This is a genomic window from Stenotrophomonas sp. 24(2023) (assembly GCF_030913365.1).
In the GTDB taxonomy this organism is placed as follows: Bacteria; Pseudomonadota; Gammaproteobacteria; order Xanthomonadales; family Xanthomonadaceae; genus Stenotrophomonas.
In genome coordinates this window covers 57,672-113,834 of record NZ_CP133160.1, presented here as the reverse complement: position 1 = coordinate 113,834, position 56,163 = coordinate 57,672, and the positions used below count along the sequence as shown (strand labels likewise).

Here is a 56,163-nt window from a genome sequence, read left to right as displayed (position 1 = left end):
TGGCCGCAGATGCCGACGTACTTGCCCTTGGCGCGCGCGGCCTTGATGGCCATCGACAGCAGCTTCTTCACCGCCGGGTTACGTTCGTCGAACAGGTGCGCGACGATCGACGAATCGCGGTCCAGGCCCAGGCTGAGCTGGGTCAGGTCGTTGGAGCCGATCGAGAAGCCGTCGAAGATCTCCAGGAATTCATCGGCGAGCAGTGCGTTGGACGGCACTTCGCACATCATGATGATCTTCAGGCCGTTCTCGCCCTGCTTCAGGCCGTTCTTGGCCAGCACCTCGACGACCTTGCGGCCTTCTTCCAGGGTACGCACGAACGGGATCATGACCCACAGGTTGTCCAGGCCCATCTCGTTGCGCACGCGCAGCACGGCCTTGCACTCCAGCGCGAAGGCGTCGGAGAAGCTCGGGTCGACATAGCGGCTGGCGCCGCGGAAGCCGATCATCGGGTTCTCTTCGTGCGGCTCGTAGTTGCTGCCGCCGATCAGGTTGGCGTACTCGTTGGACTTGAAGTCCGACAGGCGCACGATCACCGGGTGCGGGGCGACCGAGGCGGTCAGGGTGGCGATGCCTTCGGCCAGGCGGTCCACGTAGAAGCCGACCGGATCGGAATAACCGGCGATCTTCTCGTCGATCTTCTTCTTGGTGGCCGGGTCCTGGCGGTCGTATTCCAGCAGGGCATTGGGGTGCACGCCGATGTGGCTGGCGATGATCATTTCCAGGCGGGCCAGGCCGATGCCGGCGTTCGGCAGCTGGCCGAAGTCGAAGGCACGTTCCGGGTTGGCCACGTTCATCATGATCTTCAACGGTGCCGGCGGCATGTTGCCCAGATCGGTGGTGGTGCGCTCGAAGGCCAGGGTGCCTTCGTAGATGAAGCCGGTATCGCCTTCAGCGCAGCTGACGGTGACCTGCTGGCCATCTTCGATCACGCGGGTGGCGTTGCCCGAACCGACCACGGCCGGCACGCCCAGTTCACGCGCGATGATCGCGGCGTGGCAGGTGCGGCCGCCACGGTTGGTGACGATGGCCGAGGCGCGCTTCATCACCGGTTCCCAGTCCGGGTCGGTCATGTCGGCGATCAGCACGTCGCCCGGCTGCACGCGGTTCATGTCGTCCAGGGTCTTGACCACGCGGGCCACGCCCGAGCCGATCTTGGCACCCACAGCACGACCCTCGGCCAGCACCTTGCCGCCCTTTTCGGTCAGCGCGAAGCGCTCGATCTGGGTGGCGTGGCTGCGCGACTTCACCGTTTCCGGGCGCGCCTGCACGATGAACAGCTTGCCGCTGACACCGTCCTTGGCCCACTCGATGTCCATCGGGCGGCCGTAGTGCTTTTCGATCACCAGCGACTGCTTGGCCAGTTCCTGCACGTCTTCATCGCTGATGGAGAAGGTGCTGCGCAGTTCGGCCGGGGTGTCCTCGGTCTTCACGCGCTCGCCCGGCACGTCCGAATAGACCATGCGGATGGCCTTGCTGCCCAGCGCGCGGCGCAGGATCGCCGGCTTGCCGGCCTGCAGGGTGGGCTTGTAGACGTAGAACTCGTCGGGGTTGACCGCGCCCTGCACGACCATTTCGCCCAGGCCGAAGGACGAGGTGACGAACACCACGTCACGGAAGCCCGATTCGGTGTCCAGGGTGAACAGCACGCCGGAGGAACCCACGCCCGAGCGCACCATCAGCTGCACGCCGGCCGACAGGAACACGTCTTCGTGCTTGAAGCCGTGATGCACGCGGTAGGCGATGGCGCGGTCGTTGTACAGCGAGGCGAACACTTCCTTGACCTTGTGCACGACATCGTCGGCACCGGTGACGTTGAGGAAGGTTTCCTGCTGGCCGGCGAAGGACGCATCGGGCAGGTCTTCGGCGGTGGCCGAGGAACGCACGGCCACGGCCACGTCGCCGCCACCGTTGTCGGCGCTCAACTTGGCGTAGGCGGTGCGGATGTCCTGGTCCAGCTGCGGCTGCAGCGGGGCATCGATCACCCAGCCGCGGATTTCCTTGCCGGCCGCGGTCAGCGCGGTGACATCCTCCACGTCCAGCGTGGCCAGCTTGTCGAAGATGCGCTTGGACAGGTCGTTGTGCGCGATGAAGTCCTTGAAGGCTTCAGCGGTGGTGGCATAGCCACCGGGGACCGAGACCCCCAGACCGGCCAGGTTGCCGATCATTTCGCCCAGCGACGAATTCTTGCCGCCCACGCGGGCCAGGTCGGCCAGACGCAGTTCGTGCAACCACAGGATGTTCTCGTTCAAGCGCGATGCTCCGTTTGGCCATCGCCCGAGGCGGGCTGAATGGCCGCGTCCGTAGGAAGAAGCCGCTATGATGCCGGGCAGACCACCACCCGCACAAGCTTGTGCTGGCGGGCTTTTTAGGCTTCGTACGGGGTAAAAGCGCGCATGTCGACCATCCGCCCGGTGTTCTATGTTTCCGATGGAACCGGTATCACCGCTGAAACCATTGGGCATAGCCTGCTCACCCAGTTCACCGGGTTCAGCTTCATTACCGACCGCATGTCGTTCATCGACGATCCGGAAAAGGCGCGTGAAGCCTGTGTCCGCATCCAGGCGGCGGGGGAGCGCTACCAGGTCCGGCCGATCGTGGTGAACTCCTGCGTGGATCAGGGCCTGAGCGTGATCCTGGCCGAAAGCGGGGCATTGATGCTGGACGTGTTCGCCCCGTTCATCGAGCCGCTGGAGCGCGAGCTGTCCAGCCCGCGCCTGGCCCGGGTCGGCCAGGCCCACGGCATGGTCGATTTCGAGACCTACCACCGGCGCATCAACGCGATGAACTTCGCGCTGACCCATGACGACGGCATCGCGGTGAACTACGACGATGCCGATGTGATCCTGGTGGCGGTGTCGCGCGCGGGCAAGACCCCGACCTGCATCTACCTGGCCCTGCATTACGGGGTGAGCGCGGCCAACTACCCGCTGACCGACGAGGACCTGGAAAGCGACCGCCTGCCGCCGCGCCTGCGCAGCTACCGACGCAAGCTGTTCGGCCTGACCATCGACCCGGACCGCCTGCAGCAGATCCGCCAGGAGCGCCGCCCGAATTCGCGCTACGCCAACCTGGACACCTGCCGCCGCGAAGTGGCCGCCGCCGAGCGCATGTTCCAGGCCGAGCGCATCCCGACGCTGAGCACCACGCATACCTCGATCGAGGAGATTTCCAGCAAGGTGCTGGCCACTCTGGGCCTGCGCCGCGAGCTGTACTGAGCGCGGCGTAACCAGGCGCGGGGGAGGGGCCCGCCCGGTCGGCGGAGGGGGATCGGCAACCGCCGGGGCCTGCATCGGGCAGGGCTGCCATGTGCCCGCAATTATACGGGACGAACCGTGATCTTCCGCCGAACGGCGCGCGGCCACAAGCTGCCGCGGCGCACAAAGGCCGTGTAGGATCACCGCCATGGCACACGCTCGTCCCCGCATCGAACGCATCCCCCGCCTGAGCCGGCTGAGCTGGCTCATGGGCCTGTACGCGGAGAACTACCGCCACCTGGTTCGGCTGTTCGCCCCGGCCGAGCTGGCCCCGGGCAGCTACCTGTCCTCGGTGGGCGATGGCCTGGATGTCCGCCTGGACGTGATCGAATGCCATGCCTATACCGTGGAGCTGCGCCTGACCTATGACCTGTGCGACCCGGTCACCGGCCAGCCCGACCCCTCGGCCTATGTGCGCCTGTACCGCGATGCCCGCCAGGCCGAGACCACGCACTGCTATGTCGGCCGTCGCTGGCAGGACACCATGGGCCTGTACCCGCCGCCGGCCGAGCTGATCAGCCACCGCATGCGGATGAACACCTTCCTCGGCAAATGGCTGGAATACCTGGCCGAGCGCGGTCACGGCGTGGCCACCCTGTCGCGCGACCCGCATGCCCCGGCCGCCGCGGTCAACGCCGACCGCCGCCTGTCGCTGGTGCGCTGATCGGCCATAATCACCGGCTGATCCACTGCTGGACACCGCCGCATGCCGTATACCCCGATCGTGGCCACCCTGGGCTACGTGCTGTCGCCGGATGGCCGACAGGTACTGATGATCCACCGCAACACGCGCCCCGGTGACCACCACCTGGGCAAGTACAACGGCCTGGGTGGCAAGATCGAAGCGGACGAGGACGTGGCCGCCGGCATGCGCCGCGAGATCGCCGAAGAGGCGGGCATCGACTGCACCGCCATGCGCCTGCGCGGCACCCTCAGCTGGCCGGGCTTCGGCAAGCAGGGCGAGGACTGGTTCGGTTTCGTGTTCGTCATCGATGCCTTCGAGGGCACGCCGCATGGCGGCAACCATGAAGGCACGCTGGAATGGGTCGATCTGGACAAGCTTGATGCCCTGCCGATGTGGGAGGGCGACCGCAACTTCCTGCCGCTGGTGTTCGATCAGGACCCGCGCCCGTTCCATGGCGTGATGCCCTACCGGGATGGACGGATGCAGAGCTGGTCCTACAGCCGGCTGTAACCGGGCCGCTGCGGCGCGGGCCATTAATTACCCGGGTAATATTGACGACCATAATTTACCCGGGCAATAATGGCGCATCTTCCCTGCGTGGCGCCGTCATGTCCCGTTCCTCCGTTCCGGCCTTCAGCTGCTTCGATGGCCACACCCATGTCGCCTCCGGTCCGCCGGTAGTGGTCGCGCTGGCACTCAGGCAGCGGCGTGCTGCCGATGCGGCCGGCCCGCTGCTGGTGTTCGACAACGCCACCGGCCAGACCCGCGATTTCGATACCCGTGGCAGCGAGGCGCAGCTGCGGGCGCGCGTGGCTAAGGCTTTTCCGCCGGCGCAGGCCGAGGCCGGCGGGGACGCTGCGGCCGTGGCCGACGAGGGGGCCGAAGCGGCGCCGCGGGGCCGCGGCCGCCCGAAACTGGGCGTGGTCGCCCGCGAGGTAACCCTGCTGCCACGCCACTGGGCGTGGCTGGCCGAACAGCCCGGTGGCGCCTCGGTGGTGCTGCGCCGGCTGGTGGAACAGGCCAGCCGTGCTGGCGCGGACAAGGACCGCCGGCGCCGCCACGCCGAGCGTGCCTACCAGTTCCTGCAGACCATCGCCGGTGACCTGCCGGGGTTTGAAGACGCGCTGCGCGCCCTGTTCGCGCATGACCGTGCCCGCCTGGAAGCCCTGCTGGCCGGGTGGCCGGGCGATGTGCGGGCGCACGCGCTGCTGCTGGCCTTTGAGGGCGCTGCGGAGGTGGGCCATGACTGAGCCGATGCTTGCTTACCTGCAGCCGACCCAGCACTCGGGTGCTGCGTTCATGCGCCGGGGCCTGCAGGGCCCGGTGGTGATGCTGAACCTGCTGCGCTTCCGTGACCTGGCCGATTACCGCGCCGACCCGCAGCTGGCCCCGGCGACGCCGATCAGCGGCGCGCAGGCGTTCGAGCGTTACGTGCAGCACACCCTGCCGTTCCTGCAGGCCTCCGGCGGCGAGATGCTGCTGCTGGCCGAGGCCGGCCCGTGGCTGATCGGTCCGCAGGACGAACACTGGCACCAGGCGCTGCTGATCCGCCAGCACAGCGTCGAGGCGTTCATGGCCTTCGCCCAGCATGGCCCCTACCTGGCCGGGCTGGGCCATCGCACGGCGGCCCTGGCCGATTCGCGCCTGCTGCCGTTGTCGGCGCTGCCGCTGCCCATTCCCTGATCCGGGGCTTCGGCCCCCTCCCTGTGGCTTCCTTCCTGGGCGTGTGCGCACCGGGCAGGGAAGCGCTTGCCTGAAGGAACCTGCATGTCTTCCTCTTCTCCTGTCCGGCCCGCTGTGGCCGTACCTGCGCCCCTGCCACCCTGGCGCAGCTACCTCGCGCTGCTGCTGCCGATGACCCTGACCAACGCGCTGCAGCTGGCAGCCGGCACCCTGGACAACGTCTTCCTGGGGCACATGATCGGCACCGCTGCCGTGGCTGCCGCTGCGGCGTTCTTCCCGGTGTTCTTCCTGCTGCTGGCACTGGTCATGGGCTTGGCCACCGGGGCCACGGTGCTGGTCGGGCAGGCGTGGGGGGGCGGCCGGCCGGAGCAGGCGCGCACCGTGTTCGGCACCGCCATCGCACTGGTGCTGTCGCTGTCACTGCTGGTGATGCTGGGCGGTGGCCTGCTGGCCCCGCAGCTGCTGTCGGCGCTGGGGACGCCGGCGCCGGTGCTGGCCGATGCGGTGGGTTATGCGCGCGTGCTGCTGCTGGCCGCACCTGTTTTCTTCCTGTTGTGGCTGGCTGCTTCGGTCAGTCGCGCGGTGGGCGACGCGCTGTCGCCGCTGCACGCGCTGCTGGTGGCTACCGTGCTGGGCCTGCTGTGCACGCCGGCGCTGATCGATGGCTGGTTGGGGCTGCCCCGGCTGGGCGTGGCCGGCGCCGCTGCATCGGCGGCGATCGCCACGGCGGTAGCACTGGGTTGGCTGGTAGGGCGCTGGCATCGCCGCGCGCACCCGCTGGCGCCGGATCGCCACCTGCTGCGCGCGATCCGCTTCGACGGCACGGTGCTGCGTTCGATGCTGCGCATCGGCGTGCCCTCCACGCTGCAGATGCTGGCGTTGGCGCTGGCGGAAATCCTCCTGCTGGGCTGGATCAACCGGCACGGTGTGCAGGCCACGGCGGCCTATGGTGCGGTCAACCAGGTCATGGGCTGGGTGCAGCTGCCGGCGATGTCGCTGGGCATCACGGCCACCATTCTTGCCGCACAGGCCATGGGCGGCGGGCGCCGCGCGCAGCTGCCCAGCATCGCGGGCACGGGCATCGCGCTGGGCCTGGCCCTGCTTGGGGCGGTCGTGGCCGCGGTCTACCTGCTGGCACCGGTACTGCTGCGCCTGTTCCTGGACGATGCGGATGTGCGCCTGCTGGCCGTATCGCAGCTGCATACGGTTGCCTGGGGCGTGCTGGCGATGGGCGTAAGTGCGGTGCTGGTGGGGGTGATGCGCGGCAGCGGTGCCGTGGTGGTGCCGGCGCTGGTGGGCGTAGGGGCCATCGTTGCGGTGGAGCTGCCGCTGGCCGCGTGGCTGCAGCAGCACCACGGCCTGCCGGGCCTGTGGTGGGCATGGCCGCTGGGGCTGGTGGCGGTGGTGGGTGTGCAGGGCCTGTACTTCCGCTCCTGGCGCGCCGGGGCCGGGCTGGAGGGGTAGGGCTGGCGGGTGACCGCCAGACCGCCGGGGCCCGTCGTCGGGTGGCCGCGCAGTTACCGCCGCTCACCGCAACCGGCGTGCCAGCAGCAGGTGGAACAGCTTCTCCACCGTGCGGCCATCATTGCCGGGACCTTGCTCGCGGTGGGCGCGCCAGCCGGTCACGGCGAACCCGGCGCTACGCAGGCCAAGATCGACGTCGGCCAGGCTGTGCAGGTGGAATCCCTGTGCGGTGAAGGGCAGGGTGCGCATGAAGCCGGCATCGCCGAAGGCCACGCACAGCCGCCCGCCCGGGCGCAGCACGCGCGCCAGCTCGGCCAGGGGGATGGACAGGGTGGGCCAGAAATACAGCAGGTTCACCGCCAGGGCAGCGTCGATGCGCGCGTCGGCCAGGTCCAGTGCATGTACATCGCCCAACTGCAGCTGCGCGCGCGTACCCAGCCCGCGTGCTGCCAGCTGCGCAGTGCCGGCCTCGACCATCGCCGGGGAGAGTTCGATGCCCAGGTAGCGGCTGCCGGGTGCCTGCAGCAGGTCGGCGACGAAGGCAGCATTGCCCGGCCCGATTTCCAGGACCTGTTCACCGGCGCCGACCGCGAGCAGGCGGTTGGCCGCATGGTTGAGCGCGCCGTTGCTGCGGTTCATCGATTCGGCGATGGCCCGAGCGGCCGGGCCGTGGGGCAGCCGCAGTTGCGCGGCCAGGTCTGCGGCGTCCAGGGGCGTTCTCTCATCCGAGCGGCGGGTGCGAACGGACGTGGCGGCGGCGGGTCCGCCGACGACCATAGCCCTCGCCGGGTTCCTTGGGAAGTAGGGAAACCCCTCGACGTCGTGATGAGCAAATCACCAGCGTCGCAGTCCGTGCGACGAGGTTGTCCACAGGGGGTGTGGATTACGAGTGAGCAACTTTGTGGATAAATGCCGCCAGCCCCCACCCCCCTAGGCTGTCAAGATGGGTGGCGAAAAATTCACCGCAGGTGAGGCGGCGTGATCCGTGGGTGAAGAACGGCCATGGCCGCGCTGTCGCCAGCAGCGGCGCTCGCGGTACCCTGTGGGCCTTCAAGCCGCGCGAGCCTTCATGAAACGTCATTTCTCCATGCTGCGTGAGTTCCAGCTGGCGGACTGGTTCACCCTCGCCAATGCCTTCTGCGGTACCGGCGCGGTGTTTGCCGCCCTGCGCTTCCTGCAGGATGGCGAACTGGGCTACCTGTTGTTCGGCATGGCGCTGATTCCATTGGCCTTCGTCTTCGACGCGCTGGACGGGCGCATCGCGCGCTGGCGCAAGTCCAGCTCCACGCTGGGCCGCGAGCTGGATTCGCTGTCGGACGTGATTTCCTTCGGCGTGGCGCCGGCGGCGCTGGCCTATGCCTGTGGCATGCAGGGCGGCTGGGACTGGCTGGTGCTGAGCTACTTCGTCTGCTGCGGCGTCAGCCGCCTGGCCCGCTACAACGTGACGGCCGAGGCCATGGCCGGTGACGGCGACAAGGTGCCGTACTTCGAGGGCACCCCCATCCCGACCAGCCTGGCGCTGGTGATCGTGCTGGCCGTGGCCGCCTTCAACGGTGCCATCGGCGATGCACTGTGGCTGGGCCAGTGGCAGATCGGCCCGTGGCAGCTGCACCCGCTGGTGCTGTTGTTCGCGCTGTCCGGTTCGCTGATGATCAGCAAGACGTTGCGCATTCCCAAGCCCTGAAACGGTAGACCACGGCATGACCACTTCGGCCCACGACCCGGGCGGCGGCGATTACCAGGCCCAGGCCCGGCAGTATTTCGATGCCTGGGGTGACGCCCTGCGCCACGCGGCCCAGCACGGCGGCGCGCCGGCGGGCAATGATCCGGTCAGCTGGAAGCATGTCTTCGACTGGTGGGCGCAGCTGTTGCCCGAACAGGGCAGTGGCGCGGGCGAGGACGCGGTGCGCCGCTTCCGCCAGCAGGCCGGGGGCTGGTACGGCACCATGCAGGATGTGGCCTCGCGCTTTGCCGGCCGGGATACCAGCAGCGCTGAAGTAGCCCAGGCCTGGCGCGAGGCGGTGCTGGGGCAGGGCGATGGCATGGTGCAGTGGATGCTGCGCGGGGCCAGCGGCAGCACCGCTGATGGCCAACCGCTGCCGGACATGGCCGCGCTGCTGCAGCAGTGGCAGCAGCAGGCCGAGCCGTGGCTGCACAGCCCGGCGTTCGGGCCGGGCCGTGAGCACCAGGCGCGCTGGCAGGCACTGCTGCGTGCGCAGAACGATTTCCAGGCGCAGGGCCGCGCCTACATCGCGCAGATCCGGGGAGCGCTGGACGAGGCGTTCGTGCTGTTCGAACAGCGCCTGGCCCAGCACGAACTGCCGGGCAGCCAGCTGACCAGCGCCCGGGCGATGTTCGACCTGTGGATCGAAGTGGCCGAGGAGGCCTATGCCAAGGTCGCCCTGTCCGAACCGTTCCAGCAGGTCTATGCGGCGCTGGGCAACGCGCACATGCGCCTGCGCGCAGCCGTGCAGCAGGAAGTGGAACAGGTGAGCGAGCGCGTGGGCCTGCCCACCCGCAGCGAAATGGATGCCGCGCACCGGCGCATCGCCGAGCTGGAACGCAGCCTGCGCCGTCTGCAGGCGACCGTTGCGGCGATGGCCACGGGGCCGGCGGCCAAGGCACCGGCCCACGGCAAGGCCGCACCTGCGGCACCCAAGGCACCCAAGGCGGCGGCGAAGAAGGCCCCGACGGCCCGTGCACCGGCGAAGAAAACCGCGAAGAAAGCGGCGAAGAAAGCGGCCCCGAAGGCTTCAAAGAAGGCGCCGCGCCGATGAAGGGACCGCTGGGCTTCAACGCCGATGACCTGATGCAGGAAACCCTGGCCATGCAGCGCAAGCTGATGGAGGGATTGAACCTGCTGCCCCAGGTGGACGATGTGGAGTACGGTGCCACCGCGCGCGAGGAAGTGTGGCGCGATGGCAAGGTGGTCCTGTACCGCTTTGTCGGCGCGCAGGCCCCCAGGGCCGGGCAGCCGCCGCTGCTGATCGTCTATGCGCTGGTGAACCGGCCCTACATGGTCGACCTGCAGCAGGACCGCTCACTGGTGCAGAAGCTGCTGGCACTGGGCCGCGATGTCTACGTGCTGGACTGGGGCTATCCGGACCGCTCCGAGCGCTACCTGACGCTGGAGGATTACCTGCTGCGCTACATCGACGGCGCCGTGGATGCGCTGCGCCAGCGCAGCGGCAGCGCGGTGGACCTGCTGGGCATCTGCCAGGGCGGCGTGTTCGCGCTGTGCTATGCGGCGCTGCGCCGGGCCAAGCTTGCACGCTTGATCACCATGGTCACCCCGGTCGATTTCCAGACCCGCGACAACATGCTCTCGCACTGGGCGCAGCAGGTGGACGTGGACCTGCTGGTGGACACGCTGGGCAACATCCCGGCCGACCTGATGAATGCCAGCTACCTGATGCTCAAGCCGTTCCGGCTGAACGTGCAGAAGTACGTGGGCCTGCTGGACATCCTTGATGACAAGGCCGCGCTGGAGGATTTCCTGCGCATGGAAAAGTGGATCTTCGACTCCCCGGACCTGGCAGGCGAGGCGTTCCGCGACTTCATCAAGCAGTTCTACCAGGGCAACGGCCTGATGCACGGGACCGTGCGCATCGGCGAGGAGGCGGTGGATCTGTCGCAGGTGACCCTGCCGGTGCTGAACATCTATGCCGAGCAGGACCATCTGGTGCCACCGGATGCCTCGCGCGCGATGCGGGACCGCCTGGGCACGGCCGACTACACCGAATCCAGCTTCCGGGGCGGGCACATCGGCATCTATGTGTCCGGCCGCGCGCAGCGCGAAGTGCCGGCGACCATTGATGGCTGGCTCAATGCGCGCCCGGCCTGACCGCAGGTACGGCGCCCCCTGGCTGGCGGCGCTGCTGGTGGTCGCGTTGCCCGTGCAGGCGGCGCCCGGCCCGGAGGCCCGCCGCGAGATCGGCGCGCTGATCGCCAGCCTGGACGGTTCCACCTGCCAGTTCCAGCGCAACGGCACCTGGCATGACGCCGCCGCAGCGCGGGCGCACCTGCAGCGCAAGTACGACTACCTGCTGAAGAAGGACCTGGTGGACACGGCCGAGCAGTTCATCGAACGGGCCGCCAGCCAGAGCAGCCTCAGCGGCAAGGCCTACCGCATCCGCTGCCCGGGCCAGCCGGAGCAGACGGCTGCGGCCTGGTTCGGACAGCGCCTGCAGGCATTGCGCCAACGCACGCCGTAGACACCGGGGGCGGTACAGTAGTGGCCGACCGGTTGCAGGAGTCCAGGCCATGAGTACCCTACCGACCACACTGTCGCGATCGCTCAACGACCGCATGATTGCCGGTGTCATGGGCGGTATCGCCCACCGCTTCGGCTGGAACAGCACGCTGGTACGCATTGTCTACGTGCTGGTTTCGCTGGCGTCGGCGGGTTTTCCGGGCATCCTGATCTACCTGATCCTGTGGCTGCTGATTCCCAACGAGGCCGATTGAGCGCCGCTCCGCGGCCAACGCCCGGCTGGCTGCGCCTGCTGCAGTGGCTGGGCGCGCTGTGGACCCTGCCCAATACGCTGATCGGCCTGCTGGCCGGCGCTGCAGGCCTGCTGGCCGGGGCGCGCCTGCGCTGGAGTGGCCGCGACTGCGCGCTGGTGTTCGACCACTGGCCGTGGGGGCCGGGCGGGGCCATCACCTTCGGCAACGTGATCCTGCATACCGGGCATGACCTGGGCATGCAGTGCCGCACCTACGCGCACCAGGCCGGTGAGCGGGTGGAGCCGTTGATCCGCCTGGACGACCACGAACGTGCCCACGTCTACCAGTACCTGGTGCTGGGCCCGCTGTACCTGCCGGCCTACCTGCTGTGCGGCGGGGTAAGCGCGCGCAACCCGTTCGAGCGCGCGGCCGACCGCTATGCCCAGACCGGGCGGGGCTGGTGGCCGTAGGCATGCGCCGCGCACGAGGGGCGCGCTCGTGCGCACGGCAACGCCGCCGCCCGCGCCGGAAGCCCTCGTTTCGTTAGGTGCGCGTTAAAGATTGGTAAGCATTTTGGGGCGATCGCGACGTCATCTGCATGCAACCGATCGTCATTAGCCTGCGTGACGTTCCAGTCAGCTTCGCCGCGGTATGCTCCACCTCGATGGGCACGCTGGAACGCCCATCGAACGCAGTAGGTAGTTGCAGTAGCAATCTGGAGGAAGACATCACATGGCAATCGTTCTTTATGTCGGTGGTAGCAAGGATGGCGAGAAGGGCGTGGTGCCCTACGGCTTCAGCAAATCCCGCGCCGACACCGCGCTGGGGCCGGAGTTCTACACGGAGCGGTTCATGGAACTGCAAGGGGTCGGCAAGGTCCGGTTGATGGCGCTGGAAGGCATGCGTGACGAGATCGTCATGCAACATGCCGCCCGCTACTACCGTTGACCTGAGCAGTACGCGGCAGGGCGCGCCCACCATCGCGCGCCCACGCCGGCATCCCAGCCCGGGCCTGTCCGAGCCCCACCGCCAGGATGCCGGCGTCCCCCGACGCCCGCCGGCCTGCCCGGCAAATTCCCCCCTGTCAACGGCTTTCCCCGCCCGCTGCGCATTGCCAGAATGGGGATTCGTTCCGTAACGCGGCCAAGACCGGAAGCAATGCAAGACGCCAAGCACGCGCTCGCCCAGCAGATCGCCCAGACCATTGCCGATGAGATCGGTGCCCAGTCCGCCCAGGTGCGCGCCGCCGTCGCGCTGCTTGATGAAGGCGCCAGCGTTCCGTTCATTGCCCGCTACCGCAAGGAAGTGACCGGCGGCCTGGACGACACCCAGCTGCGCAACCTGGAAACCCGCCTGACCTACCTGCGTGAACTGGAAGACCGCCGTGCCGCGGTGCTGGCCAGCATCCAGGAGCAGGGCAAGCTGACCGATGAACTGCGTCGCGACATCCTGGGCGCCGATACCAAGAGCCGGCTGGAAGACCTGTACCTGCCGTACAAGCCCAAGCGCCGCACGCGTGCGCAGATTGCCCGCGAAGCGGGGCTGGAGCCGCTGGCCGACGGCCTGCTGGCCGATCCGTCGCGCGAGCCGCAGGCCTTCGCCGCCGGGTTCGTCGATGCGGACAAGGGCGTCGCCGATACCAAGGCCGCGCTGGAAGGCGCCCGCGCGATCCTGATGGAGCGCTGGGGGGAAGATGCCGCGCTGGTCGGTGAACTGCGTACCTGGCTGGGCGGCAACGGTGTCATCCGCGCGCGCGTGGCCGAAGGCAAGGAGGCCGAAGGCGCGAAGTACCGCGATTACTTCGAGCATGCCGAGTCGCTGGCGAAGATCCCCTCGCACCGCCTGCTGGCCCTGTTCCGTGCCCGTCGCGAAGAGATCCTGTTCCTGGAGCTGGACCCGGGCAGCGATGCCGAGGCCGGCCACCAGTACGCTGAAGGCCGCGTGGCCCACAACGCCGGTATCCGCGATGCCGGCCGTGCCGGTGACCGCTGGCTGCTCGATGCCTGCCGCCTGACCTGGCGCGCCAAGCTGCACATGCACCTGCTGCTGGACCTGTTCAACCAGGCCCGCGAGAAGGCCGAGGCCGAGGCCATCGCCGTGTTCGGCGACAACCTCAAGGACCTGCTGCTGGCCGCACCGGCCGGCCCGAAGACCGTGCTGGGCCTGGACCCGGGCATCCGCACCGGCTGCAAGATCGCCGTGGTCGATGCCACCGGCAAGCTGGTGGCGACCGAGACCATCTACCCGCACGAGCCGCGCCGCCAGTGGGACGCGTCGCTGCAGACGATCAAGCAGCTGTGTGCCAAACACAACGTGGAGCTGATCGCGATCGGCAACGGCACCGCCAGCCGCGAGACCGACAAGCTGGCCGGTGAAGCGATCAAGGCCGCCGGCAACCCGAAGCTGCAGAAGGTGGTGGTCAGCGAAGCCGGTGCATCGGTGTACTCGGCCTCCGAATTCGCGGCCAAGGAGTTCCCGGGCCTGGACGTGTCGCTGCGTGGCGCGGTATCCATTGCCCGCCGCCTGCAGGACCCGCTGGCCGAGCTGGTCAAGATCGAACCCAAGGCGATTGGCGTGGGCCAGTACCAGCATGACGTCGACCAGTTCCGCCTGGCGCGCGCGCTGGACGCCCGCGTGGAGGACTGCGTGAACGCGGTCGGCGTGTACGTCAACACCGCCTCGGCCGCGCTGCTCTCGCGCGTGTCCGGCCTGTCGTCCACGGTGGCCGAGAACATCGTGCGCCACCGCGATGACAACGGCCCGTTCAAGCGCCGCAAGGACCTGCTGAAGGTGCCGCGGCTGGGCGAAAAGACCTTCGAGCAGTGCGCCGGCTTCCTGCGCATCGCCGATGGTGACCAGCCGCTGGACGCCTCGGCCGTGCACCCGGAAGCCTATCCGGTGGTCGAGCGCATCGTCGCGGCGACCGCGCGCCCGATCAAGGCGCTGATCGGCGACGGCAGCTTCCTGCGCGGGCTGAAGGCCGAGCAGTTCACCGATGCCACCTTCGGCGTGCCGACCGTGCGCGACATCCTGAAGGAGCTGGAGAAGCCCGGCCGCGACCCGCGCCCCGAGTTCAAGGCGGCACGCTTCGCCGAGGGCGTGGAGGACATCAAGGACCTGCGCGAAGGCATGGTGCTCGAAGGCGTGGTCAGCAACGTGGCCGCGTTCGGTGCGTTCGTCGATATCGGCGTGCACCAGGACGGCCTGGTCCACATCTCGGCGCTGTCGGACACCTTCGTCAAGGACCCGCGCGATGTGGTCAAGGCCGGCGACATCGTCAAGGTGAAGGTGCTGGAGGTGGACGTGGCGCGCAAGCGCATCGCGCTGACCCGGCGCCTGGACGATGTGCCGGGGCAGGCCACCAGCCGGCCGGGCCAGCGCGAGGAGCGCGGCCAGGGACAGGGGCCGCGCCGGGATGCAGGCGGCCCGAACCGTGGCCAGCCCCGCGGGCAGGGCGCTGGCGGCCGCCCCGCGCCGTCGGCGGCACCGGCCAACAACGCCCTGGCCGAGGCGTTTGCCCGCGCCAAGCGCAGCTGAGGGCAGCCGGTGCGGCCGGCGTGAAAGGCATGTGCAGGCGGGGGCGTATGCAGGCCCCCGCCGTTGGCGCACACTTGCCATCGTGAGGCGCGGCCGTGGCGGCCGCGCACGTTGGGCCGGGGAGGGCCATGACGCATCGCTTCGCCATTTCCTGTGCAGCCCGCGCCCCTGCGCCGCGGCCTGGCCTGCCCGCCTGCACGACGGGGGACGGCCGGTGAGTGGCACGGGCAACCTGCCGCAGGATCGCTCGCTGCTGGAACGGCGGCTGCAGGAGCTGGCCGAGGAGCGCCGGCGGCTGGCGATGATCATCGAAGGCACGGCGGCCGGCACCTGGGAATGGAACGTGCAGACCGGGCAGATGCGCATCAACGCGCGCTGGGCCGAGATTGTCGGGTACCGGCTGGAGGAACTGGAACCGGTCTGCCAGCAGACGTTCGTGCGGCTGGTACACCCGGACGACCTGGCCCTGTCCGATGCCGCGCTGCAGTCGCACTTCGATGGCCACACCGACAACTACGCCTGCCTGCTGCGCATGCGCCACAAGGACGGCCGCTGGATCTGGATCCACGACCGCGGCCGTGTCTACGAGTGGGATGGGCAGGGCCGGCCGCTGTGGATGGCCGGGGCCCATGCCGATGTGACCGAACTGCAGCAGGCCCGGCATGAAGCGGCCGAGATGCGCCAGCAGCTGCAGGCGCTGGTGGATGCGTCCGATGACGTGGCGGTGATCGCCACCGACACGCACGGTACCGTCACCCTGTTCAACACCGGTGCCGAGCGCCTGCTCGGTTACCGTGCCGAGGAGGTGGTGGGCATCGTCAATCCGGGTGTCTTCCATGATGCGGCGGAAATGCAGGTCTACCTGCAGGCCTTTGTCGGCAGCGATGGCACGTTGCCGAGCATCTTCGACGTGCTGACCGGCCAGGCGCAGGGACAGACCTTCTCGCACCGCTGGACCTTCGTGCGCAAGGATGGCACGCGCCGGCAGGTACGCCTGTCGATCAGCCCGATGCACGGTGCCGATGGCGACCGTATCGGCTACCTGGGCATGGCCATGGATATCACCGAGATGCTGCAGGTCCGCGCCGAAGCGCGGCTGGCGGCGGAAAAATTCGCCGGGGCATTCACCTCGGCGGCGCTGGGCATGGCGCTGGTGTCGCTGGAAGGGCGCTGGCTGGATGTCAACGATGCACTCTGCCGCATCCTGGGCTACTCGCGCGAGGAACTGCTGCAGGTTGATTTCCAGCGGCTGACCCATCCGGCCGATCTGAGTGCCGACCTGGCCCTGGTCGGTGACCTGCTGGCTGGCCGTCGCGCGCACTACCATATGGAAAAGCGCTACTTCGGCCGCGATGGCAACACCATCTGGGCGCGGCTGTCGGTATCGCTGGTGCGCAACGAGCAGGGCGAGCCGCTGCATTTCGTGTCGCAGATCCAGGACATCAGTGCCCAGCGCAGCAGTGAGCAGCGCCTGCTGGAAACCGAACAGCGCAGCCGCATCACCCTCGACGCAGTGGCCGACATGGTGCTCAGCGTCGCCCTCGATGGACGCATCGAATACGCCAACATGGCAGCCGTGCGCATGCTGTCCGCCGATGGTTCCAGTCCGCTGGCCGGCGCGCGGGTGCATGACGTGCTGGCCCTGACCACCGAATACGCCCCCGGGTCGGTGCTGGACGCGGACGTGCTGCTGGACCCGGACAGCAATGCCGTGGACCTGCATGCCGACCTGCTGCTGGGCCGGGGGGCCGATGCCCTGCCGGTGGACCTGACCCGGGCCTGGCTGCGTGATGACCAGGGCCAGGTCCGCGGTGCGGTCTGGGTGCTGCGTGATGCCACCCAGCAGCGCGCGCGGCAGCGCGAGGCCCGCCAGCTGGCTGAAATCGACCCGCTGACCGAACTGGGCAACCGGCGCGGTTTCGAGGCGCACCTGCAGCAGGCCATCACCCGGGTGGAGCGCACCGGGCAGGCGGCCTCGCTGATGTACATCGACCTGGACCAGTTCAAGACGGTCAATGATGGCTGGGGGCACCTGGCCGGCGATGCGGTGCTGTGGGCCGTGGCCAGCGTGCTGCGTGCCGGGGTGCGCGATTCGGATGTGGTGGCCCGCCTGGGCGGGGATGAATTCGCGGCCATCCTGCCCGGCTGCAGCCTGTCCCGCGCCAGCCGCATCGCCAATGAACTGGTCCGCACCCTGCAGGCGCTGGTGATCCCGTGGCAGGCGCAGGACCTGCGGGTCGGCGCCAGCATCGGCATCGCCGCGATCACCGCCGGCATGAGCGTGGACCAGGCCGTGGCCGCCGCCGACGCCCAGTGCTACCGGGCCAAGGCCCATGGGCGTGGCAACGTGCAGGTACAGGGGGAAGGGGGCGCACCGGGGGATGCCGCGGCGGGCGGGGGCTGAACCGGTCCTTGCCCGGCCTGCGGATGAAGGATGTTTCATTTGCCCGCCCGTGCCGATTTGGCGAGCATGGGCAGGTCTGGATTCCATAGGCCGCCATGCCGCGCGTACTGACCATCGAGGACGACGCCATCACCGCCCAGGAAATCATTGCCGAGCTGGGCAACCATGGCCTGCAGGTGGACTGGGTGGCCGATGGCCGCGAGGGCCTGGTCCGGGCAGCCAGCGGTGACTACGACGCCATCACCCTGGACCGCATGCTGCCCGGGCTGGACGGGCTGGCCATCGTCACCACCCTGCGCCGCATCGGCATCAGTACCCCGGTGCTGATGCTCAGCGCATTGTCGGACGTGGACGAGCGCGTGCGTGGCCTGCGCGCCGGCGGTGATGACTACCTGACCAAGCCGTTTGCTTCGGACGAGATGGCCGCGCGCGTGGAAGTGCTGCTGCGCCGCCGCCAGCAGCCCTCCAGCAACGAGACCGTACTGCGCGTGGGCGACCTGCAGCTGGACCTGCTGGCGCGCACCGCCCAGCGCGGCGGCCGCAGCCTGAGCCTGCTGCCGACCGAATTCAAGCTGCTTGAATACCTCATGCGCAACGCCGGGCAGGTACTGACCCGCATGATGCTGTTCGAGGAAGTGTGGGGTTACCACTTCGACCCGGGCACCAACCTGATCGACGTCCACATCGGCCGGCTGCGGCGCAAGCTCGACCTGGCCGGCGCGCCGTCGCTGATCCGTACCGTGCGTGGCACCGGCTATGTCCTCAGCGAAACTGTCTGACGGCTGGCGTTCGTCCAGCAGCCGCCTGCTGGGCCTGTACAGCCTGCTGTTCGTGGCCTGGTCGTGCGTGCTGCTGGGGGTGCTGTACTGGCGGGTGTCGTTGTACCTGGATGAGCTGGCGCAGTCGGCCGTGCTGCAGCGTGCCCACCTGTTCGAGCATTTCACCGGCGATGGCCTGGCCGAAGCGCTGCGCGAGAACCGCCGGTACGACGTGCATGGCATCGATGCCTACGGGTTGTTCAGCGCGCAGGGCGAACCGCTGGCCGGCGTGCTGCGCGCGTTGCCGCCGCAGCTGCCGCTCGATGGCAGCGTGCACCCGGTGGCAGGCCTGCCGTTCAACGATCCCAACGCGGCCAGCAAGCGCGGTGCCGGGCTGGCGATGCATACCCGCGACGGCCGCATCCTGGTGCTGGTGCGCTACAGCGGCCCGTTGAGCGAAGTGAACCATCTGATCGTCAATGCGCTGCTGTGGGGCGTGTCGCTGACCCTGCTGCCGGGCCTGCTGGGCTGGCTGCTGCTGCGGCGGCGTCCGCTGCGCCGCATCCAGGCGATCGAGCAGGCCACCGCGCGCATCGTCGCCGGCGATCTGGGCCAGCGCCTGCCGGTGGCCAACCGCCGCGATGAACTGGACATGCTGGCGGCCATCGTCAACGCCATGCTGGACCGCATCGAACAGCTGATGACCGAGGTCAAAGGGGTCTGCGACAACATCGCCCACGACCTGCGCACGCCGTTGACCCGGGTGCGTGCCCAGCTGTACCGCATGCGCCAGCAGCTTGATGATGGCCACCCGCAGGCGCAGCCGCTGGACCAGGTGCTGGAGGAAACCGACACCCTGATGGCACGCTTCCGCGCGCTGCTGCGTATTTCCGAACTGGAAGACCACCAGCGCCGCTCGTGCTTCGTGCAGCTGGCGCCGGACGCGCTGCTGCAGGAGATCCACGCCTTCTATGCACCGCTGGCCGAGGAAAAGGGCCAGTGGCTGCAGCTGGAGCTGGCCCCGGACCTGGCTGCCGTGGCCGGTGACCGGGGGTTGCTGTTCGAGGCTATCGGCAACCTGCTCGACAACGCCATCCGCTTCGCCCCGGAAGGGGGCCGCGTGCTGCTGCGGGCACGGGTGGAAGACGGGGCGACCTGCATCGAGGTGGGCGATTCCGGGCCGGGCATCCCCGAGGGTGAGCGCGCGGCGGTGTTCCAGCGTTTCCACCGCAGTGATGCCAGCCAGGGCGGCGGTTTCGGGTTGGGGCTGTCGATCGTGGCGGCCATTGCCGGGTTGCACGGGTTCCGGCTGGGGGTAGGGCAGTCGCCGCTGGGCGGGGCCAGTTTCAGCCTGCTGTGCCGGCCGCAGGTGCTGTAGGGGGAGGGGGCTTGTGCAGGGCTGCGCCCTGCACCCGCTGAGGCCCCTTCAACGTCAACGTCAACGTCAAAAGCTGGCTATCCGTGGGATGGCGGGGCGGTGTCGGAGTGCGGGGACGCCGCAAGTACGTCCGTGTAGGCTTGGCCGCGGCATCCATGCCGCGGACACCCCGCCCTCCGACACCGCCCCACCTCTGACAGATCCCCGCGATCGGGTAGATCCACGCCATGCGTGGATGCCTTTCGGTGAATCATCGAAATATTCGATTTCGATTGAGATTCATCCACGCATGGCGTGGATCTACAGGCCATTGGGAAATTGTCGAAGGCGGGGTGGGTCCGGTTGAGGGGGTGTGAGCGGCATGGATGCCGCGACCAAGCCCCCATGGATGGGTTTACGGCGTCCCCCTCAACCGGACCCACCCCGCCATCCCACGGGATGCCAGCCTTTGACGTTGACGTTGACGTTGACGGGGGCCTCTGCGGGTGCAGGGCGCAGCCCTGCCTCGACACCCCGTTCATGAAATAAGTTTCATCCGCGGCACAGCTTTGTTTTAACCGCCAGCGCCGATACTTTCCGGCCTGCGCTGCCCGCGGTGGGCATTCGCACTGCTGGAGAGCTGCATGCTCGGCTTGGTCAGGACCGCGCTCAACAAGCCTTACACCTTCGTGGTGATGGCCATCTTCATCTGCATCGTCGGTCCGCTCAGTGCACTGCGTACCCCCACCGATGTGTTCCCCGATATCGGCATCCCGGTCATCGCCGTGGTCTGGCAGTACACCGGCCTGTCCCCCGATGCCATGTCCGGGCGCGTGGTCTCGCCCTACGAGCGTGCCCTGAGCACCACCGTCAACGATATCGAGCACATCGAATCGCAGTCGCTGGCCGGCATGGGCGTGGTCAAGGTGTTCTTCCAGCCCGGCGTGGACATCCGCACCGCCAACGCGCAGATCACCGCCATCTCGCAGACCATCGTCAAGCAGATGCCGGCCGGCATGACCCCGCCGCTGATCCTCAACTACAGCGCCTCCACCGTGCCGGTGCTGCAGATGGCGTTCTCCAGCCCGACACTGGGCGAATCGCAGATCCGCGATCTGGCGCAGAACACGGTCCGTCCTCCGCTCACCGCGATTCCCGGCCTGGCCATCCCGGCGCCGTATGGTGGCAAGCAGCGCCAGATCACCCTGGACCTGGACCCGCAGGCGCTGGCCGCCAAGGGCCTGTCGGCGCAGGACGTAGGCAATGCGCTGGCCGCGCAGAACCAGATCACCCCGGTCGGTACGGCCAAGCTGGGCGGCAACGAATTCACCGTGCTGCTCAACAACAGCCCCAGCGAGATCCAGGCGCTGAACGACCTGCCCATCCGCACCGTCAACGGCGCGGTGGTCACCATCGGCCAGGTCGCGCATGTGCGTGATGGTTCGCCACCGCAGACCAACATCGTGCGCGTCAACGGCGGGCATTCGGTACTGATGTCGGCGCTGAAGAACGGTGATGCCTCCACGCTTACCCTCGTCAGCCGCATCCGCCAGCTGTTGCCGAAGATCGGTGAGACCCTGCCGCCGTCGCTGAAGATCTCGCTGCTGGGCGATGCCTCCACCTTCGTGCGTGAATCGATCAGCAGCGTGGCCCGCGAAGGCATCATCGCCGCGCTGCTGACCAGTGTGATGATCCTGGTGTTCCTCGGCAGCTGGCGTTCGACGGTCATCATTGCCGCCTCGATCCCGCTGGCGGTGCTCTCGGCCATCGCCCTGCTGTCGGTCAGCGGGCAGACCCTGAACGTGATGACCCTGGGCGGCCTGGCGCTGGCCGTGGGCATCCTGGTGGACGATGCCACGGTCACCATCGAGAACGTCAACTGGCATCTGGAACAGGGCAAGGGCGTGCGCGAGGCGATCCTCGATGGTGCCGCGCAGATCGTCGGCCCGGCCTTTGTCTCGCTGCTGTGCATCTGCATCGTGTTCGTGCCGATGTTCCTGCTCGACGGCATCGCCGGCTACCTGTTCCGGCCGATGGCGCTGGCGGTGATCTTCGCGATGGGCAGCTCGTTCGTGCTTTCGCGCACCCTGGTGCCGACCATGGCGCTGTACCTGCTCAAGCCGCACCGCGTGGAAGGCGGCACCGGGCACCACCCGGAAGATGCCTTCCTCAACCACCACGAAGGCGACCACCCGCAGCCCCGGCACGCACGCATCACCGCTGTGCTGGTGCGCTGGCAGCAGCGTTTCGAGGCCGGGTTCTCGGCCGTGCGCGATCGCTACCATGCGCTGCTGGGGCTGGCACTGGCCAACCGCCGCCGCTTCCTGCTCGGCTTCATGGCATGCGTGCTGGTGTCCTTCGCGCTGCTGCCCACCCTGGGCCAGGATTTCTTCCCGGCCACCGAGTCCAGTGCACTGTCGATGCACGTGCGCCTGCCGCTGGGCACGCGCATCGAGGAAACCGCCGCCGCCTTCGACCACATCGAGGCACGCATCCGCCAGGTGGTGCCGCCGTCCGAGATCGACGCCATCGTCGACAACATCGGCCTTCCGATCACCGGCATCAACATGGCCTACAGCGCCAGCGGCACCATCGGCGCGCAGGACGGTGACATCCAGGTCTCGCTGAAGCCGGGCCATGGCGATACGGCCGAGTACCAGCGCCGCCTGCGCGAGGTGCTGCCGGCCGCGTTCCCGGGCACCGGCTTCGCCTTCCTGCCGGCCGATACCAGCAGCCAGATCCTGAACTTCGGTGCGCCGGCGCCGCTGGATGTGCGCATCGCCGGTCCCGATGCCGCGGGTAACCGGGCCTATGCGCAGGAACTGCAGCGCCGCCTGCGCCATGTGCCGGGGCTGGTCGACGTGCGCCTGCAGCAGCCCGATGGCTACCCGACCCTGACCGTGGATGTGGACCGCCTGCGGGCCAACGGCCTGGGCATCACCGAGCGCGACGTCACCAACAGCATGGTGGCCTCGCTGGCCGGCAGCGGGCAGGTCGCGCCGACCTTCTGGCTGAGCCCGAAGAACGGCATTTCCTACAACGTGGTCGCGGCCACACCGCAGTACCGCATGGACAGCCTGGCCGCGCTGCAGGCGTTGCCGGTGACCGGTGCCCCCGGCAGCCCCTCGCAGGTGCTTGGTGGCCTGGCCGACATCCAGCGCGGGGCCAGTTCGGCGGTGGTGACCCACTACAACGTGCAGCCGACGCTGGATGTGTACGCCAGCGTGCAGGGGCGTGATCTGGGCGCGGTCGCCGCCGATGTGCAGACGATCATCGACAGCATGGCCAGCCAGCGCCCGCGCGGCACCGAGGTTGGCCTGCATGGGCAGATCGATGCGCTGCATGTGGCCTTCACCGGCCTGGGCTACGGCCTGCTCGGCGCCATCGTGCTGATCTACCTGCTGATCGTCATCAACTTCCAGTCCTGGACCGACCCGTTCGTGATCATCACCGCGCTGCCGGCAGGGCTGGCGGGCGTGGTGTGGATGCTGTTCCTGACCCACACCACGCTGTCGGTGCCGGCGCTGACCGGTGCGATCCTGTGCATGGGCGTGGCCACGGCGAACTCGATCCTGGTGGTCAGCTTCTGCCGCGAGCGTCTGGCCGTGCATGGCGATGCTGCCAAGGCCGCGCTGGAAGCCGGCTTCACCCGCTTCCGCCCGGTCTGCATGACCGCGCTGGCGATGATCCTGGGCATGTTGCCGACCGCGCTGTCGGCCGAGCAGAACGCGCCGCTTGGGCGCGCTGTCATCGGCGGCCTGCTGCTGGCCACCTGCGCCACGCTGCTGTTCGTGCCGGTGGTGTTCGCCCTGGCCCACTCACGCAAGACCCGTACCGCCCCCGCCGGAGAGCCCCTGCATGTCTGACGCTTCCTTGCCGCAGGCGCCGCTGCGCCGTCGTCTGATCCTTGGCGCTGCGATCGCCGTGGCGCTGGTGGCCGCTGGCCTGGCGCTGCGCGCGCAGCAGGCGCATGCGGTGGTCGAATGGACCGAGCGCCAGGCCGAACCGGCCGTGCAGGTGGTCACCGCCGGTGCCAAGGGCAGCGAGGCGTCGATGACCCTGCCGGCGCACCTGACCGCCTGGACCGAAGCACCGATCCACGCGCGCGTGGGCGGCTACCTGAAGTCCTGGAATGCCGACATCGGCCAGGCGGTGAAGGCCGGGCAGGTGCTGGGTGTGATCGACAGCCCGGAGCTGGACCAGCAGATCGCCCAGGCGCATGCCCACCTGCTGCAGGCGCAGGCTGACGCCAAGCTGGCCCAGGTCAGCGCCGAGCGCTGGGCGGGCATGCTGGCCAGCCACTCGGTATCGCGCCAGGAAGCCGATGAGAAGCACGCCAACGCGCTGGCCGCCCAGGCGAATGTGGAAGCGGCGCAGGCTGACTACGCGCGATTGCAGGAGCTGGGCCGCTACCGCACCCTGCGGGCGCCGTTCGATGGCACCGTCACCGCGCGTCTGACCGACGTGGGCCAGCTGATCCGCGCCGATGACGCCGGCAAGGAACTGTTCGATGTGGCCGATACGCGCCGCCTGCGCCTGATGGTGCCGGTACCGCAGAACAGCGCGGCCAGCATCCAGCCGGGCCTGCAGGCAACGCTGCAGGTACCGGGGCAGGCGGGGCGCCGCTTCACCGCCACGCTGCAGGGCGATTCCAGTGCGATCGACCGCAGCTCCGGCACACTGCTGGCGCAGTTCGTGGTCGACAACGCCGATGGCGCACTGCTGCCCGGCAGCTATGCCGAAGTGACCCTGCCGCAGGCGAGCGCCGGCGAGGGTGTCAGCGTGCCGGCCGAAGTGCTGATCTTCCGTGCCAAGGGCACCCAGGTGGCGGTGGTCGATGACAAGGGCATCGTGCATCTGCGCGACATCCACATCGCCAACGACCTGGGCAGCACCTTGCGCATCGATCATGGCCTGCAGGCCGGGGAACGGGTGATTCCCAATCCGCCCGATGCGCTGCGCGAGGGCGATCACGTGCGCGTGGTTGCCGGTGAGCAGGAGCCGGCCCATGCGCGCGGTTGATGGCTGCGCCGCTGCAGTGGCGCTGGCGTTGCTGCTGGGGGGCTGTTCGCTGGCGCCCACCTACACGGTACCGGCGGTGGCGATGCCGGCCGGCTATGAACAGGTGACGACCGGCGCGACGGCACCGCTGGCCCCGGACTGGTGGCGGCTGTTCCAGGACCCGGTACTGGACCAGCTGCAGCAGCAGTTGCACGACGCCAACCCCAGCATCGCCCTGGCCGTGGCGCACTACGATGCTGCACGGGCGGCGGCGGGTGAGGCGGCCTCCGCACGCGCGCCGCAGGTGGGCTTCAGCACCGGCCCGGTGCGCCAGCGGCAGTCCGACGACAAGCCGTTGCGCAGTGCCACCCAGCCGGCCATCTATGACAGCAACAGCGCCAGCGTCTCGCTGTCCTTCGACCTGGACCTGTGGGGACGCCTGCGCAATGCCGCCCTAGCCGGGCATGCCCGCGCCGAGGCCAGTGCCGATGATCTGGCGGTCGCACGCCTGAGCCTGTCGCAGCAGCTGGCCGGCCTGTACCTGCAGCTGCGCGGCACGCAGGCCCAGCAGGCGATCCTGCGCGACAGCATCGCCGACTACCGGCAGGCACTGGCGTTGACCGAAGACCGCTACCGCGGCGAGATCGCCTCGGAGCTGGATGTCGCCCGCGCCCGCCACCAACTGGCCAGCGCACAGGCGGATCTGGATGCGCTCGATGCCCGCCACGATCTGCTGCGCCATGCCTTGGCCGAACTGGTCGGGGCACCCGCGACCGGTTTCGTGGTGGCCGACACCGCGCAGGCGCCCGCGTTGCCCGCAGTGCCGGCGGATCTGCCCAGTACCTTGCTGCAGCATCGCCCGGATATCGCCGCCGCCGAACGGCGTGTGTTCGCCGCCAATGCCGGCATCGGCGTGGCCCGCGCGGCCTGGTTCCCGCAGCTCAGTCTGACCGGCCTGCTGGGCGGCCAGACCTCGGGCAGCAGCGCGTTGCTGGATGCGGGCAACCGGGTCTGGGCGCTCGGGCCGCTGGCCGCGTTGACGGTGTTCGATGGCGGGCGGCGCAAGGCGGCCAAGGCCGGGGCGTATGCCGAATTCGATGCCGCATCCGCGCAGTACCGCGCGACGGTGCTGGCGGCGATCCGCCAGGTGGAAGACCAGCTCAGCCAGCTGCAGCGCCTGGCCGCACAGCGTGGCCATGAAGAAGATGCCGTGGACGCCGCGCGCCGCGCCGAGCAGATTGCCCATGACCGCTATGCCGGTGGTGCGGTGAGTTATCTGGACGTGGTCAGCGCACAGAACGATGCCCGCCAGGCGCAGCTGGGCCTGCAGGACATCCTCAGCCGCCAGCTGCAGGCCAGTGCTGCACTGATGGCGGCGCTGGGCGGCGGCTGGCAGGCGGCCGCACCCTAGCGCGCGGCGCAGCGGCTACCGCGCCACCGGATCTCAGCCTGTGAGAGGGGCGGGCGGAACAATGCCGCCAACGCCCACCGGCAGGAGAATCCGTCATGCCCCCCTGGAACCGCGATGTTCTTGCTGCCTATGCCCCCGCCGTGGTCGGCTGGGTGCTGGCCCTGGCCGGCTGGCTGCGCCTGGAGCAGCTGCGCACCGATCTGCAGGCACAGGCGCTGGTGCCTGCGCTGCAGTGGGGTGTATGCGTGGCCCTGCTGGCCACGCTGGGCGGCATCCTTGCCACCAGCGCAAGGCTCTGGCGTGCGGGCCGCCGCGACGGCCGTTGAATCGATGCCGTCAGCGCAGCACCGCCTGCGCATCGACCAGCTGCACGTCGTGCATCAGGTTGAGGTAGGCGTCGTAGTAGCCCTTGTGCGAAGCACCGACCAGTGCCAGCAGGCGCGTGCCGGGGCGGTGCGCCAGCACATCGCGGATGTTGGCGACCATGCGCAGGTTGCGCGTTTCCCAGTAGCCCACGTACAGGCGGCCGATGGACTGGGCCGAGGGTTCGACCAGTGCCGCGCCGAAATCGGCCTGGTAGGCCAGCATCGGCCAGGCCGGATCGTTGTAGGCACGATAGAGCGCAACCACGCCATCAGGGCGTGCAAGACCGTCCATCAACTGCTGGTCGCGTGCGCGGCGTGCGCGTGCATAGGGGTTGTCCCAGGCCTTGGTGACCGCCTCCCGCCATGCGTCCGGATCGGGGTAGTCGCTGTCTGCGGAGTGGTCATCCACGCTCCATAACCGTTCCAGCCCCAACCGCGCGGCCAGCACCGCCGCGACCTGTTCGGTTTCATTGCGGCGTGCCTTCCGGCTGCGCAGGGCGGCTACCAGCGTGTCGTCCAGCCCGTCCCCGGCGGTGCGCTCGTGCAGCGGCAGCCGCAGCCATTGCACCAGGGCCGAGGCCGGTTCGCCCGCCGCCAGGAACACCGCGGCCAGGCGGCGGCGCTGCGCCGCAGGCGGTTGTGCCGGCCACTGCGCCAACAGGCGTTCGGCTTCGGCATTGGCGGCCGGCACGTCCAGTCCGGTGGCGCTGGCCGCCGCCTGCGTATCGGCGCAGTAATCCTCGATGGTCGAGGCATACCGTGACGGATAGCGGCGCAGGCTGTCGCACTGTAGTCCGGACACGCGCTCGATGGCGATGGCATCGGGTTTCCAGCCCTGCAGGCGCTGCAGCAGCGGTTCCAGCATCGGCAACTGGAAGCTGTCGGGCAGGGAAGACAGATGGGGCGAGCCCAGCACCAGTACCTGGTTCGGCGCGCCCACGGGCGGCCCCTTGAGCTGTTCGGGACGGAAGGCCGGGCGGTAGCCCTGTGCCAGTACCGTGGTGGCCAGGCCTGCGCCCAGGGCCAGTGTTGCTGCCTGCATGATCCATCGCCTCATCGAGTGCTCCTGTTGCCGGCGTGCGATGCGGCGCACGCCGTGAAGGCATCGTTGCGCAGAAGGCATGGCCGGCCATCGCCCGTTGGTCATTGCAACCTTTTGCCCCGCTGCTGCATCGGCCACGCGTTGACACCGTCTGCACGCGATCGTGATAAGACTGAATTGCTCAGTGAAGCGGTTGTTTTCACAGGGGAAAATGCTCAAGTCCGGCTTCAGTGGCGCCGATACCGTCCGTGGAGCCGGGTTGCACCGTGTTCACTGCCCCGGGCGCCCTGATGGAACAGGGTTTGCATCACGCAGATCGCAGGAGCGACGCAACTCGTTTACGTCGTCGTAGTCCACGCCACCGTGGCGACCGTTGCCGGGCATCGTGCCCGCGATACGCCATTTCGCCCATCGGACACCGAGGAACAGAGGATGCTCACTTCAGGTATGCATGCGCCACTGCCGGCGCCGGCAACGCAGTCGACGTCATGGGCGCCCTTGCGCGCATTGGCGGGTTCGCGCTTGTTCCGCCGTACCCGCGAGGCGGCCACCACGACGCAGCGGCGCGTTGCCGAGCTGGAAGCCCAGGTGCAGGCACTGCATCGCGTGCAGGCTGTCATCGAATTCGACCTGCAGGGCACCATCCTCACCGCCAACGGGAATTTCCTGCAGGCCGTGGGCTACACGCTGGACGAAATCCAGGGCCGGCACCATTCGATGTTCGTCGAGCCGGCGCAGGCCAGCAGTACCGAGTACCGTGAGTTCTGGGCACGCCTGGGCCGTGGCGAACTCGATGCCGGACGCTATCGCCGGCTGGGCAAGGACGGCCGCGAGCTGTGGATCCAGGCCTCCTACAACCCCGTGCTCGATGCCAGTGGCCGCCCGTACAAGGTGGTCAAGTTCGCCACCGACATCACCGCGCAGATGCTGCAGAACGCGGATGTGTCGGGCCAACTGGCGGCGATCAACAAGTCGCAGGCGGTGATTGAATTCGATCTGCGCGGCACCATCCTTGCCGCCAACGAGAACTTCCTTGCCACCACCGGCTATACGCTCGAGGACGTGCGTGGCAAGCACCACAGCCTGTTCGTCGATGCGGCGTACCGCACAAGCGAGGAGTACCGCCGCTTCTGGGAAAAGCTCGGGCGAGGCGAATACGATGCCGGCCAGTACCGCCGTATCGGCAAGGATGGCCAGGACATCTGGATCCAAGCGTCGTACAACCCGATCCTGGACATGAACGGCCGGCCGTTCAAGGTGGTCAAGTACGCCACCGATGTCACCGCCAAGGTGCGCGAAGCGCAGGCGATGGAGCAGGCGGTGGCCGAAACGCGCGCGGTGGTCGCGGCCGCGCAGGCTGGTGACCTCACCCGGCACGTGCCGACCGAGGGCAAGCAGGGACCGATCGCGGAATTGTGCGAAGGCATCAACGCATTGGTCGCGGCGATGTCCACCATCATCGGCCAGATCAAGTTCGCGGCCGACACGATTGCCGTGGGGGCCAGCGAAATCGCCCAGGGCAATTCGGATCTGTCCCAGCGCACCGAACAGCAGGCGGCCACGCTGGAAGAAACCGCCGTGTCGATGAAGGGGCTGGCCAGCACCGTGCAGCAGACCGCGCACAACGCCCGCCAGGCCAGCGCATTGGCCAGCGGCGCAGTGGATGTGGCCGCGCAGGGCGGGCAGGTCGTGCATGAGGTGGTGGCCACGATGGCGCTGATCAATGCCTCGTCGCGGCGCATCGTGGACATCATCGGTGTCATCGATGGCATCGCCTTCCAGACCAACATCCTGGCGCTGAACGCGGCGGTGGAAGCCGCGCGTGCCGGCGAGCACGGCCATGGCTTTGCCGTGGTGGCCGGTGAGATCCGCTCGCTGTCGCAGCGGTCGGCCAGCGCCGCCAAGGAGATCAAGCAGCTGATCAGCGATTCGGTGGAAAAGGTCGGCGCAGGCACCGGCCAGGTCGAAAGTGCCGGGCGCACCATGGACGAGATCGTGGTCAACGTGCGCCGCGTGAGCGACCTGATGAATGAGATCAGCGCGGCCGCCCAGCAGCAGAGTGATGACATCCAGCAGATGAACCTGGCCGTGGACGTGATCGACCAGGGCACACAGCAGAATGCCGCGCTGGTGGAAGAAGCGTCGGCCGCCGCGCGCAGCATGGAAGAACAGTCCAACCAGCTGCTCGATACCGTGGCTGCGTTCCGTGTCGCCGGTGCGCAGGGCAGCCACCAGGTGCCGGCAGCGGGCGGGCAGGGCGGGCGTACGCTGCGCCTTGTGTGAGTTCAGGGGAGAGGACGGGAAGGCGGCAGGCCGGGCGGGGAGCCCGGTCTGCCGGTGTCACGCAGCAGGCGCCTGGCCTGTCTGGAGATCCAGGCAGAACGGTCGCCAGCCGCCGGGTGGATCCCACTCGCCCTCACCGCTGATCTGCCCGTGCTGTGCGGCCCGGACGACAATGCCATCCACGCCCAGTGCGCCTGTGTGCCAGCGCAGTTGGCCGGCACTGCCGACGTTGGGATGCCGGAGTGATGCAGGCGCCAGGGGGAGCATGCCGCTGTGGCCGGGGCGGTTGTCCCGGAAATGCAGAAGGCCAGGTCGGGGACCTGGCCTTTGATGCAGTGGTGCCGGTGAAAGGCACTTCGGCGCTGATTTCGTGAAAGCCCGCCATGCCCCGATAGCAGCCGAAATGCTTGCGCGGCAAGGGTTTCGCCTGCATCTGCAAACGCGCGATACCCCGCTGTGAAACGGCTTAGGGCGCGCGCCGGCGCCCATAGCAGCGCCCGGCCGGGTCGCCTCGTCACGCCGCTGCAACGCCCGCTGCGGCGCAATGGCGCCATGTGCTATTCCGCCCAGAACCAGATGCTGGTCCGCATGACCGGCGCCACGATCTTGCTGGACGAGTTCGCCCGGCTGTACATCCACGACGAGGGGAAGAAGCGGCCCTAGACGCCCAAGGCCATGGACGATGCGTTCATTGCGGATCCTAGAGATCTAGGGGCTCGTCTGGCTTAGGATCAAAGAGCGCCAGCAGCCGCTCACGGCGGCACTGCTCAAGCCAGTGATGCCAGATCTCTATTTCATCCATCAATCCTGTGGCTCCACAGGCTTGGCACGTGAGCGTGGTTCCCTTCAGGCCGGTTTGAAACCCTGCGTCTTCAGTCATTGATGATCTAAGACCGCAGCTTTTACAGGTTGAACGAATCTGCTCCAGCCGAATGATCGCGCCATTGAGCGCAAGGAGTGGCAGGATCGTGTGGATCCTGAAGGCGTTGGGAGGGTTCATGGCCGTGCCGTTGAGGGGCTGGACACGGGAGCAAAGGATTCTGCGCCGGAGAAGAGCCGCGAGCCGGAAGTGTGCGCCACGCAAAGTGAACCCCTCATCACAGCGGGCTGAATCGGCAGGCAGGTTGAGCGCGGTTCTGTTGCGTTTGACTAAGTTGGAACTGCACCGCTTTTGCTGATTCGGGCTATGCGGATGATCTTGCTCGTAGCATTGGGCGGGGCCGATAGCAGGTCCCAACAACCGCTTGCGATTTGATCAGAACCGATATTTCCTCGCAGGCTTGGTCGCTTTGAGAGACGTATCTGCAGATCTTCAAGCCATGCTGAGCGCGTGCCATGGGGATCCCTGACATAGATGTCACAGGCCAGACGAATCACCGGATCTACCTCATGCCGGAAATTTATCGCAGGCAGCTTTCCCAGCTTGAATTCGGCCGCCCAATGCCTCAACTCGCGCTCAACATCGACTAAGTCCTTGTTACGTTCAAGTTCCATGTCGGTTCTCCTCTAGAACAGTCACCGTACACCCTTCCCATTGGCCTGCCTGTTCATGGAGCCCGTTCATCGAACTGCATTCTTCCCACATCTGCATAACCTGCGTACTGCCACTGTTGCTGGGCAGCACTCGGCTGCACTGGAGCATCAGATGAACAACACCACGAAGAACTCGCGTTCCAATGAGGAGGGCGCGCAGTCCTCGGTCAACTTCTCCGGTCAGCAGAAGCCGGTCGAGGGAAACGAACCCGAAAGTGACGACGCACAGCAGAAGCAACGGCAGCAGGAGCAGCGCGACAAGGAAGAACAGGGTGGCCAGCAGGGTGGCCAGCAGCGCCCAGGGCAGGGCGGGCAGAACGCACCGGGCCGGGATGCCCGTCGCTGAAGATGAAGATGAGGCCGCGCATTGCGCGGCTTTGTTGAATAGGAGCGGCACGAAACGAATGACCATGTCATCGCACGCGCGAGCAGTTAGGCTGATGGCCAAGATCATGCATCAGTCCCGACCTCCAGCCACGACAACAATGGCGCCTTGTCGGATCTGCAAAGCGCCCAGCCCCGGTGGTATGGAGTGCGCACGCTGCCTTACAGATGAGCTGGGACGCGTCATTGCCAATCCTGGATCAGCCCTTAGGTGGCTCAATTCCTTCAGGAGCATTCAACAGGACGAGGAGCACGTCTTGATCTGCGCGCTGCGAGCCGACCAATCACCCAACGGTCGCAATCAGGTGTGACATTCCACAGGCGTATGCTCGGACCAACCTAGGAGAGCCTGTCATGTCCTTCCAGATTTGCATCTACGATCGGATGGGCAATGGCCTGCGCATCCCGCGAGGTTGGTGGTTGGATCTGGACGGTGAGCTGCCTGCGCTGGTGAGCGCCTTGTGCCGCGTCGATCTACCGGCATCTATTCGCAGTGAACATCCCTCTATCTCACCGGAAGCGCTCTGCGCGCTTCAGGAGCGAGTGGAGGGGTCGGTGTGGCTTACCTAGACAAATCGCCACCAAATTCGGTCCGTTGGTTGACCTTTAGGCTGAACAGTGGCCAGTCGATTGGACCCGAGAAGCTGCTCGAGATCTGGACGAATGCAGCTGAGAGCAGCAATTGCTCTGTGCGCAGAGAGTCTGTCTATGAGAAAGGCTGCATTTACGCGCTGTATGCGCCGCGCGGGCTTCGATTTCCCCGGCGTGCAGAGTTGCGAATGAGGGAGCTTCTGGAGGGGGCCGGATACTCTTTCAGGATGGGAGCGTTCGCCGGTTGGACTCCTGACTGAGGTTCGGATCTCCTACCCCGTTTCCCTGGAGCTTGCGGCCAATGCAATCTGCTCGCTTAGTCCGGCCAGCGCCTGTTGAAATGCCGCTGTGAACAGCGCGCTATCGGCGGCCACATGGGTGTCCGCGATGCCGGGGAGCAGATGTTTCCAAGCAGTGCCCAAGCGACCTGGTGCCGGGTGGGTAACCACCAGGACCCGGAGGCCATATTCCAGTGCCTTGATATAGCCGCGCTGGGCATCAAGCGCCGCTTCGCAGGCCTGCAGGCGGCCGAGGATCTGATCGGTGTCGGTCATGTTCGGTTCCGTGGTGATGGACACGCAGCGCGTGACTGGTGATAGTCCGGGCACGCGCTATGAGCCATGCCATGAGCATCCTCAATGTTCTACTCCGCCCTGACCAGCTGCTTGTGGCCGTGGACACCTTGGCCGAGGACGTGATCACTGGCTGTCCCTCCGTAGGAGCGAAGATGCTCCTGATTCCGCAGCACAACCTGGTGCTGGCCTGCCGAGGTTCGGCGCAGTTCTTCTTGCGGATCTACGAACTCTGCCTTCAGGCCAGTTTCCGGGCCGATTTCACCATGGAACAGCTGATGGCCGAGCTGGGCCTGGTGGTGGACCAGCTGTGGCCGAACTACGAGCAAGCTGCAGTGAAAGCCGGCTTGCCCCTGGCTGCGCTGGGCACCGAGCTGGTGCTGGGCGGCTGGTCGCCCAAGAACGGCCGCATGATGGCCACCGCCTACGAGAAGCATTCCGTGGCAGTACCGGCGGTGCACCAGCCATTGGACGGTGGGTTGGCTTCCCCGGGAGATCCGCTGCGGGGTAGGCCGGACAGCTTCGAATTGGCTCACGTGCTGGCCGCTGGCCGCCTCCAGGCCGCCTACCTCAACGAACAGACGGGGCGGACTATGGCCGGAGGCCGCCTCCTGGCGGCCTTGCTGCAACACGGTAAGGCGACTGTCTCAGACCTCGGCGCCCTGTAGCCGCTGGCACCTCGACCCGGATCTTGCGAGGCCGCCGGCCGTGCCGGTATCGAGGCCTGGGTGTGCCGCCATCATGAGCGCCTGGTGCCGGAGGTGCAGCAGGCCGCGCGGCTCAAGGAGGCGACAACCACCCGGTATCTCAACGACTCGCTGGAGAAGCCCCGGGCACGTGACCCGATGAAGGCGTGGATGCAGGCAGCCAACAACAGTCCACGCCGTGGCGAGTAGGTTGCCAGACGATCGTGCAAGGCGAGGGGATTGATGCCGAAATGAGCGGAGTCGGCAGATTCACGACTCCATTACGCCATTTTCTTTGAAACCCTTACGACGCAAGGGCCTGTGGTGCCGGTGAAAGGACTCGAACCTTCATGGGGTCACCCCCGGCTGATTTTGAGTCAGCTGCGTATACCATTCCGCCACACCGGCTGGCAGCGCGTGAGTGTACCCGAGCCGTGCGGCTGTTCATAGAGGGGAATGAGAAAGGCAGGCGCTTCAATATCTTGCGTTTGTCGGCATTGGCCGGGGGGCCGCTATACTGGGTCTGCTTAACACGTCAAGGAGCGGTAGAACATGGCAGCGTTGCAGGACCTCCGGGTACTGGTGGTCGAAAACGACGAGATGAGCGCGGCCCTGCTGCAGATGCAGTTGGTGCAGGCGGGCGCGTTCGTGGTCGGGCTGGCCGCTTCCGTCGCAGAAGCCTTGCGGCTGCTGGAAGAGAACACGCCGGACGTGGCGCTGCTGGATTACCGCCTGGCCCATAGCGAGACCAGCGAGCCGATTGCCCGCGCCCTGTCGTCACGCGGGATTCCCTACGTGCTGGCTACCGGCATGGCGGCCGAGCAGCTGCCCGTGGCGATGCAGACCGGCGTGCTGCTGATCAAGCCCTACCTGTCGGCGGAACTGGCCGCAGCGCTGTCGCGTGCGGTCGGGCGTTCCAGCGCCCGCGCCTGAGCCCCTGCCAGGCTAGATGGATTCGTCCCACGTGTAGCGGATCGCCTCGCGGTCGTCGAGGATGCGGTACTGCGCGGCCAGATCGCCCGGGTCCGGGTTGAGCCAGGCATCGAGGTGTTCGGGGCGGATCGGGATGATGCCGCGGTCATGCCCGGCGGCGGCGACATCGGCCGGCGGCGTGTCGGTAATGGCGGCGAAGGAGAGCAGCCGTCCTTCCGGGCCTTCCCATTCGGCCCACAGGCAGGCCAGCAGCAGATCGCGCTGCGGGTCGGGGCGGAATTCCAGCACCGTGCGGGTGTCCCTGCCATCGGCGGCATCCACGGTACCGGCCGGGGCAGGGCGCTGCACATGTTCATAGAAGGCCTGCACCACCACCACCCCGTGGCGATGGCCGAACGCGCCGCGCCAGTAGCCTTCCAGGCTGTCGCGCCGTGCGTTGTAGGTGCCCGGGTACAGCACATCGTGGCGTGCCGGGGTATCGGGCAGCCGGCACTGGTAACGCATGGGCTTGATCACCCGCTGGCCGTGCTCGCTGACCATCACCGGCGCATAGGTGCCGGGAAAGATGCGGTTGTCGCGCGGCAGCAGTTGTACCCGGTGCAGATCGTCCAGCCGGGCCTGGGCACGGGTGAGGCGGTTACCGGCCACCCGCAGGTCGTTGCGCGCCTTCTGGGTCGGTCGGGTAGCGAGCGTGGCGGCGGCGATGCGCTGGCGTTCTTCCTGCTGGGCCAGTTCGGCCTGCAGGGCCTGTTGTTCCTGCGCATGCCACTGCTGGATGCACGCCATGATGTCGCGGCCGCGTTCGGTACGGGCGCCGGCAAAGCCGTCATCCATGGCCTTGGGGGTTTTCGGGCGTTTCCCGCCAGGGGCGTAGGCATACAGCGCGGCGAATTCTTCCAGGGACAGCACGGCGCCGAACTCGCGCACCAGCGTGGCGTAGTCGGCGCGGATCAGGGCGGAATAGCACATGCAGGAGGCATCCAGACGCGGTCGCAGCGGTTGCGACGTGGATGCGGCAGGATACCTGCATCGTCCCAGGAGCAACTGCATGAACGCATCCACCACCTGCCTGTTCCGTGAAGCCGTGCCCTCGGTCGAGGATTACTGCCAACTGCGCCAGTTGGCCGGGCTCAGCGCCAAGAGCCGCGAAGCCGCCGAACGCGGCCTGCCCAATACGGTGTTCGGCGTGTGCGCCTACCAGGGCAGTGAGCTGGTGGCGATGGGCCGCATCATCGGCGATGGCGGTTGCCACCTGCAGGTGGTGGATATCGCGGTGCTGCCGCGGTTGCAGGGACAGGGCCTGGGCAAGGCGGTGATGCAGCGGCTGGGGGACTGGATGCAGGCCAACCTGCCGCCAACAGCGTATGTCAGCCTGCTGGCCGATGGAGAGGCGCACCGGTTGTACGCGCAGTATGGGTTCGCACTGACCGCGCCGGCGTCGCTGGGCATGTACCGGCGGTTCTGAATCCGGGCGTGGAAGCCTTCATCCACGCATGGCGTGGATCTACAGAAGCCCACGCCATCTCCCTCATCCGGGGAGATCCACGTCATGTGGTCCACCACCCGGGTGGATGCATGTCATGCGATCGCCCGGGTAGATCCACGCCATGCGTGGATGCGGAAACGACGGGCAAAAGAAAACCCCGGCCGAAGCCGGGGTCTCAAGAATTGGCGTCCCCACGGGGATTCGAACCCCGGTCGCCACCGTGAAAGGGTGATGTCCTAGGCCTCTAGACGATGGGGACGCACGAAAACTTCAAGTTGTAGAACTTCGACGGCCTAATGCCGAAGTGGTGGAGCCAAGCGGGATCGAACCGCTGACCTCCTGCATGCCATGCAGGCGCTCTCCCAGCTGAGCTATGGCCCCATGTAACTCCAGGATGCCTGCTGGGAGCAGGGTCCTCTTTGAAACTGGCGTCCCCACGGGGATTCGAACCCCGGTCGCCACCGTGAAAGGGTGATGTCCTAGGCCTCTAGACGATGGGGACGCACGAAAAACTTCAAGTTGTAGAACTCTCGACGGCCTAATGTCGAAAGTGGTGGAGCCAAGCGGGATCGAACCGCTGACCTCCTGCATGCCATGCAGGCGCTCTCCCAGCTGAGCTATGGCCCCGTGTTACCGAGCCGCCTATCTTACCAGCGTATTCACGTTTGTGGAAGCTTTTTTTGCTTTCTTCGTTCCGGCATTACCACCACCCGAGGGCAGGGGAACCGCAACGCCACAACCTGAACGCTGGTGGGCGGTGAACAAAAAAGACCCGGTTATCGGCCGGGTCCTCGTTGTTCGGATGAGTGGCGTCCCCACGGGGATTCGAACCCCGGTCGCCACCGTGAAAGGGTGATGTCCTAGGCCTCTAGACGATGGGGACGCAGATCTCATCAATTTCTTTGCGACCTTTCGACGGCCTAATGCCGAAAGTTTGGTGGAGCCAAGCGGGATCGAACCGCTGACCTCCTGCATGCCATGCAGGCGCTCTCCCAGCTGAGCTATGGCCCCACGTCGCTGAGGAGCGAAATAATAGCTGTGCCCCCTGGGGTTGGCAAGCCTTTGTTGCACTTTTCTTCACGCGGCTCTGCAGGCCTGCATCAGTGGCCGGTGCGTCACCCGCCAGGCAGGCGTTGTGCACGCAGGCGCAGTGCATTGCTGATCACCGACACCGAACTGAGGCTCATCGCCAGCGCCGCCAGCATCGGCGACAGGGTGATGCCCCATGGCACCAGCACGCCGGCGGCGACCGGGATGCCCAGCCCGTTGTAGAGGAAGGCGAAGCCGAGGTTCTGCCGCATGTTGCGCACGGCCGCGCGCGACAACTGGCGCGCACGCAGGATGCCGCGCAGATCGCCCTTCACCAGCGTGACCTGCGCGCTGGACATGGCCACATCGGTGCCGGTGCCCATGGCGATGCCGACCGTGGCGCTGGCCAGTGCGGGGGCATCGTTGATGCCATCGCCGGCCATGGCCACCACGCGGCCCTGTGCCTGCAGTTGGTTGACCAGCGCGGCCTTGTCGGCCGGGCGGGTTTCACCGTGTACTTCGTCCAGCCCCAGCGTGGCCGCAACCGCCTGTGCGGTCAGCTCGCCATCGCCGGTGGCCATGAGGATGCGCAGGCCGTCGCGGTGCAGGGCGGCAATCGCTTCGGCGGTGGTCGCCTTGATCGGATCGGCGACCGACAGCAGCCCCGCCAGGCGGCCGTCCACGGCCAGGTACATCACGCTCGCGCCGCGCCGGCGCAGCACGTCGGCATCCTCGCGGAGTGCGGCCACCGCGATCTGTTGTCCGGCCATCAGCGCGGTGTTGCCGAGGAACAGCGTGCGGCCATCGACACGCCCACGCACGCCCAGGCCGGTGATCGAATCGAAGTCCTCCACGGGCCACAGCGCCATGCCACGTGCGCGCGCTTCGGCGACGATGGCCGCGGCCAGCGGATGTTCGCTGCCCTGGTCAAGGCTGGCGGCCCATTGCAGTACCTGCGTGGCATCGAAGCCTTCGCTGGCGTGCACCGCATCGAACGCCGGGCGGCCTTCGGTCAGCGTGCCGGTCTTGTCCACCACCAGCGTGTCGACCTTGCCCAGGGCTTCGATCGCCTCGGCATCGCGGAACAGCACGCCATGCTGTGCGGCACGCCCGGTGGCGACCATGATCGACATCGGCGTGGCCAGGCCCAGCGCACAGGGGCAGGCGATGATCAGCACCGCCACCGCGCTCAGCACGCCGTGCGTCCACGAAGGATCGGGCCCGAACAGGCCCCAGCCGAACAGCGCCAGCACGGCCACGGCCAGCACCGCCAGCACGAACCAGTAGGCGACCCTGTCGGCCATGCGCTGCATCGGCGCACGTGAGCGCTGCGCCTGTGCCACCAGCTGCACGATCTGCGCCAGCATGCTGTCATCGCCCACGCGCTCGGCCTCGATCACCAGGGCGCCGGAACCGTTGAGGGTGGCACCGATCACGCTGTCGCCGGCCTGTTTGGTCACCGGCACCGGCTCGCCGGTCAGCATCGATTCGTCCAGCGTCGAGCGGCCTTCCAGCACACGTCCGTCCACCGGCACCTTTTCACCGGGGCGCACGCGCAGGCGGTCACCGGCCTTGACCTGGGCCAGTTCCACATCGTGTTCGCTGCCATCGGCGTCGATCCGCCGTGCGGTCTTCGGTGCCAACCCCAGCAGCGCCTTGATGGCGGCCGAGGTCTTGGCGCGGGCGCGAAGTTCCATCAGCTGGCCGAGCAGGGTCAGCGAGATGATCACGGCGGCCGCTTCGAAGTACACCCCGACATGGCCGTGCTGCTGGAACGAGGGCGGGAACAGGCCCGGTGCCACGGTGGCGACCACGCTGTAACCGTAGGCGGCGATGACGCCGGTGCCGATCAGCGTCCACATGTTGGGGCTGCGGTTGCCGATCGACTGCGCCCAGCGCTGCAGGAACGGCCAACCCGCCCACAGCACCACCGGTGTGGCCAGCGCGCCTTCGATCCATACCCGCAGTGTTGGCGACAACGCGTGCAGCAGCGGGGTCATCGCCAGCATCGCCAGCGCCATCGTCGCCACGCTCAGCGGCAGCGACACCCAGAACCGTCGGCGGAAATCGGTCAGCTCCGGATTTTCGCCCTCGTCCAGGCTGGGCATCATCGGCTCCAGCGCCATGCCGCAGATCGGGCAGGTGCCGGGGCCTTCCTGCACGATTTCCGGGTCCATCGGGCAGGTGTACAGCGTGCCGGGCGGAACCGGTGCGGCGACATGCGAGGCGGGGTCCAGGTAGCGCTGCGGATCGGCGATGAACTTCTGCCGGCAGCCCGCGCTGCAGAAGTGATGGTCGTGGCCGTCATGGCGCGCGTGGTGCGCGGTGGTGGCCGGATCGACATCCATGCCGCAGACTAGGTCCTTCACGGTCGCAGCGTTGCGGCCCGGCGCATGACCGCCGCAGCAGCCGGCGGTTGCCGGCGGGGTACTGCCGTCGAATGCCGCCGGGGTGGCGAGGAACCGTTCGCGGCAGCGGGCCGAGCAGAAGTGCCAGGTCCTGCCGGCATGGTCGGCGTGATGGGGCGTGCGCGCGGGATCGACGTCCATGCCGCAGACCGGGTCCTTCACCGTGGTGCTGGCCTTGGGGGTACCCCCGCAGCAGCCACCACTGGCCGGGGACGGGGCATGGCCGTGATCGTGGGAGGGGGTGTTCATGCGTTTTCCTCGCTCAACGCGGCCAGGATCGGGCACTGCTGCAGCGCGCCGTGGCCGGGGCAGGCCTCCACCAGCTGCGACAGTGCGGCATGCATGCGCTGCAGTTCGGCCATGCGCTGTTCGATGTCGGCCAGCCGCGCCTGCGCGGTGTCGCGGACGCTGCCCATGTCCTGCTGATGGCGGTCGCTCAGGGCCAGCAGTTCGGCGATCTCCTCCAGGCTGAAGCCCAGCGCCTTGGCCCGGCGGATGAAACGCAGGCGGCGCAGGTCCTGTTCGCCGAAGATGCGGTAGCCCCCGGCCGAGCGCGCGGCGGTGGGCAGCAGCTGCTGGCGTTCGTAGTAGCGCACCGTGTCGATCGGCACGCCGGCCTGGCGTGCGAGTTGTCCAATGTTCATGGCCGTCGCCTGAGGGGTGATGGCGACATTCTGAACCCTTGAGTCTGGTCAAGAGTCAAGGGTTTGTCGGCGAGGTCCATTCAGCCTTGTGGGGTATTCCCGACAGTTGCTGAACCTGTGGCCCGGTGAGCCGCGCTTTGCAACTTTCTTCATAGCGCCCGCCTGCAAGCGGTTTCTACCCTCGTTCCGACAGGGTCGCCGGTGCATCCGGCTGCCTCCAGCAACGAAAGGAGAGGGGAGATGGACGCAATCAACCAGGATGGATTCGTGGAAGTAGCGGTGGTCGAGTACCCCGGCGGTGACCCGTCGGCGGCGTCGGTTCTGGCCGAGATGGCGCATGTGGGCAACCGCATCGCGCACCAGCAGCGACGGCCGCTCAAGCAGCTGCTGGTGACCCGCTGGGTGGTGCCGGCCTGTGGTTCGGGGGTACACCGGCTGGCTGGCGCGGAGCTGCTGGAAGGTGCGATTCCGGGGGTGATCGCGGTGCCCGGGCAGCTCAGCCTGACCGTGCCCCTGCGGGTGGAAGAAGTCCTGCTGGACTGGCTGCGCGCTCATTACGACGGCGGCAGCCTGCTGTCCGCGGCCGCCGATGGCGTCACGGTGCTGGCCCGGGCAGGCCTGCTGGCCGGGCGCACGGTGTCCACGCCGGACCTGAGCCGTCACCCGATGCTGCAGGAACAGGCCGCCAGCTGGGCGCCCAGCGAGCGGGCGCTGGTGGACGACGGCGACCTGCTCACCGTCTGTGGGCCGCACGCCTGGCGTTACCTGGGCCTGCGCCTGCTGCACCGGCTGCATGGCCAGGGCGTGGCCAGTGCAGTGGCCACGCAGCTGGGCATCCAGGTGCCAGCCGGCGTCCAGCACGATCTGGAGCGGTTCAGCGCCAATTTCGCCCATGGGGACCGCGATGTACTCAAGGCGCAGCGCTGGCTGCACACCACGGCGGCGCGGGGGGCGACACTGGGGGCGATCTGTGCGGTATCGGGCCTGGAGCCACGCACCCTGCAACGGCGCTTCCTGCGCGCTACCGGCATGCGGCCGATCGAGTACTGCCAACGGCTGCGCGTGGCCAAGGCGCAGCAGCTGCTGCAGCAGGGCGGTGGCATCGAGGAAGTCGCATTCGGCGTGGGCTATGCCGATCAGAGCGCCTTCCGTCGCCTGTTCCTGCGCATCGTGGGCATGACGCCGGCGGTCTATCGCCGCCATGTGCAGGGCAAGGTTCGTGACCGTCCGCAGCTGGCCCGTGGTCCGCATGTCCCCCTGGGCCCGACCGCACTGCTGGGCCGGCAGGCCGCTTGATCCGGTGCGCACCGTGCGGCCGCTTGCATCGTGGGGACCCTGCCGTGAGGATGGAACGTTGTTGCAGGGCAGGTAGGTGCAGAGCATGACGAGTGTAGGTCCGGTTCCGATGCCGGTCGTGGTGGTGCTGCTGGCGCTGCTGTTATCGATGGGGCTGTCAACGCTCTGGGTGCGCTATCGCCCTGTGCCGGTGGCAGCCCCGGCTGACGCGTCCGCAGGTACACCGTCGCCAGCGGCGATGTTGCTGGACATGCTGTTGATCGGCCTGCTGGCCGGCAGGATCAGCTTCGTGCTGTCCCATCTGACGGCTTATGGCGCCGCGCCCTGGAGCATGCTGCAGATCGCCGACGGTGGTTACCACTGGCCCGTGGTGGTGCTGGTGGCGGCAGGCTGGGCATTGTGGCGGCTACGCGGGCACCCCGCACTGCGCGTGCCGGTGCTGGCCGCAGGCCTGGCCGGCGTGGTGGCATGGGCGGGGGCAACCGCGGCGCTGTCATCCTGGCAGGCCGATTGCATGCCGCTGCCGGCCATGACGCTGACGGACCTGCAGGGCGATGCCGTGCCGCTGCAGCAGTTCCACGGAACGCCGGTGGTACTGAACCTGTGGGCCAGTTGGTGTGGTCCCTGTCGTCGCGAAATGCCGGTATTGCAGGCCGCGCAGCAGGCCCACCCGCAGGTGCATTTCGTGTTTGCCAACCAGGGCGAAGGCCGGCAGGAGGTCCAGGATTTCCTGGCCTCCGAGCGCCTGGCGCTGGCCAACGTGCTGCTGGATGCCGATGCCGGCACGTCCACCGCGCTGGGCGTACGGGCCTACCCCTCCACCCTGTTCTTCGATGCCCAGGGGCGGCTTGTCGAACTGCACCTGGGGGAACTGACCCACGCTGCGCTTGACCACAAACTGCGCCGGCTGCGGTAGCCTGCGCGGGCATCCTCTAACGGAGTTTCCATGTTGTCCCATTCCCCGCGCACCCGTCCCGTGGTGCTGTTGCTGCCGGTGATGCTGGCGCTGGCCGCCTGCAGCCAGGCGCAGACCCCGGCGGCTACCACGCCGGCCAAGCCTGCGGCCACCGCCAAGGGTGCCCCGCCCGACGTGCTCAAGGGCATCGAAAAGCATGGCTTTGAAGTCGTTTCCGAATTCGATGCGCCGGGGGGTCTGCGCGGCTTCGCCGGCGTGGTCGGCGGGCAGCAGCCGGCCGCTGCGTATGTGACCCCCGATGGCAAGCATGTGCTGGTGGGCAGCCTGTTCGATGCCCAGGGCAATGATGTGGCTGCCGCAGCGGTGGAAAAGCTGGTGGCCGCCCCGATGTCGGCCAAGATCTGGACCAAGCTGGAAGGCAGCGCCTGGGTGCGCGACGGCAAGGCCGATGCACCGCGCGTGGTCTATACCTTCAGCGACGCCAACTGCCCTTATTGCCACAAGTTCTGGGATGCCGCACGGCCCTGGGTCGATGCCGGCAAGGTGCAGCTGCGCCATGTCATGGTGGGGGTGATCCGCGAGGACAGCCCGGCCAAGGCTGCCGCCATCCTGTCGGCACAGGACCCGAGCGCGGCCCTGCTGGAGAACGAGCGCCAGTTTGACCGGGGGGGCATCAAGCCGCTGGCCAGCATCAGCCGTGAGGTAGCCAACAAGCTGGATGCCAATCAGGTGCTGATGCTTGAAATGGGCTTCCAGGGGACGCCGGGCATCCTGTTCAAGGATGCGCAGGGCAACGTGCAGCGCCGGGCTGGTCTGCCGCAGGGGGCCGATCTGGATCTGGTGCTCGGCCCACGTTGAGTGCTGCAGGCGGCAAGGCCCGCCTGCCAGGGAGATCCGCAGGCCCGGACGGTGACGTCCGGGCCTGTTGCATTCTGCGACAGTGAATGGGGCAGGGGGCTGCGCAGACTGCCAACTCGGGCACGTGTTGAATCGTGACTGACATCCAGAAATACGATTGATTGCGATCAAGGACGAAAGCGGTCGCGGGGTTAGCCTTGCGTGCATGGATTTCAGTTCGAAAGCGTCACTGATGACGCATCATTGCCACGTCACCGGTGGTCTCATCGCCGGTTCATTCACGACACCCTCACTCCGCGCTTGTTACGCAGGCCCGTGCCGTCGCCAGCAACGCGATGCCGCGCGGGAAGAGGGGTTCCCGGCCGGGACACGCCTGGATCGTGGTTCTGTTGCAACGCGCACGCAGGCTGGCGACGGCACCGTAGGTGGCCGTGGATGTACCCGGGCGTGCGGGCCACGACGCTGTCGCGTCGCTGTCCCGCATGAAGCACTCTGCTGTCCAAGGAGGATGCAATGCGCTGGGCGGTATTGAGCGTGGCATGCCTGGCCGCTGTTGCGGCTGCGCCTGCCTGGGGGCAACAGGATGAGGCGCAGGCGTTGCGCCGGGAAATGCAGGACCTGCGGCAGACACTGGAAGCCATGCAGCGGCGGCTGGATGCGCTGGAACAGCGGCCTTCCGCCGTGGAAGCTCCTGTCGCTTCCAGTCCCCCGGCCGTGGCGGCGCCGGCAGTGGCCACCAGCCTCCAGCGGACGCAGGTTCCCGGTGTTGCCCAGCCGGTGCTGCCACAGCGTGATTCGGTGGCCGATCCGTCCACGGCGGCTTCGCGACCGGACAACGCGGCTGGCCCGACCGACCCCGACCTGAAGGGCTTCTTCGCCATTCCCGGTACCGATACCGTGATCCGCATCGGCGGCTACGCCAAGCTCGATGCCATCGCCGATTCGCGCGCGGCCGGCGATGAGGACCAGTTCGTACCGTCGTCGATTCCGGTGGGCAGTGGCCACCGTGATGTGTCCAACTTCAACATGCATGCCAAGCAGACCCGCTTCAGCTTCGAGGCGCGCCGGCCGACCACGCATGGCAACCTGCGCTTCTACCTGGAAAACGACTTCTACGGCAGCAGCGACGGTTACCAGTTCCGCCTGCGCCATGCCTATGGGCAGCTGGGCAACACCTATGCAGGCTATGGCTATTCCAGCTTCATGGATGCCGACAGCCTGCCCGACACGCTGGATTTCGCCGGTCCTGGCGGTGCGGGCTACCTGCTGGTCGCCGGTATCCATCACAACTTCAGCCTGGGCAAGGGCACTACCTTGACCGTGGCGGCGGAAAAGCCCGAGACCGAGCTGGTGGGGGGCGATGCGGACCGGATCGCCGTCAACCGTGTGCCGGATGTCACCGTCACCGCGCGCATGGAGCGCGAATGGGGGCACCTGCAGATCGGGGCGGTAGGCCGCAGCCTCGGCTTCGATACCGATACGCGGCGTGACCGTACCGTCGGCGGCGGCCTGCAGCTGAGTGGTTCGGCCAGCGTGGGCGAGCGCGATCTGCTGCTGTTCGGCGTGCTGGGCGGGCGTGGCCTGGCCCGCTACACCGCTGACCTGACCGGCTCGGGGCTGGATGCGGTGGTGGATGGCAATGGACGCCTGCGCGCGCTGGACCTGCGTGGCGGCTTCGTCGGCTACACGCATTACTGGTCGTCGCTGTGGCGGTCGAACCTGATCTACGGCCAGCTGACGATGGAACGCAACGCGGCTTTGGCGGCCGATGCCTTCCGGCAGACGCGCTACGGCGTGTTCAACCTGATCTGGAGCCCCGCACCGTCGTGGACGATGGGCATGGAACTGCTGTACGGCCAGCTTGAGCAGCAAGGTGGCAACCGCAGTGACACCGTCCGCGTGCAGGGCAGCCTGCAATACAACTTCATCAAGTAACCCCCTCCGCGCAGGCGCCTGGTACGCGCCCGCGCCGTCCATTCCATGCCCGGCATCGGCCGGGCCCATGCCGGGTGCAGGAGAGTGTCATGGCACAAGCAAAGAAAATCGGGGTGGTCGGCGCCACCTTCCTCGTTGCCGGCAACATGATGGGCTCAGGCGTGTTCCTGCTGCCTTCCAGCCTGGCCAAGATCGGCACGGCGTCGATCTGGGGCTGGCTGATCACCACCGCCGGTGCGCTGCTGCTGGCATTCGTGTTCGCCAAGCTGGGCAAGCTCGCGCCCAAGGCCGGCGGCCCCTATGCCTATGCACGCGACTGGTTCGGGCCCTACATGGGTTTCCAGACCAATACCATCTACTGGTTTGCCAACTGGATCGGCAACGTGGCCATTCCCATCGCGGCGGTGGGGTACTTCAGCTACTTCTTTCCGATCCTGTCCGAACCGCTGGTGCGCTGCATCGCCGTGCTGGTCCTGGTCTGGGCGCTGAGCTTTGCCAACATGATCGGCCCGGCCTTCGTCAGCCGCGTGCAGACGGTCACCACCAGCTTCGCGCTGGTGCCGATCCTGGGCATTGCCATCTTCGGCTGGTTCTTCTTCGATGCCGACATCTTCAAGGGTGCCTACAACGTATCGGGTGAATCCAACTTCGGCGCGATCTCCAGCGCAGCGGCCTTGACCCTGTGGGCCTTCATCGGCGTTGAATCGGCCTCGGTGACTGCCGGCGTGGTGGAAAACCCGGAAAAGAACGTGGCCCGCGCCACCCTGGCCGGCGTGTTCCTGGCCGCCATTGCCTACATCGCCAGCTCCTCGGTCATCATGGGCATGGTGCCGAACGCGGAACTGCAGGTCTCCGATGCACCGTTCGCACTGGCCGCGGCCAAGGCCGTCGGCGGCTGGGGCGGGGCGCTGGTCAGCCTGTGCGCCTTCATCGGTGCGGCAGGTTCGCTGGGTGGCTGGATCCTGCTGACCGCGCAGAGCGCCAAGGCGGCCTCCGATGATGGCCTGTTCCCGAGCATCTTCAGCAGGACCAACAAGGATGACGTGCCGGTCAAGGGCGTACTGATCGTGGCCGTGCTGATGACCCTGGCGGTGCTGGTCACCTCCACGTCGAAAACCGCCTCGGCCCAGTTCGATGTCATCACCTCGGCGGCTGTGGTGCTGACCCTGCTGCCCTACATCTATTCCTGCGTGGCCTGCTACTTCGTGGTCGAGCGCTCGCACACCATCATCCACACCGGTGCGTTCTGGACATTGACCAGCCTGACCGTCGTGTACTGCCTGTGGGCGATCTACGGCTCGTCGGGAACGATCGTGCAGTACGCGTTCCTGTTCGTGCTGTTCATCACCGTGTTCTATCCCTTCTTCAGCGAGGAGCGCCGCCAGCAGCGGCAGCGCGCCCGTGAGGCCTCGGCGATCGCCGCCGGTGCCCAGCGTTCCTGAGTTCGTCAAGGAGAATCACCGTGTACTTCAAGTCCCTGGACTACCCCATCATCGTCATCGATGGCGACTACGATTCGCCGCGCATCGGCGGCATCCTGATCCGTGCACTGGTCGAGGAGCTGCGCGGCAACGACCAGCGCGTGCTGTGTGGCCTGAACCTGGATGATGCCAAGGCCGGTGCGCGCACCTATGTGGCGGCATCGGCGGTACTGATCTCCATCGATGGCAGCGAAGAATCAGAGGGCGAGTTCCAGCGCCTGACGGCCTTCCTGCGCGAGCAGAGCGCGCGCCGGGCGAACCTGCCGGTGTTCCTGTACGGTGAACGGCGCACCATCGAAAAGGTGCCAAGCAAGCTGATCAAGCACATCCACGGCTTCATCTTCCTGTTCGAGGACACCAAGAACTTCATCGCCCGCCAGGTGATGCGCGCGGCCGATGACTACATGCAGCACCTGCTGCCGCCGTTCTTCAAGGCCCTGATCCACCACGCGGCCGAATCGAACTATTCCTGGCATACGCCCGGGCACGCGGGTGGCGTGGCGTTCACCAAATCGCCGGTGGGCCGTGCCTTCCACCAGTTCTATGGCGAGAACACGCTGCGCAGTGACCTGTCGATTTCCGTGCCCGAACTGGGTTCGCTGCTCGACCATACCGGGCCGATCAAGGATGCTGAAGAGGAAGCGGCGCGCAATTTCGGTGCCGACCATACCTTCTTCGTCACCAACGGCACCTCCACCGCCAACAAGATCGTCTGGCATGGCTCGGTGGCCCGCGGTGATGTGGTGTTCGTGGACCGCAACTGCCACAAGTCGCTGCTGCATTCGCTGATCATGACCGGCGCGGTGCCGGTGTATTTCACCCCCAGCCGCAACGCGCACGGCATCATCGGCCCGATCAGTCTGGATCAGTTCACGCCCGAGGCGCTGCAGCAGCGTATCGCCGACAACCCGCTGGCCAGCAAGGCCTACCATGCCGGCTCCAAGCCGCGCATCGCGGTGGTCACCAATTCCACCTATGACGGCCTGTGCTACAACGCCGAGAAGATCGCCGACGAGATCGGCAGTGCGGTGGAGTTCCTGCATTTCGACGAGGCCTGGTATGCCTACGCCGCGTTCCATCCGTTCTACGAGAACCATTACGGCATGGCCAAGGGCAAGCCGCGCGAGCAGGACGCGATCATCTTCACCACACACTCCACGCACAAGCTGCTGGCGGCGTTCTCGCAGGCCTCGATGATCCACGTGCGCAACTCGGCCAGCCGTGACCTGGACGTGGCACGCTTCAACGAAGCCTTCATGATGCACACCTCGACCAGCCCGCACTACGGCGTCATCGCTGCCTGTGACGTGGCCTCGAAGATGATGGAAGGTGAATCCGGGCGTTCGCTGGTGCAGGAGATGCACGACGAGGCCATCGCCTTCCGCCGCGCGATGCTGCACGTGCGCGACGACCTGGGCCGCGATGACTGGTGGTTCAGCGTGTGGCAGCCGACCAAGGTCGAGCGCAGCCTGGACAAGGGCGATACCCCGGCGCCGATCGTGGCCAAGCGTGAGGAGTGGTACCTGCAGCCGTCCGACCACTGGCATGGGTTTGACGGGCTGGTGGACGACTACGTGCTGATCGATCCGATCAAGGTGACCCTGCTGACCCCGGGGCTGTCGATGGACGGCAGCATGGGCAAGCTGGGCATTCCGGCGGCCGTGCTGAGCAAGTTCCTGTGGGGCCGCGGCATCACCGTGGAAAAAACCAACCTCTACTCGGTGCTGTTCCTGTTCTCGATGGGCATCACCAAGGGCAAGTGGAGCACGCTGGTCACCGAATTGATGGCGTTCAAGGATCTGTATGACCGCAATGCGCCGTTGAACCAGGCGCTGCCGACGCTGGCCGCCGATTATCCGCTGGCCTATGCCGGCTGGGGCCTGCGTGACCTGTGCGACGCGCTGCATGCGTTCAACCAGACATTTGCCGTGGCCAAGGTGATGCGTGAGATGTACGTGGACCTGCCGGTACCGGTGAAGACCCCGGCCGAGGCCTACGACCACCTGGTGAAGGGTGAGATCGAACGGGTGGACATCGAGCAGCTCAGTGGCCGCATCGCCGCGACCATGCTTGTGCCGTATCCGCCGGGCATTCCGACCATCATGCCGGGTGAGCGCTTTGGTGCCAGCGATGAGCCGATCATCCAGTCGCTGCGCATCGCCCGCGAGCAGAACGCGCGCTTCCCGGGCTTTGAATCGGACGTGCACGGCCTGATCATCGAGCACATCGATGGCCAGGCGGCCTACAAGGTCGAGGTGCTGAAGGCCTGAGCCGTTGGCGGGTTCCTGGCGGCAGGGACGTCCCTGCCGCACGGGGCGGGTGGAGAGTCGACTGTTGGCCGGCGGACGTGCGTAGCGCGGGGTGTCGATGGTGGGTTGCGAAGGGCAGCCGACCAACGCTGGACGCTGCCGGTTACCGGTAATCGATCATGTCCCCCAGCAGCGCGACGGCTGGAAATTGCCGATGGCGGGGATAACGGTGCCGGTAGTAGGCGTTCCAGTAACTGATGGCGCGCTGGTGGGCCAGCCGGAAAAAACCGGGATTCTCACGTGCCAGCTGCGCATAGGTGGCAAGCCCGGTGTGCCTGGCCTGTACTGCGACGGCCTGTGATACCTCGTCTACATATTCCCCCAGCAGAGCCAGATGGAAGGCCTGCGCCCATGCCATGTCGACGGGGCCGAGCTGTTCCACGGCACGCTGACGGACGTGGCCATCGTAATGACGCATGGCCAGGCACAGGCACAGGCTGCGTGCATCACCGGTCAGCTGGGACGCGACCTTGAACAGGACGCTGGGGGGTACGTAGAGGCGTGCAGGGAACCGCAGGTCTTCGCCGTTGATCGACAGCACATGCTCGCCCAGCGGGAGGTGTGTCTGGTGGGGCTGCAGGCGTTGCTGCAGGTCGGTGGCGATGGCATGGAGGGCGGCAGGGACGACGAGCATGCGGCAAGCCTACGGTCTGGGGGCGGCTGCGCGCCGTGGGGGTGTCCGGGGCGCTTACCCTGCGCCGTTCGCTGCCACGGGCCAGTAATGGCTGTCCGGGGTGGCGCGGGCACCGAAGATGGCCTGGCCGACGCGGACGACGGTGGCGCCTTCTTCGATGGCGACTTCGAAATCGCCCGACATGCCCATCGACAGCCCATCCAGGTCGATGCCGGCCGGTGCGTTGTCGCGCAGCTGGTCGCGCAGCGTGCGCAGGCGTACGAAGCACGCGCGGACACGGTCCACCTCGGGCGTGAACAGGGCCAGGGTCATCAGGCCACGCACATGCAGCCGGTCGAAGGCGGGCAGCTGCTGCAGGAAACCGGCCACGGCCTCGGGCTCCAGCCCGTACTTGCTGGCTTCGTCGGACGTATTGACCTGCACGAATACGTCCAGCGTGCGGTCTTCGTGCTGCAGGCGCTGCTGCAGGACCTCGGCCACGCGCAGGCTGTCCAGTGCCTGGAATTCACGGGCGAACCGGGCGACCTGGCGCGCCTTGTTGGTCTGCAGATGGCCGATCACCGACCACTGCAGGTCGGTCAGGTCGGCCATGGCGTCGGCCTTGTGCTGGGCTTCCTGCACCTTGTTCTCGCCCAGTTGCCGGCAGCCAGCGGCATAGGCCATGCGCAGGCGCGCCTCATCGACGGTCTTGCTGACCGGCAACAGGCGCACGCTGGCCGGGTCACGGCCTGCGCGCTGGCAGGCGGTGGTGATGCGGTGGCGTACCGCGGCAAGGTTGGCGGCAATCTGTTCGACGCTGCTGGCAACGGGCCAGGTAGCGGGGGCGAGCGGCATGGAAACTCCAGGAGCAGGGTGTGCCTGGACGGATAGGGTCACAGGGCAGCAGTCAGTGTGGCATATCCGCAGGGGTGACCCATGGCAGCCTGCGGCCGGGCAGTGTCAGGGCGCGGCGCTGGCGCCCGGACGCACGTAGTATGACTGACCGCTGTCATCGACGAACATCAGCTCCGGCTTGCCCTGCCACGAGGTGAGCATCGCGCCGGTGTTGTTCTGGTGCTTGACCATCAGGGTGGCGCCCTGGTCGCGGTTGGCCACGACCTTGAATACTTCGGTGCTGCCGTTGGCATCGTCGAGGGTGAGCAGCGCTTCGCCGCCGATGTCGGTGGTGCCATAACCGCCGCGTTCGGAACCATCCGGCCCCAGCAGCACCAGGCCTGACAGTGCGCTGGCACGCGGGCCGGCGCTCTGGCCATGGCGGGTGGGATCGGGCAGCGGCGCGCCCAGCAGCACGCGTGGCGTGCCCTTGGCATCGCGCACGACCACCCCGCGCACGTCCAGCACACGCTGGGGGGATTGGCTGTCATGCAGGCGCCAGGCGGTCCAGCCGGAAACAAGCAGGGCGAGGCTGGAGACCAGCAGCGTGGTCACGTTCAGGGCACGGCCCATGGGCAGATCCTTTCCTTCCTTGGAATGCAGCGACAATAACGGAAACGTGGTGCGGATGGGTAGCCGCTGCGTTTACCGGAAATCGCGGCTGTGGCTGCGCAGGCCTTCCAGCAGGCCATCAAGTTGCTCCATGCGCTGCACGATCAGGTGCTGCACGCCGTCGGCGCGTTCCAGGCGGCCTTCGATCTGCATCAGCTGGCTGTCGACGAGGATGCGGTGCTGGCGGTCGGCGACGTGGCGCCAGACCACGGCATTGACCATGCCGGCTTCGTCTTCCAGGGTCAGGAAGGTCACGCCGCTGGCGGTCTGTGGGCGCTGGCGCATGCGCACCAGCCCGGCGAAGCGGACGCGGCGGCCATGTGCGGTGCCGGCCAGCTGGCTGGACAGGCGGCAGCCCCGTGCCTGCAGCTGGGCGCGCAGGAAGCTCAGCGGGTGCCGGCCCAGGGTGGTGCCGGTGGTGCGGTAGTCGGCCTGCAGGTCCTGCCAGGCACTGGGCAGGGGCAGGGCGACGCGTGCTTCGGCAGTGGCCGGGGCCTGCTCGAACAGTGGCAGGTGGTTTTCCACGCCGGCGATGTCCCAGCGCGCGCGATGGCGATGGCCGCTGAGCCCGCGCAGCGCACCGGCATCGGCCAGCAGCCCCTGCAGGCGTCGGTCCAGTGCGCAGCGCCGGCACAGGTCGGCGGCATCGTCGAAGGCGCGGCGTGCCCGTTCGTGGCCGATTGTCTGCGCGGCCTGTTCGTTGAAGCCTTCCACCATCCGCAGGCCCAGGCGGATGGCCGGATGGGCACGCTCATCGATCACCACCAGGGTGCAGTTCCACTCGCTGTGGCGCACGTCCACCGGCAGCACGCGCACGCCCTGGCGGCGGGCATCCTGCAGCAGCTGGTCGGGGCTGTAGAAGCCCAGGGGCTGGCTGTTGATGAGGCTGGCCACGAAGGCGGCCGGATGATGGCACTTGAGCCAGCAGCTGATGTAGGTAAGCAGGGCGAAGCTGGCCGCGTGGCTTTCAGGGAAGCCGTAGTTGCCGAAGCCCTTGATCTGTTCGAACAGGCGTTCGGCAAATGCCAGGCTGTAGTTGTTGCCCAGCATGCCGGTGAGCAGGCGTTCGCGGTGCGGTTCCAGGCCGCCGCGGCGCTTCCAGGCGGCCATCGAGCGGCGCAGTTCGTCGGCCTGCCCGGGTGTGTAGCCGGCGGCATCGACGGCGACCTGCATCACCTGTTCCTGGAACAGGGGCACGCCCAGGGTGCGTTCGAACACATGGCGCAGCCGGTGCGGGTACAGCAGTTCCGCATCGGCCTGCAGTGCGTCCGGGCCTTCTTCGCGCAGCCTGCGCCGCCGTTCTAGGTAGGGGTGCACCATGTCGCCCTGGATCGGCCCGGGGCGCACGATGGCTACTTCGATCACCAGATCGTAGAAGCAGCGCGGCTGCATGCGCGGCAGCATGGCCATCTGCGCGCGGGATTCGATCTGGAACACGCCGAGGGTATCGGCCCGGCAGATCATGTCGTAGGTCGCGGTGTCACCTTGCTTGATGGCGGCCATGTCCCCGCTGTGATAGCCGTGCTGCTTGAGCATGGCCAGGCATTTGCGGATGGCGGTGAGCATGCCCAGCGCCAGGCAGTCGACCTTCATCAGGCCCACCGCATCCAGGTCGTCCTTGTCCCACTGGATGACCGTGCGCTCGGCCATGGCGGCATTTTCCACTGGCACCAGCGTCGACAACGGGTATTCGGAAATGACGAAACCCCCGGGATGCTGGGACAGGTGGCGCGGGAAATCGATCAGTTCCGCGGTCAGCGCCAGCAGCCGCCGCATCAGCGGCGTGTCCGGGTCGAAGCCGCGCTCGCGCAGCGTATCCGGCAGCGGGATGGCACCGCCCCAATGGTCCATCGCCGCGCCCAGTTCATTCACCTGGTCCATCGGCAGGCCCAGCGCGCGGGCGACATCACGGATCGCACTGCGGCCACGGTAACTGATCGCCACGGCGGTCAGCGCGGCACGCTCGCGGCCATAGCGGTTGAACACGTACTGCAGCACTTCCTCGCGGCGCTCGTGCTCGAAATCGATGTCGATGTCCGGTGGTTCATCGCGCTCGGCGGAAATGAAGCGCTCGAACAGCAGGTTGCTGTCTTCCGGGTTGATTTCGGTGACGCCCAGCACGAAGCACACCGCCGAATTGGCGGCCGACCCCCGGCCCTGGCACAGGATCTGGCGGCTGCGGGCGAAGGCCACGATGTCCTGCACGGTGAGGAAGTAGGAGGCGTACTGCTTGGTGGCGATCAGGTCGAGCTCCTTCTCGATCTGGGTCCGCTGCGCCGGCTTGATGCCCTTCGGCCAGCGCGTTGCAATGCCGCGCTCCACCAGCGCGCGCAGCCAGCTGTCGGGGCTGTGGCCGTCGGGCACCAGCTCGCGCGGGTAGGTGTAGCGCAGCTGCTCCAGCTGGAAGTGGCAGCGTTCGGCGATGCGCACGCTTTCGGCCAGCAGCTCCGGCGGGTACAGCGTGGCCAGGGCCGAGCGCGGGCGCAGGTGGCGTTCGCCGTTGGGAAACAGCCGCCATCCAGCTTCGGCCACGCTGCAGCGGTGGCGGATCGCGGTCAGCGTGTCCTGCAGCGCGCGGCGGCGGCGCACATGCATGTGCACATCGCCGCTGGCGACCAGCGGTATCCGATGGCGCTGGCCGAACGCCTGCAGCTGCTGCAGGCGTGGCGCGTCGTCGTCCTGGCGGTGCAGCTCCACCGCCAACCACAACCGCTGCGGAAAGCAGGCCTGCAGCCAGGGCAGATCGCTGGCGTGCGGGCGCGGGTCCAGCCACAGGCACAACAGCCCGTCGGGCAGGCCCTGCAGATCCTCGCGCAGGCAGCGGTAACGGCCCTTGGGCGCACGCCGGCGGCAGGTGGTGATCAGTTGGCACAGGGCGGCATAGGCCGCCTGGTCGCTGCACAGCAGGGCCAGTTTCGGCCCGTCTTCCAGCTGGAACTCGGCACCGGTGATCAGCGCGATGCCGTGTTGCCTGGCGGCCTGCCAGGCGCGCACGATGCCGGCCAGCGAACATTCGTCGGTGATCGCCAGGGCGCGGTAGCCCTGGCCCCGGGCGCGGGCGAACAGTTCTTCGGCGGTGGAAGCACCACGCTGGAAACTGAAGGCCGACAGGCAATGCAGTTCGGCGTAGGCAGGGTGGGTATCGGCCACGGCATTCACCCGAACCAGCCGTGCAGCATCCAGGGCGCGCGCGGATCGTCGCGCAGGCGGTACGCCCAGCCGCGCTGGCCGTGGCTGGTTTCCACGACGTAGTAATCGCGGCGCGCATCGTGCTGGTCCCACCAGCCCGACTCGATGCGCTCGGGGCCGGACAGCACGCGCAGGCGCGGATCGCGCAAGGGCTGTGCCGGCTGCAGCAGCCAGCCAGGGCGCAGTGGCCAGTGGGCCGGTGGCGCGGTCGGCGGTTGCGTGCCGCTGGCCTGTTCGGGGCGATGGTCGGCCTGCACGGCCAGCGGTTGCACGGCATCGTCGCCCAAGCGGGCGCGCAGCCGTTCGCGCAACTGTGGCCAGGGCATCGCTTGCGCCGGGCGGGTGTCGAACAGATCGCGCGCGGCTGGCACGAAGGGCGGCAGGTGCTCGGCATCCAGGCGCAGCGCGCGGCTGCCGGCCGGCAGGGCGAAGGCTTCCAGCCGGCTGCGTGCGATCTCGAACAGCAGGCCGGCATCGCGCTCGGGGCTGAGCAGCCCGATCGGCAGGGTGCTGGCCGGCAGCAGGTCATGTTCGAAATGCAGCTGGAACTGCTGCACGCCGCCATCGCGCGAGCACAGGAACGCGGCCAGGTCCTGCAGCAGGCGGCGCAGCGGGAACAGCAGGGCCTGGCTGGAGTCGATCTCGTCGTCGAATTCGATGCGCGCATCGAAACGGTCCGGCGGCTGGTAGAAACGCAGCGGTGCCGGCGCATGCCCGGCGATGGCGTCCAACTGCTGCAGCACGGCCGGTGCGAAGCGCCGCGCCAGGCTGTCACGGGGCAGGGCAAAGGCCTGGCCCAGCGTGCGCAGGCCGGAACGTGCCAGTACGGTCACCGCTTCGATCGGCAGGCCGCTGCGTTCCAGCGGCACCTTGGCCAGCGTGGCAGCCAGCTGTGCTTCGCCGATGCCCAGGCGGTCGTGTACGTTGGCCAGCACGCGCGCGGCATGCGGATTGGGGGCCGCCACCAGCCGATGGCGGAAGCCCAGTTCGCGAAGGCCGTTGCGCAGGCGGCGTTCGATGTGCGGCCAATCGCCGAACAGGGCCCGGCTGGCACCGATCTCCAGGACCAGCGCATGGGGGAAATCCAGGCTGACCTGCGAGCTGATGCCGTACAGCCAACTGGCCAGCAGCGCGCGGGTGTGCTGTTCGGCCTGCGGGTCGTAGTCATGCTGGTGCAGGGCCTGCACCAGGACCTGTGCGGCCGACAGCAGCATGCCCGGGCGCAGGCCGGCGGCGCGTGCGGCCGGGCTGACCGCACGCAGCACGCGGCGCTGTGCCGGGCCCTGCACCAGCGCCACCGGCTGCTGCGGGTCGGGGCGGTGGCGCAGGACACTGTCCAGCGCCAGCTGCGGCAACAACAGGCAGGCCCAGTCCATCCGCCGGGCCTCAGTGGGGGCGGGCCAGGGGCAACGGCTGTGGCGGTGCCAGCCCGCCACGGCACTTGAGCACGCGGACCTGGCCCTGCTCCAGCTGCAGGCGCAGCGTGGCCGGCGAGGGATTGCGCGCGGCACGGGCATCGCGGAAGGCCAGGCCCAGGCATTGGCCACTGTCGGCGGCGACCTGCAGACGGCGCAGCGCCCGGTCATCGGCCTGGCCCGGCCAGCACAGCACGGCGGCGCAGGCGGCCGAACGCAGGCACTGCTCGGCCGCCCACAGCGCCTGCCGTGGATCGGCGCGCACCACCTGCAGCTGCCGCAGGTCCAGGCCGGCGCGGGCCCAGGCCGGTGCATGCGGGGCATGCGGCGGGGCCACCAGCACGATGGGCTGGCCGCGCTGGCTCAGCCGTGCCAGCACCGGCCAGACCAGGGCCAGTTCACCGCTGCCCGGGGCCGGCTGCAGCACTTCGCACAGCCCGCTGGCCGGCCAGCCACCGCCGGGCAGGCGCGCATCCAGCGCCGGGTGGCCGGTGGGCAGGTGATCGCCCGCGGTGCCCTGGCGGGCCGGGCCACGCCACAGCCGCTGCCCATCCAGCAGGCGGTCCAGGGCCACGACGGCGCCCATCAGCGGGCCTCCGGGCAGGGCGCTGGGCAGTGGGCAGGGGCAGCAGGAACGGGCATGGCAGGGCGGGGTCGCAGCAAGGGGCCGGGACCGACATGCTACC

At 67.7% G+C, this 56,163-nt stretch carries 49 protein-coding genes and 7 tRNA genes (1 of these 56 cut by a window edge); 34 read left to right on the top strand and 22 right to left on the bottom strand.

What is annotated here, in order from left to right; translation table 11 throughout:
- On the bottom strand, window positions 1-2,252 hold the 5' portion of the coding sequence (gene ppsA / locus Q9R17_RS00525; RefSeq protein WP_308156523.1) for a phosphoenolpyruvate synthase. Its footprint begins 127 nt before the window's first position; only the first 2,252 of its 2,379 coding nucleotides appear in the window; the start codon lies at window positions 2,250-2,252; its stop codon lies beyond the left edge, outside the window.
- A 144-nt stretch (window positions 2,253-2,396) separates the two neighbouring features.
- Between ppsA and Q9R17_RS00520 the strand changes: the two genes are divergently transcribed.
- From Q9R17_RS00520 to Q9R17_RS00495, 6 genes are all read left to right on the top strand, one after another.
- The gene (locus Q9R17_RS00520; RefSeq protein WP_308156522.1) at window positions 2,397-3,218 is read left to right on the top strand and encodes a pyruvate, water dikinase regulatory protein; all 822 of its coding nucleotides are present in this window, start codon (window positions 2,397-2,399) and stop codon (window positions 3,216-3,218) included.
- Window positions 3,219-3,405: 187 nt separating this feature from the next.
- Window positions 3,406-3,921: a DUF1249 domain-containing protein gene (locus Q9R17_RS00515; protein ID WP_308156521.1), complete on the top strand. Its 516-nt coding sequence runs from the start codon at window positions 3,406-3,408 to the stop codon at window positions 3,919-3,921.
- Window positions 3,922-3,963: 42 nt separating this feature from the next.
- Window positions 3,964-4,452, top strand: a complete 489-nt coding sequence (locus Q9R17_RS00510; protein ID WP_308156520.1) for an 8-oxo-dGTP diphosphatase — start codon at window positions 3,964-3,966, stop codon at window positions 4,450-4,452.
- A 98-nt stretch (window positions 4,453-4,550) separates the two neighbouring features.
- On the top strand, window positions 4,551-5,192 hold the full coding sequence (locus Q9R17_RS00505) for a DUF2239 family protein (RefSeq protein WP_308156519.1): 642 nt from the start codon (window positions 4,551-4,553) through the stop codon (window positions 5,190-5,192).
- A complete protein-coding gene (locus Q9R17_RS00500) occupies window positions 5,185-5,625 on the top strand; it encodes a DUF1330 domain-containing protein (RefSeq protein WP_308156518.1) in 441 nt (146 codons plus the stop codon). Before Q9R17_RS00505 ends, Q9R17_RS00500 begins: the two co-directional genes overlap by 8 nt.
- A gap of 84 nt (window positions 5,626-5,709) precedes the next feature.
- A complete protein-coding gene (locus Q9R17_RS00495) occupies window positions 5,710-7,089 on the top strand; it encodes an MATE family efflux transporter (RefSeq protein ID WP_308156517.1) in 1,380 nt (459 codons plus the stop codon).
- Window positions 7,090-7,152: 63 nt separating this feature from the next.
- Here Q9R17_RS00495 and Q9R17_RS00490 read toward each other — a convergent pair whose 3' ends face one another.
- A complete protein-coding gene (locus Q9R17_RS00490; RefSeq protein WP_308156516.1) occupies window positions 7,153-7,866 on the bottom strand; it encodes a methyltransferase domain-containing protein in 714 nt (237 codons plus the stop codon).
- A gap of 292 nt (window positions 7,867-8,158) precedes the next feature.
- Here Q9R17_RS00490 and Q9R17_RS00485 point away from each other — a divergent pair, with 292 nt between their 5' ends.
- The 15 genes from Q9R17_RS00485 to Q9R17_RS00415 all read left to right on the top strand — a co-directional run bounded on the left by Q9R17_RS00485 (window position 8,159) and on the right by Q9R17_RS00415 (window position 26,329).
- Window positions 8,159-8,773: a CDP-alcohol phosphatidyltransferase family protein gene (locus Q9R17_RS00485; protein ID WP_308156515.1), complete on the top strand. Its 615-nt coding sequence runs from the start codon at window positions 8,159-8,161 to the stop codon at window positions 8,771-8,773.
- 16 nt (window positions 8,774-8,789) lie between these two features.
- Entirely contained in the window at window positions 8,790-9,866 is a 1,077-nt protein-coding gene (gene phaE / locus Q9R17_RS00480) for a class III poly(R)-hydroxyalkanoic acid synthase subunit PhaE (protein WP_308156514.1), read from the top strand.
- Window positions 9,863-10,933, top strand: coding sequence for a class III poly(R)-hydroxyalkanoic acid synthase subunit PhaC (phaC, locus tag Q9R17_RS00475; protein ID WP_308156513.1), 1,071 nt, complete (start codon window positions 9,863-9,865; stop codon window positions 10,931-10,933). The genes phaE and phaC overlap by 4 nt, the downstream gene beginning before the upstream one ends.
- Complete coding sequence (locus Q9R17_RS00470) at window positions 10,917-11,303, top strand: YfeK family protein (RefSeq protein ID WP_308156512.1); 387 nt, start codon at window positions 10,917-10,919, stop codon at window positions 11,301-11,303. The genes phaC and Q9R17_RS00470 overlap by 17 nt, the downstream gene beginning before the upstream one ends.
- A gap of 49 nt (window positions 11,304-11,352) precedes the next feature.
- Window positions 11,353-11,556, top strand: a complete 204-nt coding sequence (locus tag Q9R17_RS00465) for a PspC domain-containing protein (RefSeq protein ID WP_308156511.1) — start codon at window positions 11,353-11,355, stop codon at window positions 11,554-11,556.
- Window positions 11,553-12,005 carry a hypothetical protein gene (locus Q9R17_RS00460; RefSeq protein WP_308156510.1) on the top strand — a complete coding sequence of 151 codons (453 nt, stop codon included), beginning with the start codon at window positions 11,553-11,555 and terminating at the stop codon, window positions 12,003-12,005. The genes Q9R17_RS00465 and Q9R17_RS00460 overlap by 4 nt, the downstream gene beginning before the upstream one ends.
- A 262-nt stretch (window positions 12,006-12,267) precedes the next feature.
- Window positions 12,268-12,483 (top strand): hypothetical protein, encoded by a 216-nt coding sequence (locus tag Q9R17_RS00455; RefSeq protein WP_308156509.1) that lies wholly within the window; start codon window positions 12,268-12,270, stop codon window positions 12,481-12,483.
- 210 nt (window positions 12,484-12,693) lie between these two features.
- Window positions 12,694-15,072, top strand: coding sequence for a Tex family protein (locus Q9R17_RS00450; protein WP_308156508.1), 2,379 nt, complete (start codon window positions 12,694-12,696; stop codon window positions 15,070-15,072).
- A gap of 214 nt (window positions 15,073-15,286) precedes the next feature.
- The gene (locus Q9R17_RS00445; RefSeq protein ID WP_308156507.1) at window positions 15,287-17,476 is read left to right on the top strand and encodes a PAS domain S-box protein; all 2,190 of its coding nucleotides are present in this window, start codon (window positions 15,287-15,289) and stop codon (window positions 17,474-17,476) included.
- A 95-nt stretch (window positions 17,477-17,571) separates the two neighbouring features.
- Window positions 17,572-18,255: a response regulator transcription factor gene (locus tag Q9R17_RS00440; RefSeq protein ID WP_308156506.1), complete on the top strand. Its 684-nt coding sequence runs from the start codon at window positions 17,572-17,574 to the stop codon at window positions 18,253-18,255.
- On the top strand, window positions 18,233-19,612 hold the full coding sequence (locus Q9R17_RS00435; protein ID WP_308156505.1) for a HAMP domain-containing sensor histidine kinase: 1,380 nt from the start codon (window positions 18,233-18,235) through the stop codon (window positions 19,610-19,612). Before Q9R17_RS00440 ends, Q9R17_RS00435 begins: the two co-directional genes overlap by 23 nt.
- A 623-nt stretch (window positions 19,613-20,235) precedes the next feature.
- On the top strand, window positions 20,236-23,457 hold the full coding sequence (locus Q9R17_RS00430; protein WP_308156504.1) for an efflux RND transporter permease subunit: 3,222 nt from the start codon (window positions 20,236-20,238) through the stop codon (window positions 23,455-23,457).
- Window positions 23,450-24,613: an efflux RND transporter periplasmic adaptor subunit gene (locus Q9R17_RS00425; protein ID WP_308156503.1), complete on the top strand. Its 1,164-nt coding sequence runs from the start codon at window positions 23,450-23,452 to the stop codon at window positions 24,611-24,613. The genes Q9R17_RS00430 and Q9R17_RS00425 overlap by 8 nt, the downstream gene beginning before the upstream one ends.
- Complete coding sequence (locus Q9R17_RS00420; RefSeq protein ID WP_308156502.1) at window positions 24,600-26,003, top strand: efflux transporter outer membrane subunit; 1,404 nt, start codon at window positions 24,600-24,602, stop codon at window positions 26,001-26,003. The genes Q9R17_RS00425 and Q9R17_RS00420 overlap by 14 nt, the downstream gene beginning before the upstream one ends.
- A 95-nt stretch (window positions 26,004-26,098) precedes the next feature.
- On the top strand, window positions 26,099-26,329 hold the full coding sequence (locus Q9R17_RS00415; protein ID WP_308156501.1) for a hypothetical protein: 231 nt from the start codon (window positions 26,099-26,101) through the stop codon (window positions 26,327-26,329).
- Window positions 26,330-26,339: 10 nt separating this feature from the next.
- Here Q9R17_RS00415 and Q9R17_RS00410 read toward each other — a convergent pair whose 3' ends face one another.
- The gene (locus Q9R17_RS00410; protein WP_308156500.1) at window positions 26,340-27,425 is read right to left on the bottom strand and encodes a DUF5694 domain-containing protein; all 1,086 of its coding nucleotides are present in this window, start codon (window positions 27,423-27,425) and stop codon (window positions 26,340-26,342) included.
- A gap of 417 nt (window positions 27,426-27,842) precedes the next feature.
- On the opposite strand from Q9R17_RS00410, the gene Q9R17_RS00405 reads away from it, so the two are divergent.
- A complete protein-coding gene (locus Q9R17_RS00405; RefSeq protein ID WP_308156499.1) occupies window positions 27,843-29,693 on the top strand; it encodes a methyl-accepting chemotaxis protein in 1,851 nt (616 codons plus the stop codon).
- A 700-nt stretch (window positions 29,694-30,393) separates the two neighbouring features.
- Here the strand turns inward: Q9R17_RS00405 and Q9R17_RS00400 are convergent.
- Window positions 30,394-30,693: a hypothetical protein gene (locus tag Q9R17_RS00400; RefSeq protein WP_308156498.1), complete on the bottom strand. Its 300-nt coding sequence runs from the start codon at window positions 30,691-30,693 to the stop codon at window positions 30,394-30,396.
- Between the two features lie 149 nt (window positions 30,694-30,842).
- Entirely contained in the window at window positions 30,843-31,187 is a 345-nt protein-coding gene (locus Q9R17_RS00395) for a hypothetical protein (RefSeq protein WP_308156497.1), read from the bottom strand.
- A 151-nt stretch (window positions 31,188-31,338) separates the two neighbouring features.
- On the opposite strand from Q9R17_RS00395, the gene Q9R17_RS00390 reads away from it, so the two are divergent.
- Together Q9R17_RS00390 and Q9R17_RS00385 are read left to right on the top strand one after the other, a co-directional pair.
- Window positions 31,339-31,572, top strand: coding sequence for a hypothetical protein (locus Q9R17_RS00390; protein ID WP_308156496.1), 234 nt, complete (start codon window positions 31,339-31,341; stop codon window positions 31,570-31,572).
- A gap of 392 nt (window positions 31,573-31,964) precedes the next feature.
- Window positions 31,965-32,180: a hypothetical protein gene (locus Q9R17_RS00385; protein WP_308156495.1), complete on the top strand. Its 216-nt coding sequence runs from the start codon at window positions 31,965-31,967 to the stop codon at window positions 32,178-32,180.
- Window positions 32,181-32,473: 293 nt separating this feature from the next.
- On the opposite strand, the gene Q9R17_RS00380 is transcribed toward Q9R17_RS00385, so the two are convergent.
- Complete coding sequence (locus Q9R17_RS00380) at window positions 32,474-32,755, bottom strand: hypothetical protein (RefSeq protein ID WP_308156494.1); 282 nt, start codon at window positions 32,753-32,755, stop codon at window positions 32,474-32,476.
- A 71-nt stretch (window positions 32,756-32,826) separates the two neighbouring features.
- On the opposite strand from Q9R17_RS00380, the gene Q9R17_RS00375 reads away from it, so the two are divergent.
- Complete coding sequence (locus Q9R17_RS00375; protein WP_308156493.1) at window positions 32,827-33,441, top strand: hypothetical protein; 615 nt, start codon at window positions 32,827-32,829, stop codon at window positions 33,439-33,441.
- 60 nt (window positions 33,442-33,501) lie between these two features.
- Entirely contained in the window at window positions 33,502-33,669 is a 168-nt protein-coding gene (locus Q9R17_RS00370) for a hypothetical protein (protein WP_308156492.1), read from the top strand.
- A 112-nt stretch (window positions 33,670-33,781) separates the two neighbouring features.
- On the opposite strand, the gene Q9R17_RS00365 is transcribed toward Q9R17_RS00370, so the two are convergent.
- Window positions 33,782-33,867: transfer RNA gene (locus Q9R17_RS00365), tRNA-Leu, on the bottom strand.
- Window positions 33,868-34,011: 144 nt separating this feature from the next.
- Here Q9R17_RS00365 and Q9R17_RS00360 point away from each other — a divergent pair.
- Window positions 34,012-34,392, top strand: a complete 381-nt coding sequence (locus Q9R17_RS00360) for a response regulator (protein WP_308156491.1) — start codon at window positions 34,012-34,014, stop codon at window positions 34,390-34,392.
- Window positions 34,393-34,404: 12 nt separating this feature from the next.
- Here Q9R17_RS00360 and Q9R17_RS00355 read toward each other — a convergent pair whose 3' ends face one another.
- Window positions 34,405-35,361 (bottom strand): SOS response-associated peptidase family protein, encoded by a 957-nt coding sequence (locus Q9R17_RS00355; protein WP_308156490.1) that lies wholly within the window; start codon window positions 35,359-35,361, stop codon window positions 34,405-34,407.
- 79 nt (window positions 35,362-35,440) lie between these two features.
- On the opposite strand from Q9R17_RS00355, the gene Q9R17_RS00350 reads away from it, so the two are divergent.
- Window positions 35,441-35,857 carry a GNAT family N-acetyltransferase gene (locus Q9R17_RS00350; protein WP_308156489.1) on the top strand — a complete coding sequence of 139 codons (417 nt, stop codon included), beginning with the start codon at window positions 35,441-35,443 and terminating at the stop codon, window positions 35,855-35,857.
- A gap of 204 nt (window positions 35,858-36,061) precedes the next feature.
- Here Q9R17_RS00350 and Q9R17_RS00345 read toward each other — a convergent pair.
- The 8 genes from Q9R17_RS00345 to Q9R17_RS00310 form a co-directional block, all read right to left on the bottom strand.
- A tRNA-Glu gene (locus Q9R17_RS00345) sits at window positions 36,062-36,137 on the bottom strand.
- A gap of 46 nt (window positions 36,138-36,183) precedes the next feature.
- Window positions 36,184-36,259 (bottom strand) — tRNA-Ala (locus tag Q9R17_RS00340).
- Window positions 36,260-36,304: 45 nt separating this feature from the next.
- Window positions 36,305-36,380 (bottom strand) — tRNA-Glu (locus Q9R17_RS00335).
- Between the two features lie 49 nt (window positions 36,381-36,429).
- Window positions 36,430-36,505 (bottom strand) — tRNA-Ala (locus Q9R17_RS00330).
- A 180-nt stretch (window positions 36,506-36,685) separates the two neighbouring features.
- Window positions 36,686-36,761: transfer RNA gene (locus tag Q9R17_RS00325), tRNA-Glu, on the bottom strand.
- 52 nt (window positions 36,762-36,813) lie between these two features.
- Window positions 36,814-36,889, bottom strand: a tRNA-Ala gene (locus Q9R17_RS00320).
- A 104-nt stretch (window positions 36,890-36,993) separates the two neighbouring features.
- Window positions 36,994-39,564, bottom strand: coding sequence for a heavy metal translocating P-type ATPase (locus Q9R17_RS00315; RefSeq protein WP_308156488.1), 2,571 nt, complete (start codon window positions 39,562-39,564; stop codon window positions 36,994-36,996).
- Window positions 39,561-39,959 (bottom strand): heavy metal-responsive transcriptional regulator, encoded by a 399-nt coding sequence (locus Q9R17_RS00310; protein WP_308156487.1) that lies wholly within the window; start codon window positions 39,957-39,959, stop codon window positions 39,561-39,563. Before Q9R17_RS00310 ends, Q9R17_RS00315 begins: the two co-directional genes overlap by 4 nt.
- Window positions 39,960-40,199: 240 nt before the next feature.
- On the opposite strand from Q9R17_RS00310, the gene Q9R17_RS00305 reads away from it, so the two are divergent.
- From Q9R17_RS00305 to Q9R17_RS00280, 6 genes are all read left to right on the top strand, one after another.
- The gene (locus Q9R17_RS00305) at window positions 40,200-41,255 is read left to right on the top strand and encodes a helix-turn-helix domain-containing protein (RefSeq protein ID WP_308156486.1); all 1,056 of its coding nucleotides are present in this window, start codon (window positions 40,200-40,202) and stop codon (window positions 41,253-41,255) included.
- A gap of 85 nt (window positions 41,256-41,340) precedes the next feature.
- On the top strand, window positions 41,341-42,171 hold the full coding sequence (locus Q9R17_RS00300; protein WP_308156485.1) for a TlpA disulfide reductase family protein: 831 nt from the start codon (window positions 41,341-41,343) through the stop codon (window positions 42,169-42,171).
- 30 nt (window positions 42,172-42,201) lie between these two features.
- Window positions 42,202-43,029 (top strand): thiol:disulfide interchange protein DsbG, encoded by an 828-nt coding sequence (dsbG, locus tag Q9R17_RS00295; protein WP_308156484.1) that lies wholly within the window; start codon window positions 42,202-42,204, stop codon window positions 43,027-43,029.
- Between the two features lie 513 nt (window positions 43,030-43,542).
- Window positions 43,543-44,964: a DcaP family trimeric outer membrane transporter gene (locus Q9R17_RS00290; RefSeq protein WP_308156483.1), complete on the top strand. Its 1,422-nt coding sequence runs from the start codon at window positions 43,543-43,545 to the stop codon at window positions 44,962-44,964.
- 89 nt (window positions 44,965-45,053) lie between these two features.
- A complete protein-coding gene (adiC, locus tag Q9R17_RS00285; RefSeq protein ID WP_308156482.1) occupies window positions 45,054-46,406 on the top strand; it encodes an arginine/agmatine antiporter in 1,353 nt (450 codons plus the stop codon).
- 20 nt (window positions 46,407-46,426) lie between these two features.
- Window positions 46,427-48,715: an Orn/Lys/Arg decarboxylase N-terminal domain-containing protein gene (locus tag Q9R17_RS00280; protein WP_308156481.1), complete on the top strand. Its 2,289-nt coding sequence runs from the start codon at window positions 46,427-46,429 to the stop codon at window positions 48,713-48,715.
- 142 nt (window positions 48,716-48,857) lie between these two features.
- Here Q9R17_RS00280 and Q9R17_RS00275 read toward each other — a convergent pair whose 3' ends face one another.
- The 6 genes from Q9R17_RS00275 to imuA all read right to left on the bottom strand — a co-directional run bounded on the left by Q9R17_RS00275 (window position 48,858) and on the right by imuA (window position 56,063).
- Window positions 48,858-49,388 carry a hypothetical protein gene (locus Q9R17_RS00275; RefSeq protein WP_308156480.1) on the bottom strand — a complete coding sequence of 177 codons (531 nt, stop codon included), beginning with the start codon at window positions 49,386-49,388 and terminating at the stop codon, window positions 48,858-48,860.
- Between the two features lie 54 nt (window positions 49,389-49,442).
- Window positions 49,443-50,222 (bottom strand): YggS family pyridoxal phosphate-dependent enzyme, encoded by a 780-nt coding sequence (locus Q9R17_RS00270; protein WP_308156479.1) that lies wholly within the window; start codon window positions 50,220-50,222, stop codon window positions 49,443-49,445.
- Window positions 50,223-50,327: 105 nt separating this feature from the next.
- Window positions 50,328-50,834, bottom strand: coding sequence for a hypothetical protein (locus tag Q9R17_RS00265; protein ID WP_308156478.1), 507 nt, complete (start codon window positions 50,832-50,834; stop codon window positions 50,328-50,330).
- A 72-nt stretch (window positions 50,835-50,906) separates the two neighbouring features.
- Complete coding sequence (locus Q9R17_RS00260; protein WP_308156477.1) at window positions 50,907-54,023, bottom strand: error-prone DNA polymerase; 3,117 nt, start codon at window positions 54,021-54,023, stop codon at window positions 50,907-50,909.
- Between the two features lie 5 nt (window positions 54,024-54,028).
- Window positions 54,029-55,438, bottom strand: coding sequence for a DNA polymerase Y family protein (locus tag Q9R17_RS00255; protein ID WP_308156476.1), 1,410 nt, complete (start codon window positions 55,436-55,438; stop codon window positions 54,029-54,031).
- A 10-nt stretch (window positions 55,439-55,448) separates the two neighbouring features.
- Window positions 55,449-56,063 carry a translesion DNA synthesis-associated protein ImuA gene (gene imuA / locus Q9R17_RS00250; protein WP_308156475.1) on the bottom strand — a complete coding sequence of 205 codons (615 nt, stop codon included), beginning with the start codon at window positions 56,061-56,063 and terminating at the stop codon, window positions 55,449-55,451.
- Window positions 56,064-56,163 lie beyond the last annotated feature (100 nt).

Coding starts and splice junctions, on each gene's coding strand:
- Q9R17_RS00520 (WP_308156522.1), top strand. CDS start 2,397: ATGTCGACCATCCGCCCGGTGTTCTATGTTTCCGATGGAACCGGTATC.
- Q9R17_RS00515 (WP_308156521.1), top strand. CDS start 3,406: ATGGCACACGCTCGTCCCCGCATCGAACGCATCCCCCGCCTGAGCCGG.
- Q9R17_RS00510 (WP_308156520.1), top strand. CDS start 3,964: ATGCCGTATACCCCGATCGTGGCCACCCTGGGCTACGTGCTGTCGCCG.
- Q9R17_RS00505 (WP_308156519.1), top strand. CDS start 4,551: ATGTCCCGTTCCTCCGTTCCGGCCTTCAGCTGCTTCGATGGCCACACC.
- Q9R17_RS00500 (WP_308156518.1), top strand. CDS start 5,185: ATGACTGAGCCGATGCTTGCTTACCTGCAGCCGACCCAGCACTCGGGT.
- Q9R17_RS00495 (WP_308156517.1), top strand. CDS start 5,710: ATGTCTTCCTCTTCTCCTGTCCGGCCCGCTGTGGCCGTACCTGCGCCC.
- Q9R17_RS00490 (WP_308156516.1), bottom strand. CDS start 7,866: ATGGTCGTCGGCGGACCCGCCGCCGCCACGTCCGTTCGCACCCGCCGC.
- Q9R17_RS00485 (WP_308156515.1), top strand. CDS start 8,159: ATGAAACGTCATTTCTCCATGCTGCGTGAGTTCCAGCTGGCGGACTGG.
- phaE (WP_308156514.1), top strand. CDS start 8,790: ATGACCACTTCGGCCCACGACCCGGGCGGCGGCGATTACCAGGCCCAG.
- phaC (WP_308156513.1), top strand. CDS start 9,863: ATGAAGGGACCGCTGGGCTTCAACGCCGATGACCTGATGCAGGAAACC.
- Q9R17_RS00470 (WP_308156512.1), top strand. CDS start 10,917: ATGCGCGCCCGGCCTGACCGCAGGTACGGCGCCCCCTGGCTGGCGGCG.
- Q9R17_RS00465 (WP_308156511.1), top strand. CDS start 11,353: ATGAGTACCCTACCGACCACACTGTCGCGATCGCTCAACGACCGCATG.
- Q9R17_RS00455 (WP_308156509.1), top strand. CDS start 12,268: ATGGCAATCGTTCTTTATGTCGGTGGTAGCAAGGATGGCGAGAAGGGC.
- Q9R17_RS00450 (WP_308156508.1), top strand. CDS start 12,694: ATGCAAGACGCCAAGCACGCGCTCGCCCAGCAGATCGCCCAGACCATT.
- Q9R17_RS00440 (WP_308156506.1), top strand. CDS start 17,572: ATGCCGCGCGTACTGACCATCGAGGACGACGCCATCACCGCCCAGGAA.
- Q9R17_RS00435 (WP_308156505.1), top strand. CDS start 18,233: ATGTCCTCAGCGAAACTGTCTGACGGCTGGCGTTCGTCCAGCAGCCGC.
- Q9R17_RS00430 (WP_308156504.1), top strand. CDS start 20,236: ATGCTCGGCTTGGTCAGGACCGCGCTCAACAAGCCTTACACCTTCGTG.
- Q9R17_RS00425 (WP_308156503.1), top strand. CDS start 23,450: ATGTCTGACGCTTCCTTGCCGCAGGCGCCGCTGCGCCGTCGTCTGATC.
- Q9R17_RS00420 (WP_308156502.1), top strand. CDS start 24,600: ATGCGCGCGGTTGATGGCTGCGCCGCTGCAGTGGCGCTGGCGTTGCTG.
- Q9R17_RS00415 (WP_308156501.1), top strand. CDS start 26,099: ATGCCCCCCTGGAACCGCGATGTTCTTGCTGCCTATGCCCCCGCCGTG.
- Q9R17_RS00410 (WP_308156500.1), bottom strand. CDS start 27,425: ATGAGGCGATGGATCATGCAGGCAGCAACACTGGCCCTGGGCGCAGGC.
- Q9R17_RS00405 (WP_308156499.1), top strand. CDS start 27,843: ATGCTCACTTCAGGTATGCATGCGCCACTGCCGGCGCCGGCAACGCAG.
- Q9R17_RS00400 (WP_308156498.1), bottom strand. CDS start 30,693: ATGAACCCTCCCAACGCCTTCAGGATCCACACGATCCTGCCACTCCTT.
- Q9R17_RS00395 (WP_308156497.1), bottom strand. CDS start 31,187: ATGGAACTTGAACGTAACAAGGACTTAGTCGATGTTGAGCGCGAGTTG.
- Q9R17_RS00390 (WP_308156496.1), top strand. CDS start 31,339: ATGAACAACACCACGAAGAACTCGCGTTCCAATGAGGAGGGCGCGCAG.
- Q9R17_RS00385 (WP_308156495.1), top strand. CDS start 31,965: ATGTCCTTCCAGATTTGCATCTACGATCGGATGGGCAATGGCCTGCGC.
- Q9R17_RS00380 (WP_308156494.1), bottom strand. CDS start 32,755: ATGACCGACACCGATCAGATCCTCGGCCGCCTGCAGGCCTGCGAAGCG.
- Q9R17_RS00375 (WP_308156493.1), top strand. CDS start 32,827: ATGAGCATCCTCAATGTTCTACTCCGCCCTGACCAGCTGCTTGTGGCC.
- Q9R17_RS00360 (WP_308156491.1), top strand. CDS start 34,012: ATGGCAGCGTTGCAGGACCTCCGGGTACTGGTGGTCGAAAACGACGAG.
- Q9R17_RS00355 (WP_308156490.1), bottom strand. CDS start 35,361: ATGTGCTATTCCGCCCTGATCCGCGCCGACTACGCCACGCTGGTGCGC.
- Q9R17_RS00350 (WP_308156489.1), top strand. CDS start 35,441: ATGAACGCATCCACCACCTGCCTGTTCCGTGAAGCCGTGCCCTCGGTC.
- Q9R17_RS00315 (WP_308156488.1), bottom strand. CDS start 39,564: ATGAACACCCCCTCCCACGATCACGGCCATGCCCCGTCCCCGGCCAGT.
- Q9R17_RS00310 (WP_308156487.1), bottom strand. CDS start 39,959: ATGAACATTGGACAACTCGCACGCCAGGCCGGCGTGCCGATCGACACG.
- Q9R17_RS00305 (WP_308156486.1), top strand. CDS start 40,200: ATGGACGCAATCAACCAGGATGGATTCGTGGAAGTAGCGGTGGTCGAG.
- Q9R17_RS00300 (WP_308156485.1), top strand. CDS start 41,341: ATGACGAGTGTAGGTCCGGTTCCGATGCCGGTCGTGGTGGTGCTGCTG.
- dsbG (WP_308156484.1), top strand. CDS start 42,202: ATGTTGTCCCATTCCCCGCGCACCCGTCCCGTGGTGCTGTTGCTGCCG.
- Q9R17_RS00290 (WP_308156483.1), top strand. CDS start 43,543: ATGCGCTGGGCGGTATTGAGCGTGGCATGCCTGGCCGCTGTTGCGGCT.
- adiC (WP_308156482.1), top strand. CDS start 45,054: ATGGCACAAGCAAAGAAAATCGGGGTGGTCGGCGCCACCTTCCTCGTT.
- Q9R17_RS00275 (WP_308156480.1), bottom strand. CDS start 49,388: ATGCTCGTCGTCCCTGCCGCCCTCCATGCCATCGCCACCGACCTGCAG.
- Q9R17_RS00270 (WP_308156479.1), bottom strand. CDS start 50,222: ATGCCGCTCGCCCCCGCTACCTGGCCCGTTGCCAGCAGCGTCGAACAG.
- Q9R17_RS00265 (WP_308156478.1), bottom strand. CDS start 50,834: ATGGGCCGTGCCCTGAACGTGACCACGCTGCTGGTCTCCAGCCTCGCC.
- Q9R17_RS00255 (WP_308156476.1), bottom strand. CDS start 55,438: ATGGACTGGGCCTGCCTGTTGTTGCCGCAGCTGGCGCTGGACAGTGTC.
- imuA (WP_308156475.1), bottom strand. CDS start 56,063: ATGGGCGCCGTCGTGGCCCTGGACCGCCTGCTGGATGGGCAGCGGCTG.